59 protein-coding genes and 1 riboswitch (1 of these 60 running past the window's edge) are annotated in these 57,671 nt (G+C 29.4%); of the genes, 18 read left to right on the forward strand and 41 right to left on the reverse strand.

What is annotated here, in order from left to right; all coding sequences use genetic code 11:
* Window positions 1-293: 293 nt before the first annotated feature.
* Together priA and F7018_RS04630 are read right to left on the reverse strand one after the other, a co-directional pair.
* Window positions 294-2,738, reverse strand: coding sequence for a replication restart helicase PriA (gene priA, locus F7018_RS04625; RefSeq protein WP_150898843.1), 2,445 nt, complete (start codon window positions 2,736-2,738; stop codon window positions 294-296).
* A complete protein-coding gene (locus F7018_RS04630) occupies window positions 2,738-3,448 on the reverse strand; it encodes a hypothetical protein (RefSeq protein WP_150898844.1) in 711 nt (236 codons plus the stop codon). Before F7018_RS04630 ends, priA begins: the two co-directional genes overlap by 1 nt.
* A gap of 57 nt (window positions 3,449-3,505) precedes the next feature.
* On the opposite strand from F7018_RS04630, the gene F7018_RS04635 reads away from it, so the two are divergent.
* The gene (locus tag F7018_RS04635; RefSeq protein ID WP_150898845.1) at window positions 3,506-4,357 is read left to right on the forward strand and encodes an alpha/beta fold hydrolase; all 852 of its coding nucleotides are present in this window, start codon (window positions 3,506-3,508) and stop codon (window positions 4,355-4,357) included.
* Window positions 4,358-4,364: 7 nt separating this feature from the next.
* Here F7018_RS04635 and F7018_RS04640 read toward each other — a convergent pair whose 3' ends face one another.
* From F7018_RS04640 to F7018_RS04650, 3 genes are read right to left on the reverse strand one after another with little or no spacing between them, the layout of a single operon-like run.
* The gene (locus F7018_RS04640) at window positions 4,365-4,583 is read right to left on the reverse strand and encodes a VF530 family protein (protein WP_150898846.1); all 219 of its coding nucleotides are present in this window, start codon (window positions 4,581-4,583) and stop codon (window positions 4,365-4,367) included.
* Window positions 4,584-4,614: 31 nt separating this feature from the next.
* Entirely contained in the window at window positions 4,615-5,160 is a 546-nt protein-coding gene (locus tag F7018_RS04645; RefSeq protein ID WP_150898847.1) for a TlpA family protein disulfide reductase, read from the reverse strand.
* Window positions 5,160-6,782 carry an aminopeptidase P family protein gene (locus F7018_RS04650; RefSeq protein WP_150898848.1) on the reverse strand — a complete coding sequence of 541 codons (1,623 nt, stop codon included), beginning with the start codon at window positions 6,780-6,782 and terminating at the stop codon, window positions 5,160-5,162. Before F7018_RS04650 ends, F7018_RS04645 begins: the two co-directional genes overlap by 1 nt.
* Before the next feature lie 163 nt (window positions 6,783-6,945).
* Between F7018_RS04650 and gcvT the strand changes: the two genes are divergently transcribed.
* Window positions 6,946-8,028: a glycine cleavage system aminomethyltransferase GcvT gene (gene gcvT / locus F7018_RS04655; protein ID WP_150898849.1), complete on the forward strand. Its 1,083-nt coding sequence runs from the start codon at window positions 6,946-6,948 to the stop codon at window positions 8,026-8,028.
* Between the two features lie 70 nt (window positions 8,029-8,098).
* Here gcvT and F7018_RS04660 read toward each other — a convergent pair whose 3' ends face one another.
* Genes F7018_RS04660 through F7018_RS04675 form a run of 4 tightly spaced genes read right to left on the reverse strand, consistent with a single transcriptional unit; the run spans window position 8,099 to window position 12,420 of the window.
* Entirely contained in the window at window positions 8,099-9,223 is a 1,125-nt protein-coding gene (locus F7018_RS04660; RefSeq protein ID WP_150898850.1) for an efflux RND transporter periplasmic adaptor subunit, read from the reverse strand.
* Between the two features lie 37 nt (window positions 9,224-9,260).
* The gene (locus F7018_RS04665; protein ID WP_150898851.1) at window positions 9,261-10,478 is read right to left on the reverse strand and encodes an ABC transporter permease; all 1,218 of its coding nucleotides are present in this window, start codon (window positions 10,476-10,478) and stop codon (window positions 9,261-9,263) included.
* 2 nt (window positions 10,479-10,480) lie between these two features.
* Window positions 10,481-11,710: an ABC transporter permease gene (locus F7018_RS04670; protein ID WP_150898852.1), complete on the reverse strand. Its 1,230-nt coding sequence runs from the start codon at window positions 11,708-11,710 to the stop codon at window positions 10,481-10,483.
* A 2-nt stretch (window positions 11,711-11,712) separates the two neighbouring features.
* Window positions 11,713-12,420: an ABC transporter ATP-binding protein gene (locus F7018_RS04675; RefSeq protein ID WP_150898853.1), complete on the reverse strand. Its 708-nt coding sequence runs from the start codon at window positions 12,418-12,420 to the stop codon at window positions 11,713-11,715.
* 160 nt (window positions 12,421-12,580) lie between these two features.
* Here F7018_RS04675 and F7018_RS04680 point away from each other — a divergent pair, with 160 nt between their 5' ends.
* Window positions 12,581-12,997 (forward strand): thiol-disulfide oxidoreductase DCC family protein, encoded by a 417-nt coding sequence (locus F7018_RS04680; protein ID WP_150898854.1) that lies wholly within the window; start codon window positions 12,581-12,583, stop codon window positions 12,995-12,997.
* Window positions 12,998-13,046: 49 nt separating this feature from the next.
* On the opposite strand, the gene F7018_RS04685 is transcribed toward F7018_RS04680, so the two are convergent.
* Both F7018_RS04685 and F7018_RS04690 read right to left on the reverse strand, forming a co-directional pair.
* Window positions 13,047-14,945: a TonB-dependent receptor plug domain-containing protein gene (locus F7018_RS04685; protein ID WP_150898855.1), complete on the reverse strand. Its 1,899-nt coding sequence runs from the start codon at window positions 14,943-14,945 to the stop codon at window positions 13,047-13,049.
* An 82-nt stretch (window positions 14,946-15,027) separates the two neighbouring features.
* Window positions 15,028-15,220, reverse strand: a riboswitch (cobalamin riboswitch).
* 9 nt (window positions 15,221-15,229) lie between these two features.
* Complete coding sequence (locus F7018_RS04690; protein ID WP_246175044.1) at window positions 15,230-16,168, reverse strand: ABC transporter substrate-binding protein; 939 nt, start codon at window positions 16,166-16,168, stop codon at window positions 15,230-15,232.
* A gap of 100 nt (window positions 16,169-16,268) precedes the next feature.
* On the opposite strand from F7018_RS04690, the gene F7018_RS04695 reads away from it, so the two are divergent.
* The 5 genes from F7018_RS04695 to F7018_RS04715 are packed head-to-tail and all read left to right on the forward strand — an operon-like array spanning window position 16,269 to window position 20,230.
* On the forward strand, window positions 16,269-16,772 hold the full coding sequence (locus F7018_RS04695) for a bifunctional adenosylcobinamide kinase/adenosylcobinamide-phosphate guanylyltransferase (protein ID WP_150898857.1): 504 nt from the start codon (window positions 16,269-16,271) through the stop codon (window positions 16,770-16,772).
* A gap of 6 nt (window positions 16,773-16,778) precedes the next feature.
* Window positions 16,779-17,819 carry a nicotinate-nucleotide--dimethylbenzimidazole phosphoribosyltransferase gene (cobT, locus tag F7018_RS04700; RefSeq protein WP_150898858.1) on the forward strand — a complete coding sequence of 347 codons (1,041 nt, stop codon included), beginning with the start codon at window positions 16,779-16,781 and terminating at the stop codon, window positions 17,817-17,819.
* A gap of 7 nt (window positions 17,820-17,826) precedes the next feature.
* Window positions 17,827-18,594, forward strand: a complete 768-nt coding sequence (locus tag F7018_RS04705; protein ID WP_150898859.1) for an adenosylcobinamide-GDP ribazoletransferase — start codon at window positions 17,827-17,829, stop codon at window positions 18,592-18,594.
* Window positions 18,579-19,106: an alpha-ribazole phosphatase gene (cobC, locus tag F7018_RS04710; RefSeq protein ID WP_150898860.1), complete on the forward strand. Its 528-nt coding sequence runs from the start codon at window positions 18,579-18,581 to the stop codon at window positions 19,104-19,106. Before F7018_RS04705 ends, cobC begins: the two co-directional genes overlap by 16 nt.
* 5 nt (window positions 19,107-19,111) lie before the next feature.
* Window positions 19,112-20,230: an ABC transporter substrate-binding protein gene (locus F7018_RS04715; protein WP_150898861.1), complete on the forward strand. Its 1,119-nt coding sequence runs from the start codon at window positions 19,112-19,114 to the stop codon at window positions 20,228-20,230.
* On the opposite strand, the gene F7018_RS04720 is transcribed toward F7018_RS04715, so the two are convergent.
* The 3 genes from F7018_RS04720 to F7018_RS04730 form a co-directional block, all read right to left on the reverse strand.
* Window positions 20,231-20,839: an alpha-ketoglutarate-dependent dioxygenase AlkB family protein gene (locus F7018_RS04720; protein ID WP_150898862.1), complete on the reverse strand. Its 609-nt coding sequence runs from the start codon at window positions 20,837-20,839 to the stop codon at window positions 20,231-20,233.
* Window positions 20,840-20,900: 61 nt separating this feature from the next.
* Complete coding sequence (locus F7018_RS04725) at window positions 20,901-22,097, reverse strand: hypothetical protein (RefSeq protein WP_150898863.1); 1,197 nt, start codon at window positions 22,095-22,097, stop codon at window positions 20,901-20,903.
* A 75-nt stretch (window positions 22,098-22,172) separates the two neighbouring features.
* Entirely contained in the window at window positions 22,173-24,620 is a 2,448-nt protein-coding gene (locus F7018_RS04730) for a M1 family metallopeptidase (protein WP_150898864.1), read from the reverse strand.
* A gap of 226 nt (window positions 24,621-24,846) precedes the next feature.
* Between F7018_RS04730 and F7018_RS04735 the strand changes: the two genes are divergently transcribed.
* A complete protein-coding gene (locus F7018_RS04735; RefSeq protein WP_150898865.1) occupies window positions 24,847-25,353 on the forward strand; it encodes a hypothetical protein in 507 nt (168 codons plus the stop codon).
* A gap of 79 nt (window positions 25,354-25,432) precedes the next feature.
* Here the strand turns inward: F7018_RS04735 and murA are convergent, their stop codons facing one another.
* Genes murA through F7018_RS04750 form a run of 3 tightly spaced genes read right to left on the reverse strand, consistent with a single transcriptional unit; the run spans window position 25,433 to window position 29,762 of the window.
* Window positions 25,433-26,746, reverse strand: coding sequence for a UDP-N-acetylglucosamine 1-carboxyvinyltransferase (gene murA / locus F7018_RS04740; protein ID WP_150898866.1), 1,314 nt, complete (start codon window positions 26,744-26,746; stop codon window positions 25,433-25,435).
* Window positions 26,747-27,391, reverse strand: coding sequence for a DUF4290 domain-containing protein (locus F7018_RS04745; RefSeq protein ID WP_150898867.1), 645 nt, complete (start codon window positions 27,389-27,391; stop codon window positions 26,747-26,749).
* A 46-nt stretch (window positions 27,392-27,437) separates the two neighbouring features.
* Window positions 27,438-29,762: an ATP-dependent helicase gene (locus tag F7018_RS04750; protein ID WP_150898868.1), complete on the reverse strand. Its 2,325-nt coding sequence runs from the start codon at window positions 29,760-29,762 to the stop codon at window positions 27,438-27,440.
* A gap of 171 nt (window positions 29,763-29,933) precedes the next feature.
* Here F7018_RS04750 and F7018_RS04755 point away from each other — a divergent pair, with 171 nt between their 5' ends.
* Window positions 29,934-30,446 (forward strand): DUF7935 family protein, encoded by a 513-nt coding sequence (locus tag F7018_RS04755; RefSeq protein ID WP_150898869.1) that lies wholly within the window; start codon window positions 29,934-29,936, stop codon window positions 30,444-30,446.
* Between the two features lie 15 nt (window positions 30,447-30,461).
* Here the strand turns inward: F7018_RS04755 and F7018_RS04760 are convergent, their stop codons facing one another.
* From F7018_RS04760 to F7018_RS04785, 6 genes are all read right to left on the reverse strand, one after another.
* Window positions 30,462-31,619 carry a flavohemoglobin expression-modulating QEGLA motif protein gene (locus tag F7018_RS04760; protein WP_150898870.1) on the reverse strand — a complete coding sequence of 386 codons (1,158 nt, stop codon included), beginning with the start codon at window positions 31,617-31,619 and terminating at the stop codon, window positions 30,462-30,464.
* 30 nt (window positions 31,620-31,649) lie between these two features.
* Window positions 31,650-32,480, reverse strand: coding sequence for an N-formylglutamate amidohydrolase (locus F7018_RS04765; RefSeq protein WP_150898871.1), 831 nt, complete (start codon window positions 32,478-32,480; stop codon window positions 31,650-31,652).
* A 1-nt stretch (window position 32,481) separates the two neighbouring features.
* A complete protein-coding gene (locus tag F7018_RS04770) occupies window positions 32,482-32,808 on the reverse strand; it encodes a hypothetical protein (protein ID WP_150898872.1) in 327 nt (108 codons plus the stop codon).
* Complete coding sequence (locus F7018_RS04775; protein ID WP_150898873.1) at window positions 32,809-33,648, reverse strand: sulfurtransferase; 840 nt, start codon at window positions 33,646-33,648, stop codon at window positions 32,809-32,811.
* Window positions 33,638-34,669, reverse strand: coding sequence for a glutathione synthase (gene gshB, locus F7018_RS04780; RefSeq protein ID WP_150898874.1), 1,032 nt, complete (start codon window positions 34,667-34,669; stop codon window positions 33,638-33,640). Before gshB ends, F7018_RS04775 begins: the two co-directional genes overlap by 11 nt.
* 130 nt (window positions 34,670-34,799) lie before the next feature.
* Window positions 34,800-36,125, reverse strand: coding sequence for a dicarboxylate/amino acid:cation symporter (locus F7018_RS04785; RefSeq protein WP_150898875.1), 1,326 nt, complete (start codon window positions 36,123-36,125; stop codon window positions 34,800-34,802).
* Between the two features lie 124 nt (window positions 36,126-36,249).
* Here F7018_RS04785 and F7018_RS04790 point away from each other — a divergent pair, with 124 nt between their 5' ends.
* Window positions 36,250-36,897 (forward strand): DUF937 domain-containing protein, encoded by a 648-nt coding sequence (locus F7018_RS04790; protein ID WP_150898876.1) that lies wholly within the window; start codon window positions 36,250-36,252, stop codon window positions 36,895-36,897.
* 58 nt (window positions 36,898-36,955) lie between these two features.
* Here F7018_RS04790 and F7018_RS04795 read toward each other — a convergent pair whose 3' ends face one another.
* Window positions 36,956-37,381 (reverse strand): DUF3995 domain-containing protein, encoded by a 426-nt coding sequence (locus F7018_RS04795; protein ID WP_150898877.1) that lies wholly within the window; start codon window positions 37,379-37,381, stop codon window positions 36,956-36,958.
* Window positions 37,382-37,432: 51 nt separating this feature from the next.
* Here F7018_RS04795 and hutI point away from each other — a divergent pair, with 51 nt between their 5' ends.
* Both hutI and F7018_RS04805 read left to right on the forward strand, forming a co-directional pair.
* A complete protein-coding gene (gene hutI, locus F7018_RS04800; RefSeq protein WP_150898878.1) occupies window positions 37,433-38,665 on the forward strand; it encodes an imidazolonepropionase in 1,233 nt (410 codons plus the stop codon).
* A gap of 1 nt (window position 38,666) precedes the next feature.
* Window positions 38,667-39,674, forward strand: coding sequence for a formimidoylglutamase (locus tag F7018_RS04805; protein ID WP_246175045.1), 1,008 nt, complete (start codon window positions 38,667-38,669; stop codon window positions 39,672-39,674).
* Between the two features lie 54 nt (window positions 39,675-39,728).
* Here the strand turns inward: F7018_RS04805 and F7018_RS04810 are convergent, their stop codons facing one another.
* Genes F7018_RS04810 through F7018_RS04845 form a run of 8 tightly spaced genes read right to left on the reverse strand, consistent with a single transcriptional unit; the run spans window position 39,729 to window position 43,815 of the window.
* Window positions 39,729-40,484, reverse strand: coding sequence for a LytR/AlgR family response regulator transcription factor (locus F7018_RS04810; protein ID WP_150898880.1), 756 nt, complete (start codon window positions 40,482-40,484; stop codon window positions 39,729-39,731).
* Between the two features lie 9 nt (window positions 40,485-40,493).
* A complete protein-coding gene (locus tag F7018_RS04815) occupies window positions 40,494-40,802 on the reverse strand; it encodes a 2TM domain-containing protein (RefSeq protein WP_150898881.1) in 309 nt (102 codons plus the stop codon).
* A 6-nt stretch (window positions 40,803-40,808) separates the two neighbouring features.
* Window positions 40,809-41,120, reverse strand: a complete 312-nt coding sequence (locus tag F7018_RS04820; RefSeq protein ID WP_150898882.1) for a 2TM domain-containing protein — start codon at window positions 41,118-41,120, stop codon at window positions 40,809-40,811.
* Window positions 41,104-41,433, reverse strand: coding sequence for a 2TM domain-containing protein (locus F7018_RS04825; protein WP_150898883.1), 330 nt, complete (start codon window positions 41,431-41,433; stop codon window positions 41,104-41,106). Before F7018_RS04825 ends, F7018_RS04820 begins: the two co-directional genes overlap by 17 nt.
* 1 nt (window position 41,434) lies before the next feature.
* Window positions 41,435-41,722: a 2TM domain-containing protein gene (locus tag F7018_RS04830; protein ID WP_150898884.1), complete on the reverse strand. Its 288-nt coding sequence runs from the start codon at window positions 41,720-41,722 to the stop codon at window positions 41,435-41,437.
* A gap of 2 nt (window positions 41,723-41,724) precedes the next feature.
* Window positions 41,725-42,033, reverse strand: a complete 309-nt coding sequence (locus F7018_RS04835) for a 2TM domain-containing protein (protein WP_246175046.1) — start codon at window positions 42,031-42,033, stop codon at window positions 41,725-41,727.
* Window positions 42,014-43,375, reverse strand: coding sequence for a 2TM domain-containing protein (locus F7018_RS04840; protein WP_150898885.1), 1,362 nt, complete (start codon window positions 43,373-43,375; stop codon window positions 42,014-42,016). Before F7018_RS04840 ends, F7018_RS04835 begins: the two co-directional genes overlap by 20 nt.
* 23 nt (window positions 43,376-43,398) lie before the next feature.
* Window positions 43,399-43,815 carry a DUF2141 domain-containing protein gene (locus F7018_RS04845; protein WP_150898886.1) on the reverse strand — a complete coding sequence of 139 codons (417 nt, stop codon included), beginning with the start codon at window positions 43,813-43,815 and terminating at the stop codon, window positions 43,399-43,401.
* Between the two features lie 150 nt (window positions 43,816-43,965).
* On the opposite strand from F7018_RS04845, the gene F7018_RS04850 reads away from it, so the two are divergent.
* On the forward strand, window positions 43,966-44,460 hold the full coding sequence (locus tag F7018_RS04850) for an RNA polymerase sigma factor (RefSeq protein WP_150898887.1): 495 nt from the start codon (window positions 43,966-43,968) through the stop codon (window positions 44,458-44,460).
* A gap of 6 nt (window positions 44,461-44,466) precedes the next feature.
* On the forward strand, window positions 44,467-45,117 hold the full coding sequence (locus F7018_RS04855) for a hypothetical protein (RefSeq protein ID WP_150898888.1): 651 nt from the start codon (window positions 44,467-44,469) through the stop codon (window positions 45,115-45,117).
* Between the two features lie 35 nt (window positions 45,118-45,152).
* Here the strand turns inward: F7018_RS04855 and F7018_RS04860 are convergent, their stop codons facing one another.
* Window positions 45,153-46,172, reverse strand: coding sequence for a threonine aldolase family protein (locus F7018_RS04860; protein WP_150898889.1), 1,020 nt, complete (start codon window positions 46,170-46,172; stop codon window positions 45,153-45,155).
* Window positions 46,173-46,206: 34 nt separating this feature from the next.
* Between F7018_RS04860 and prfB the strand changes: the two genes are divergently transcribed.
* From prfB to F7018_RS04875, 3 genes are all read left to right on the forward strand, one after another.
* The gene (gene prfB, locus F7018_RS04865; RefSeq protein WP_150898890.1) at window positions 46,207-47,301 is read left to right on the forward strand and encodes a peptide chain release factor 2; all 1,095 of its coding nucleotides are present in this window, start codon (window positions 46,207-46,209) and stop codon (window positions 47,299-47,301) included.
* A complete protein-coding gene (gene arsC, locus F7018_RS04870) occupies window positions 47,301-47,642 on the forward strand; it encodes an arsenate reductase (glutaredoxin) (protein ID WP_150898891.1) in 342 nt (113 codons plus the stop codon). The genes prfB and arsC overlap by 1 nt, the downstream gene beginning before the upstream one ends.
* A gap of 112 nt (window positions 47,643-47,754) precedes the next feature.
* The gene (locus F7018_RS04875) at window positions 47,755-50,583 is read left to right on the forward strand and encodes a M16 family metallopeptidase (RefSeq protein WP_150898892.1); all 2,829 of its coding nucleotides are present in this window, start codon (window positions 47,755-47,757) and stop codon (window positions 50,581-50,583) included.
* A gap of 48 nt (window positions 50,584-50,631) precedes the next feature.
* Here the strand turns inward: F7018_RS04875 and F7018_RS04880 are convergent, their stop codons facing one another.
* The 8 genes from F7018_RS04880 to F7018_RS04910 form a co-directional block, all read right to left on the reverse strand.
* A complete protein-coding gene (locus F7018_RS04880; protein WP_150898893.1) occupies window positions 50,632-51,585 on the reverse strand; it encodes a glycosyltransferase in 954 nt (317 codons plus the stop codon).
* Entirely contained in the window at window positions 51,585-52,364 is a 780-nt protein-coding gene (locus F7018_RS04885; protein ID WP_150898894.1) for a DUF3050 domain-containing protein, read from the reverse strand. Before F7018_RS04885 ends, F7018_RS04880 begins: the two co-directional genes overlap by 1 nt.
* A 67-nt stretch (window positions 52,365-52,431) precedes the next feature.
* Window positions 52,432-53,244, reverse strand: coding sequence for an enoyl-ACP reductase FabI (locus F7018_RS04890; protein WP_150898895.1), 813 nt, complete (start codon window positions 53,242-53,244; stop codon window positions 52,432-52,434).
* A gap of 50 nt (window positions 53,245-53,294) precedes the next feature.
* Entirely contained in the window at window positions 53,295-54,947 is a 1,653-nt protein-coding gene (gene recN, locus F7018_RS04895; protein ID WP_150898896.1) for a DNA repair protein RecN, read from the reverse strand.
* A gap of 139 nt (window positions 54,948-55,086) precedes the next feature.
* Window positions 55,087-55,506 (reverse strand): hypothetical protein, encoded by a 420-nt coding sequence (locus tag F7018_RS04900; protein ID WP_150898897.1) that lies wholly within the window; start codon window positions 55,504-55,506, stop codon window positions 55,087-55,089.
* Window positions 55,507-55,572: 66 nt separating this feature from the next.
* A complete protein-coding gene (locus F7018_RS04905) occupies window positions 55,573-55,782 on the reverse strand; it encodes a hypothetical protein (protein ID WP_150898898.1) in 210 nt (69 codons plus the stop codon).
* A 424-nt stretch (window positions 55,783-56,206) separates the two neighbouring features.
* Complete coding sequence (locus F7018_RS18330; protein WP_175578645.1) at window positions 56,207-56,383, reverse strand: hypothetical protein; 177 nt, start codon at window positions 56,381-56,383, stop codon at window positions 56,207-56,209.
* Window positions 56,384-56,656: 273 nt separating this feature from the next.
* Window positions 56,657-57,671 carry the 3' end of a peptidase domain-containing ABC transporter gene (locus tag F7018_RS04910; protein WP_150898899.1) on the reverse strand. The gene runs 1,142 nt beyond the window's last position, so 1,015 of the gene's 2,157 nt are visible here — the last part of the coding sequence; the start codon falls outside the window, past its right edge; its stop codon occupies window positions 56,657-56,659.

The following is a 57,671-nucleotide window of genomic DNA, read 5'->3' on the forward strand; positions in this document are numbered from 1 at the left end:
CGGAACATCAAAAAACTCCTCTCTCTTTTTTACATGCTCAGCATCTAAACCAGGAATAATTATTTGTTCATCATCAATATCAATAAATGTTTTAAAATCTAACATATACCTTTGCTCTTTCATAATAATTTTATTAATTTATACTACACAAATTCTTTCTGTGTACTTCTTTAAACATTACTCATTCTTCTTTTTCAGGATACTCTTTAATCTATAAAAACCAGTTAAAAGTTTTCCCTTAATAACATTTTTAACTCTAAAAAATGAATCAATTATGATATAAAAATCTCTACTTAATAAGCATCTACATCAATAATAAAACGAATAGGTCTAAAATCTTTTACTGCTTCAAAAGTATTTTTAACTTTCATCAACTGCTCTTTTGTTTTTCCTAGTGATTGTTTAGGTGGAATTTTTATCACTAAATTTTTAATATACTGATTTCGAATACGAGAAACTGCTGGCGCTGTTGGTCCTAAAACATTTTCTTGAAATATATTTTGTAATGACTTTGCTAACCAGTTTATACCACTATCAACTCTGGTATAATCTTTATGTTTCAAGGTAATTTTAATCAATCTGTAATAAGGAGGATAATGAAACTGCCACCTATCTTGTAATTGTTCCTTATACATTTCTGCATAGTTGGTTGTAGAAACTTGTTGTAATATTTGATGATATGGATTGTAGGTTTGTATAGCTACATTACCTTGTTTCTTTGTTCGTCCTGCCCTACCCGACACCTGTACCATTAACTGATATGCGCGTTCGTGTGCTCTAAAATCAGGGAAATTCAACATAGAATCGGCATTTAAAATACCAACCAATGATACGTTTTCAAAATCTAACCCTTTTGAAAGCATTTGAGTTCCTACCAAAATATCAATTTCTTGAGCCTCAAAAGCACCAATTATTTTTTGATATCCATACTTACCCCGAGTCGTGTCTAAATCCATTCTCCCAATATTATGATTTGGGAATAGTTCTTTTAACTCCAACTCTATTTGTTCTGTTCCAAAACCTTTAGTATCTAAAGTATTACTACCACAAGCTCCACAACTATGAGGCATTGCTCTTTGATAATGGCAATAATGACATTTTAATTCTTTTCGGAATTTATGATAAGTTAAACTTACATCACAATTAGGGCACTGAGGAGATACTCCACAAGTAGTACACTCTACTACAGGCGAGAAACCTCTCCTATTTTGAAATAATATAACTTGCTCTTTTTCCTCTAAAGCTTCGTTCATCATTTTTAATAAACGATCGGAAAAGTGTCCATTCATTTCCTTTTTTCGATGCTTCTCTTTGACATCAATCAGTTCAATTTTTGGCAACTGAATATTACCAAAACGTCTTGTTAACTCAACAAAACCATACTTATTTTGAGTTGCATTATAGTAACTTTCTAAAGATGGTGTTGCCGATCCTAATAATACTTTTGCTTTGTGCAAATGTCCTAAAACTACGGCTGCATCTCGTGCATTATATCTTGGTGAAGGTTCAAACTGTTTGTAAGAAGATTCATGCTCTTCATCAACTACAATTAATCCTAAATTTGAAAAAGGTAAAAAACCTGAAGAACGTGCTCCTAAAATTATTTGTGCTTTGGGTTTATTATCTAACACATTATTCCACACTTCTACACGTTCATTCATTGAATACTTTGAATGAAATACCGATATAAAGTTTCCAAAGTAATTTTGTAAACGAGTTATTATTTGGGTAGTCAAAGCTATTTCTGGCAGCAAAAACAATACTTGTTTTCCAGAAGCGATAACTTCCTTAATCAACTTTACATAAATCTCTGTCTTTCCCGAGCCTGTTACCCCGTGCAATAAAGTAACATTTTGATTTTCAAAAGAAGTTTTTACTTCGTTAAACGCTTGTTCTTGAAACTCATTTAATGCTTTGGTTTCATTCGTTTCTCCTTGATAATTGATTCTATCTGTTTGTATTTGATAGAATTCTAAAATATCTTTTTCTACTAAAGCTTTTAAAACAGCAGAAGAAACTCCTGATTTTTCTTCTAATTCTTTTGCTTTTATTGGCTTTTTAGAAGCTGCTAATTGAAAATATGTAAGAACAGCTTCTCGTTGTTTTTTAGCTCTTGAAAGTTCTTCTAATAAACTTTGAAGTGCCTCATTAGAATTATATAAAGCATTTAATCGAACATATTTAACCAGCTTAGGTTTATATGTTTCGTAAATTTCTTCTTTAATGTAAACGGCACTTTTTTCAATCAGTCCATTAATAATGGGTAAAACTGTTTTCTTTCCTAGTATATCAGCAACTTGATGAATAGTTAATTGAGAATGATGTTGTAAAGCTTCAAAAATTAAAAACTCTTCATCTGTTAAAATATCTTCTTCAGTAAAAGATTCATTTTTATAAATAATAGTCTCACTTTCTAATAAAAATGCAGAGGGTAATGCTGCTCTATATACATCACCTAAAGAACACAAATAATAATTAGAAATCCACTGCCAATGTTTTAATTGTAGTTCATTTACAATAGGCTTATCATCTAATATTTGATGAATATCTTTTGCTTCGTACAGTTCTGGCGCTTTCTGATGTATATCAAATACCAAGGCTGTATAAATTTTACTTTTTCCAAAAGATACTGCTACCCGCATTCCTTTTTTAAGGAATGAAAACTCAGCTTCTGTTACCAAGTAAGTAAAGGTTTTTTGTAGAGGTATGGGTAATATGACGTCGATGAAATATGACATTATTCTATTATTTCTAAAGGTGTTGGAGGCGGTGGTGGATTGTAAAAATTTGTAGAATTTCCTTTATCATCAACAAATGGAATACCTTCGTTCAATATAACTTTTAATGGATATAGTTTTTTAAGAGAATCTATATTCTGCTTATTAAAACTTATTATAAAATTATAATATGATTTTGAAATAGTATCTATCTTGTTATTTAAACTTGTTTTAGAATTATTAAGCTCCCCTAAAAATTCTAAAAATACTAAACTTGTATATGGTGTATCAGCAAATTCAGGATTATTTCTATTATTAAAAAATTGCCTCCTTAACATTTTTTCAAAATTAACCTTATTAAAACTATACTTTATTCTATTATGATAAAATAAACTATCCGTAAAATAATCGATAAATAATATATTTTTAAATTTTATGAACCCACAAACTGCCTTACCACAAACTATAATTTGCCTTATTGAAAAAGGAATATCATTTTTTGATGTTTTTATAAAATATCTCGTTTTTGTACTATGATAATTACTACAAAAAACAGAAGTTAATGATTCAAAACTCTTTACCGTATCTAAATCAAAAACAAAAGTAGAATCTGTATTTTTTTGAGCAGGAAAAACATCTTCCATTGTTAAAACTCTTTCTTTTGGAGTTTTTGAACAGGAAAGTATCACTACTAATAAAACAGGTATTATAAATACTTGAAGCTTTTTCATCTAATATCAAAACTACACAAAAATCACTACATTGTAAACAGAAAAATCAGTGTATTTATGACTTCATTAGAATGGAAAAACAAAGGAAAATTCTTAACAGTTAATAATCAACAAGTTTTTGTGATAGATGAAGGCACATCTGATAATACTCTTGTTATACTACATGGATATCCTACCTCCTCTTTTGATTACTACAAAGCACTCCACTATTTAACTAAACATTATAGAGTAATTATTCATGATCATCTAGGTTTTGGTTTTTCTGACAAGCCTTTAAATTACTCTTATTCTTTAATTGAACAAGCGGATATAGCTCTTTTGCTATGGGAAAAATTAAATCTGGAAAATGTAACTCTCTTAGCACATGATTATGGAACTAGTGTAGCTACAGAAATTATTGCTCGAAGTAATCAACATCAATTAAAAATTACAATTGATAAACTTATTTTATGCAATGGTAGCATGCATATTGAATTAGCTAAACTAAGAACTATTCAGAAATTACTAAAGAACAAACTAACTGGTAAATGGGTTGCTAAATTAGCCAATCAAGCTATTTTCAATAGAAATATTCGAAACATTTATTTTGATAAATCTAAAGTAACCCAACAAGAGCTAAATGAAATGTGGTTACAAATTAATTATAACAATGGTAGAAATATAATCCACTTATTAAGCAATTATATAAACGAACGTTATTTCTTTTGGAATCGTTGGATTGGTGCATTAATTAAGACTGAAATTCCTACCAAAATAGTTTGGGCTACACACGATCCTATTGCTGTTAAAGCTATTGGTGAACAACTGCATAAAGAAATTCCTAATAACAAATTAGTATGGTTAGAAAACACAGGACATTTCCCTATGCTTGAAAATCCAAAAGAATGGAGTGAACTGGTTTTAAGCTAATAAAGTTTTAGCTAATCATTTTTAAATATAATTTTTCAACTTTTGCTCTTGCCCAAGGAGTTGTTCTTAAAAACTTTAAACTCGATTTATACGTTGGATTCTTTTTAAAAACATTAATGTTTAACATCTCTCCCATTTCCTCCCAACCATATTCTAAATATAGTTCTTCTAGCATTGTTGCTAATTTTATTCCGTGTAATGGGTTATTTGGTTGCTCTTGACTCATATTTGATTTAAAGATTGCAAAAATAATAGTTTTACTCAGTCAATCTATCTAATAATTCTCTAACTTTTGTACTATTCCAATCTGCTGGTCCTTTTTTCATCATGGCTATAGCTCCATTTTTATCTACTATAAATGTTGCTGGTATTGTTTGACTATTAAACTCTACTGGCCTTTTACTTAAAGGATTATATGTAGGTAATTTGTAATTGTTTTTCTTATAAAAATCAGAGATAGTACTCCAATCTTCGCTACTCACAAAAATAAATTCAACCTTATCTTTATAATCATTGTATAATTTCTGAATACTTGGCATTTCTGCTCTACAAGGAGGACACCAAGTAGCCCAAAAACTAACAAAAACTACTTTGTTTTTTACCTTATTAAAATCTATACTTTCAGTATTTAAGCCTTTTAAATTCCAATTGTATGTTTTTAAATGTTCTCTTTTTTCTACTTTGATGGTAGATGGAGAAAAAGATATTAATCTAATAAAATACACCTTAGTAGGTGGATATATTAGTAATCCTATAATGATAACAAATACAATATTTGAAATTGATTTTTTTGTAAATTTCATTAATCTAAATTTGGCAATACAAAATCGTTTAACACACTTTTCTTTGCCATCATTTTTTCAATTGCTTTTACAGTTCTCGGTGCTTCTTCTGATAAGTTTACAGGACCATTTTTAGTTATTAAAATATCATCCTCAATACGAACAGCAATTCCCCACCATTTCTTATCACACTTACTCCCTTCTGGTATATAAATACCTGGTTCTACAGTAATAACCATATTTTCTTGAAACTTTCCATAAGTTCCTGGGTCATGTACATCTAATCCAATATGATGCGATGTACCATGAGGAAAATACATATGTTTCTCATCTAATGATTTGATAATTCCTAAATCTAATAAACCTTGATTAATAACTTGTTTTGCTTCTTGACCTGGTTGCCAAAATTGGTTTCCAACTTTAGAAACTGCTATACCAGCATCTTGAGCTTTTAAAACAATATTATAAATTGCTTTTTGCTCTGGAGAAAATTTACCATTAGCAGGAATAGTTCTAGTTACATCGGCGGTATAACCTCTATATTCAGCTCCTAAATCCATTAATACTAACTCGTCGTTTACTCTAGTTTTATTATTTTCTATATAATGTAAAATACATCCATTATTTCCTGCTCCAACTATTGATGGATATCCTTCATATTCTGCTCCGTACTTTTTATATACAAACTCATGAATTCCTTGAATTTCTGTTTCAGACATTTCAGGTTTCATAGCTTTCATCATTTCAATTTGTCCTATTGCCGAAATACGAATTGCTTTGATTAACAACTTCATTTCTTCTTGTGTTTTTACTTCTCTCATTTCTGCAAATCGAGTTGGTAAAAACTGAAGATCAATATTAGATTTCAAATTAAGCTTTACAGCTGCTTTCTCTTGAAACTCTTTTTTAAGCTTGTTGTTTGTAGCATTTTTATACCCCATTAATAATTCATCATTCTTAAAACTTGGGTAGTATGTAATTGCTTTTCCTATTACTTGAGCAACATTAGCACTATTTTCTATAGGTGTAGATTTTATTAACTCATACACATACCTTTTTTCTTTTGATAAAAGTGATGATGCACTATATCCCGATTTATTTTTAAAATCATTAACAAGGTCATATATTTCAGCTTTATTTCTTTCTGAGTTTCTATAATCGTCTTTAAATTTTTCTATAAAAACCTTATCAAACTTTTTAAAATTTAATTTATCAGAAATAAAATCTTCTGCATTTTTAGCAATCTTAAAACCTAATTCTTTTTTTGCTCCTTCTATTCCTAATCGTTTACCATTCCACATTTCTGCTCTAGGATCATTCTTTTGTACGTATAAAACTTCATTATAAGTATTTCCGCTAGCATCTGTTTGATTTTCTGAAAACAATACTAAAACTGCATTGGGCTCACGATATCCTGTTAAATAATAAAAATTTGGATCTTGATGAAAAACATAATCAACATCATTTGCTCTATTTCTAATTGGATTAGCAAAGACCACTGCTACAGAGTTTTTAGGCATTTTAGAGCGTAATATCTCTCTTCTATTTTTATGAAATTCTGCTGATAAATAATCAGTCGGAGTTTGAGCTATTAAAGCATTAAGAGTTCCTAATAAACAAACAAATAGTATTTTCTTTAACATTTTTTAAGTTTTATTACACTCAAATGTAAGATTCTTTCACTGATAACAAGGAAATATTAACATATTTTTAGGTAATAATTCATTAAAATATTAAACAGAATCTGACTATTTGTTTCTCAATTTTTCAATATTTTAGCGATACTTTAAAACAAACAATTTTAAAATGAAAAATACTGCTTTAACACATATTCATGAAGGCTTAGGAGCAAAACTAGTTCCTTTTGCTGGTTATAACATGCCTGTACAATATGAAGGTGTAAATATTGAACACGAAACTGTAAGAAAAGGTGTTGGTGTTTTTGATGTAAGTCACATGGGTGAATTTTTCTTAAAAGGAGAAAATGCTTTGGCTTTAATTCAAAAAATATCATCTAATGATGCTTCAAAATTAGTGCCTGGTAAAGCGCAGTATAGTTGTATGCCAAACGCTGATGGTGGAATTGTTGATGATTTGATTATTTACATGATTAGCGAAAACGAATATATGCTAGTTGTAAATGCTTCTAATATTGAAAAAGATTGGAATTGGATTTCTCAACATAACGATTTAAATGTTGAAATGGAAGATCGTTCTGACGATTGGTCTTTATTAGCAATTCAAGGTCCTAAAGCTGCTGTGGCGATGCAATCGTTAACTTCTGTAGATTTATCTGCTATTAAGTTTTATACTTTTGAAATTACTGATTTTGCTGGTTTACCAAATGTTATTGTTTCTGCTACTGGATATACAGGTTCTGGTGGATTTGAAATTTATGTTAAGAACGAAGATGTAGAAGCTGTATGGAATAAAGTCTTTGAAGCTGGTGCCGACTGGGGAATTAAGCCTATTGGTTTAGCTGCTCGTGACACTTTACGTTTAGAAATGGGATACTGTTTATATGGTAATGATATTGACGATACTACTTCTCCTCTTGAAGCTGGTTTAGGGTGGATTACTAAGTTTACAAAAGACTTTGTAAATGCTGAAGCTTTAAAAGCTCAAAAAGAAGCTGGAGTTACTAGAAAACTAGTTGCTTTTGAATTAACTGAACGTGGTATTCCTCGTAATGATTATGATATTGTAGATGCTGAAGGAAACAAAATAGGAAGAGTTACTTCTGGAACAATGAGTCCTTCTTTAGGTAAAGGAATTGGTTTAGGTTATGTTCCTAAGGAATTATCAAAAGTTGATTCTGAAATTTTCATTCAAGTACGTAAAAAGCAAATACCTGCTAAGGTTGTTAAATTGCCTTTTTATAAAGGATAATTTAATCCATACAATAAAAAAGCAGCTCAGTGAGCTGCTTTTTTTATGAATAGATTTTATGTGATTCTTTTTAGAAGTCATCATCATCATTATTGTTGTTCTTATCCTTTTTTGAAATTTTATTCCAAATTTTAATCTCATCTGCATCAGTTACTCCTTCTAAAATTTCAACATTTACTCCATCAGATAATCCTAATTTAAGATCTTTTCTTTCAAATTTTTGATCTCCTACCTTAATTTCTACATAAGGTTTTTCTGTTTTTCTATCAAACTGTAATAATGCTTCTTTTATAGATAAAACACTATCTTTTTTTGCTAAAACAATTTCAGCATTTGCACTATATCCTGCTCTAATAAAGTATTTATCATCTAAAGATACGTCTGCTTTAATTTTAAATTGCACTGCTCCTCCTTCATCTGTTCCTTTTGGTGCTATGAAATTTAATACTGCTGGGAACTTTTTATCCTCTATTGCTCCAATAGCAACATCAATATTAGTTCCTTTAATTAGTTTTCCTACTTCTGACTCATCTACTTTTCCTTCGAAAATCATTTTTGTCATATCAGCAATACGAGCAATTGTAGTTCCTGCGTTAAAATCGTTTGTTTGTGTAACTTGATATCCTTTTTTAACAGGAATCTCTACAATCATACCAGATGTTGTTGCTCTAATACTAGTGTTAGCTGCATTTCCTAATCCAGATGTTGTTCCTTTTCTAATAATATCCATATCAGAACGTGCATTTGATAATGCTTGTTTTGCATTGTTGTAATTCAATTCTGAATTTTCAAATGCTTGACGAGAAATTACTCCTCTATCAAATAATTTTTTATTTCTATCAAACTGAACTTTTGCATTTTCAAATGACAACTTCGCATTTTTAACACTACCATTAGCTCTATTTAAAGAAGCTACATTTGGTACTACTCTAACTGTTGCAATTAAATCACCCGTTTTTACAATAGCTCCTTCTTCTACAAGTATTTTATCTACAATACCTGTAATTTGAGGTTTTATTTCAACTTCTTCTAAAGGAATTACTTTTCCTGTAGCAACACTCTTTTTTACAATTGTAGCTTTGAATGCTTTTTCTGTTTCATATTCAATTGGGGATGCGCTATTCTTTTTCCCAAACCATATTAACACTACTACTAATGCTAACGCTATTCCGCCAAAAATGATTATTTTTTTCATTGGTATTTATTTATATTCTTGTTAATCGATTTTATTGTTACTCTTCTCTTAATGCTTCTATCGGTTGAATTATAGTGGCCATATAGGCTGGTATAAATCCAATTAATGTTCCTAGCACTATTAATACTGTATATGCTATTAAAACTATAGGAATATCAACAGTTGGATTGGTTAGTAAATCTAATTTATCTATAATCATCAATACGCCTCCTCCGGCTATAATTCCTAATGAGCCTGCTAATAATGTTAAAAATACTGACTCTAATATAATTTGCTGTCTAATTTTAGCTGGCGTTGCTCCTAAAGCTCTTCTAATTCCGATTTCTTTTGTACGTTCTTTTACTGTAATTAAAAGAATGTTACCTATGGCAAATACTCCTGCTATTAAGGTTGCTATCCCAACAAACCATGTTAAAAACTGCATTCCTGTTAAAAAACCAGTTACTTTGGCTATTTCTTTTCCTAAATTAAATCCATTAAAGGCTCTATTATCTTCAGGATGAATTTTATGAATACTTCTAAGTAATACTTTTACATCAGATTCAACTTGCTCTATATTAAACTCTGGTTTTCCTGTTACTACCATCCATTGGAATTTATTTCCTCTGTTATAAACCAATTTAAAGGTACTAAAAGGGATGTGAATATTGTTAGGACCTTCAAACCTTCCTGGTTTATATATACCTATGATTTTATATCCAATATCATTGATTTTTATATAAGTTCCTAAGGCCTCTTCTTTTCTATCGAATAATTGTTTGTATACTTCTGTACTTATAACACAAACCTTTTTATTCTCATCAATATCACTTTGATTTATAAATCTTCCTTCTGTAAGGTTTTTCTTTTGAATTTTATCTAATAATGGATAATCTCCAAAAATTGTAAGATTTGCCGTTTTTAAACCATTTACTACTAAACCTCCAGTAACATTTCTAGGAACAACAAACTCTACTCCATTAACTTCATTTCTAATTTTATCTACATCACTAGTTGTTAACGTTATTTGTCTACCTTCTTGAAATCCTTTAAATGGTTTTGATGTTCTTCCACCAGCCATAAAAACACTATTGGTAGCAAAATCACCAAACATGCTATTAAAACCATTCTCAATTCCTTTAGCAGCCCCTAATAATCCTACTAATAATAGTATTCCCCAGAATGCCCCAAAAATTGTAATTGCAGTTCTTGTTTTGTTTTTACGAATACTTCCGTAAATCTCTTGCCAAGTATCTTTGTCAAATAAAAATTTCATAATTAATCTGCTCTTAAAGCTACTATTGGTTTAATTTTTGCCGCTCTTTTTGCTGGTAAATACCCCGCTATCATTCCTGCTATAATTAATGTTATTGTGGCTCCAACAACAACAGGAGTTGAAACACCTGGATTTAATATAAAATATTGTTTTAAACTAGGCCCTACTGCTTTTAATATTCCTACACCTAATGTTAAACCTAAATATCCAGAAATTGCTGTAATTAAAATTGCTTCTAACATGATCATTAATACTATTGATCTTGGTGTAGCTCCAATTGCTTTTCTAATTCCTAGCTCTTTTGTTCTTTCTTTTACTATGTACACCATTATATTACTAATTCCTACAACTCCGGCAATTAATGTTCCGAAACCAATAATTAAAATTAGTATACCAAGTCCTACCATCATATTCGAAACTTGTTTGTTATCTGAAGCGTAATTACGTATCCTTATTCCTCTTTGATCTAATGGTGCTATTTCATGCTTCTTTTTTAATTCCCTACGCATGTCATTACTAAAAGCTATTGCTTCTTCAATACTTAGCTCAGGATTATAAGTCATTCCAAACTCATCAATATGGTCATTATTACCATAAATTTGTTGCATAGTAGTAAAAGGTATGTAGATATAACGCTCATCACTATCACCTCCTGGATCTGAAAAAACACCTATTATTTTATAAATGATTCCACCAATGTTTAATTGTTTTCCATAAGCACTGACTTGGCCAAATAAATCTTTTTCAACCATTCGACCTATTACAACTACTTTAGACTTTTCTTTTAAATCTCTAATGTTTAGAAAACGTCCTTCAGTTATTTCGGCAGATTCTAATAAATCATATTTTGGATAAACTCCTCTAATGGTATAATTATCTTCTTCTGTTTTGTAAACAACTTTTGCATTTCTCTGTAATCTAGGGCTAATCATTTGAATTTTATCCCCGTATTTTTCTTTCAGAAACTCAAAATCGTCATCTTTAAATTGAATTCTTCTCCCTACTTGATTTCCTTTATAAGCTTTAGTTGTTCTGTTTGACCAAATATAGATTGAGTTAATTGCATCTTTTGCAAACTCATTTTTAAATGTATTTTGAAGTCCATTACCTATTCCAAAAAGTAACGTAAAAAGTAAAATAGCAAAAGCTACTGTAAATCCAGATAAGGCAGAACGCAACTTATTTTTACTAATACTTTGAAATATTTCTCTCCAACGATCTAAATCAAACATAATTAAACTGCTTTAGCCTTTTTAGTTTTTGCATTAGATGTATACTCATCACTTATAATAACACCATCTTTTAGTCGAACAACTCTATTGGTTTGTTCAGCTACTTCTTCCTCATGGGTAATTACAAAAACTGTCATTCCTTCATCATTAATTTCTTTTAACAAATCCATTACAGAATCTGTTGTAGTAGAATCTAAGGCTCCTGTTGGCTCATCTGCTAATACTACTTTTGGTTTTGTTACCAAAGCTCTTGCAATAGCCACACGTTGTTTTTGTCCTCCTGAAAGCTCATTTGGTAAATGGTTTGCCCATTCTTTTAACCCAACTTTTTCTAAATACTCTAATGCTTTTTCTGAACGTTCTTTTCTTCCTACACCTTTATAATAAAGAGGCAATGCTACATTTTCTAAAGCTGTTTTGTATGAAATTAAATTAAACGATTGGAATACAAATCCTAAAAATTTATTACGTAAAACTGCTGCTTTCTTTTCATTTAAATTTTCAATTAATTGACCATTTAAATAATAATTTCCTTCATCATGTGTATCTAATAATCCTACAATATTTAATAAGGTAGATTTTCCAGATCCTGAAGATCCCATAATTGATACAAATTCTCCTTCCTTAATGTGTAAATCTAATCCCTTTAAAACGTGAAGTGAGTCTTTCCCTATAGGATAAGATTTGTGTAAGTTTTCTATTCGAATCATTGCGTTAGTTTATTTTTTTACTAAAATAAATACTGATTCATATTTTTATTGGTAATAAAATGTTAAATCCTTATTTACTTTTCTACTAGACGCTTAATTTTGATTTATGTTACAATATTTTAAAGTTATTTCTAAATTAACCTAATTTTATTTCATATAAATGATTGATTTACCAAACAATAAGAAGATAATTTTATTTGATGGCATTTGTAATTTTTGCAATAATGCTGTGCTAAAAACTATCAATTATGATAAAAAAAATCAATTTGTTTTTGCTTCATTACAATCTGAAATTGGTAAAAAAATCACAAGTTATTTAGGCATAGATACTTCAAAAATTGATTCTATAATACTTTATGAACCAAGTAATGCTTATTATATAAAATCGACCGCAGCTTTAAAAGTGATGACTGAATTTGGGGGCTTTTGGAAAATTGCTAATTTTTTAATGGTATTTCCTGAAGGTTTTCGCAATTTGGTATATGATTATATTGCTAAGAATAGATATAAATGGTTTGGTAAAAAAGAAGAATGCATGATTCCTACTAAAGAAATTCGAGAAAAGTTTTTAGAATAAAAAAGCCCACTTTAAAAGTGAGCTTTCAATTCAAATAATTTCTTTTCTATTAGAAATTAAACCCTAAACCGAATTTAAAGTTTCTTCCTCTTGTTGAGAATCCGAAAACTTCTTGATAATCTTCATTCAAGATATTAGATACGTTAAACATTAATCTAATATTATTATTTAATTTATGATTAGCTGAAAAATCTAAAAGAGAATATGATTCTAAAACTGTATTAACACTTGGCCAAGATCTAAAATCTGTATCATCTCTATCACTTACAAATTGGTAATTCAACCCTAAGTTTGTTGCTTTATAAGTATAGTTTACACCAGCATTAATTTTATGCTTTGGAATTCTAATTGCTATATCATCATTTTTAGTATAAGCATAATTAGCATTTAATTGTAAATCCTTAGTTACAGAATAATTTGCTGTAAACTCTAAACCTTTAATAGTAGTATTTCCTAAATTATCCATTTTAGAAATTGTTGAGTTATATGCTATAATATTTTTTACATCTCTGTTAAAATAAACTGCATTTAATACAAGCGAATTGTATTTATACTCTACTCCTCCTTCATAAGTAGTACTTTCTTGAGGTTTTAAATCTATATTTCCCCATGACGCATATAATTCTTGGACTGATGGAGCTAAAAATGCAGTACTATATGACCCTAAAAACTTAACATATCCGTTTTCTTGCTTTATAGTATAAGATGGGTTTGCATTGTATACAAAGTGATTTCCATATTTATTATGATTATTTAATCTAACCCCAGCATTAATGTTTAATCCAAAATCAGATACATATACTGCATTTACATATGGATCTATTAATCTAGCTATTGGTTTTTCACTATATACCGTTTTAACAATTTCAGTTTGTCCAAAAGGTTTTGCATAAGTTTCAATACTGTTATCTTGGTAGTTAATACCTCCAACTAAGTATAATTTATCAAATTTATGCTTTACATATGCATCAATGATATAGTTTTCTCCGTAGCTTCTACCTGGAGATGATGTTGCTGTTCTATCACTTTTATATTTACTATAAGCAGCGTTTAAATGAATGCTTCCATTTTCATATTTATACTCTGGAGCTATACCAACTCTATAGCTTACATCTTCTGAAAAGTTATTTGCATCAGTAAATGCACCTGCATCATAGTTATTATCAAACTCACTGTAACTACCAAAAGCGTTAATTTTAAATTTATTATTGAATCTATATCCTAATTTTAAATTAGTTCCAACTCTTTGAAAAGTATCTCCACCAAATACTTGATTAGCATTTTCTGATTTTGCTGCCGAAATTCCATTTGCTTGTAGAGATGAAAATCCAACTAAATAATTAAATTTATTAATTTTACCATTTACATTAGCATTAGTTTGAATAACGGTTCCGTCTTCTGAATCTTGTGTATTATTGGTTCCAAAAAGTAAAGCTAAATCTGTATTAACATGACCGCTTTTTGCTTCTTTTAATTTAATATTGATTACTGCTGTTGTTGCTCCAGTACCATATAATGTACTTGCTGCTCCTTTAATAATTTCTACAGATTCTACTTCGTTTAAGTCTAATAACCTTAAATCGTAACCTCCTGAAACTCCTGCTGGATTTGAAACTTGAATTCCATCAATTAATACTACAACTTCTTTTGTTTTTCCTCCTCTGATAAAAAGTCCTAAATTTTGTCCATTAGAACTTGTATTACCATTAATTTCAATACCTGCTACAGTATTAATTAAATCAACTAAATTTCTCCCTTGATTTTTCTTAATCGTTTCTGCTGTTATCTTATGAACAACTTTCCCCGAATTTTCCTTTTTTAATTTAAACCTTGAATCTGTGATTACCACTTCATCTAAAATTTCTGATTTTTCTTGCTCTTGAGCAAAAGATTTTGTGCTAGCAAAAGACAATGCTACCGCACCAACAATTAGTAATTGTTTTTTCATTGATAATGATTTAATTTTACAATTAATCAGGTTAAATTTTTGTACAAAAAAGTTTTAAGTACGCTAACTTTTATCCCGAAAGTTTTACATATTTTTCTTGGCAGGTCTCCTGGCTTGCGTCTTGTAACTTACCTTCCCGTTAATAAACAGTGGCAAAAAGATTTAGTTACAAGCTTTATAGCTTACAGTTGCGGGAACAGCTTCAGATTTTAACTGAATTCCCTTTTAATTTTCTCTATTGAAAATAGAGAAAAACCAAAAATCGGGGCAAATCTATAACTTTATTATAAATTATCTCCAATTAAATCATTATATTTTGAGAATTTTCTTTTTAGATTATCAGAAATATTGTAATATTTAGGATGTATCATTGATGCTAAACACTCTATTCCATCTACTAAAGTACCAGCTGATGATTGTGTAAACATAGCAAAGTCTGCTATATAAACTTCTCCATTTTTAACAGCTTTTAAAGTTTTCCATTCTGGTTTTTCTTCTAAAAACGTCATATCTTCTAACGTTCTTTCAATTCCATAGCCACACGGAGCTATTACCAATACTTCTGGGTCATATTTTACAATTTTATCCCATGAAATAACAATACTATCTCCAGAAGGATGTGATAATAAATCTATTCCTCCTGCATAACCTATTTGATGAGGAATCCAATGACCACAATTAAATAATGGATCAATCCATTCAAGCAACATTACACTTTTAGATTGAATTCTGTTAGCTCTTTGAACATCTACAATATTATAAATTCGCTCTCTTAGTTTATTTACATAATTAACTCCGACTTCTGCTTTATTCATAGCTCTAGCTATAGTAAGCGCATTATCAAATACATCTTCTAAAGAATTTGGTGTTATAGAAATTAACTCTGGAGTCTTTTTTAATTTATATGCTGATTTTGCTACCGATTCGGTATCTATTTGACAAACATCACATACATCTTGTGTAAAAATAATATCTGGAGCTATATTCTCTAAAACTGGTTCATCTACATAATATAAAGTACCTCCTTCAGCTTTAGTCTTTGAAAAAATAGCTGTAATTTCTTTACTTGTTAATGTTTTACCTTCTAATTTGTACCTAACTGCAACCTTCTTTTCTTGCAAAGCAATTGCTGGACATTCAAATGTGATTCCTTGTAAATAATCTTGCAACCCCATATCATAAATCATTTGAGTTACTGCTGGCATAAAAGAAGATACTTTCATAGATATTTAAATTTGGTTCGCAAAAATACATAGTTCTCATTTATAATTTTCTTTTTCTAAAAAATCTTTCCAATATTTGCTTACAATTTATTTCTTCAACATGATTTATTATATAACAGGTGGTGAGCGATCAGGGAAAAGTAGTTATGCTCAGCAATTAGCCGAATCATTATCAAATACTCCGTATTATTTAGCTACTTCTAGAATTTGGGATCATGATTTTAAAAAACGAGTAAACAGACATATTTCAGATAGAGACGAACGTTGGACTACCATTGAAGAAGAAAAACTAATCAGTACAAAAATTACTAAAGAAATGACTGTAGTTATTGATTGTGTTACTTTATGGCTTACCAACTTTTTTGTAGATACTAAATATGATATTGAAAAAGCTTTAAAATTAGCTAAGAAGGAAATTGATGCTTTGGAAGAAATAGATGCAAAAATTATTATTATTTCTAATGAAATTGGTATGGGGTTACATGCTAATTCTGAATCTGGAAGAAAATTTACAGAACTACAAGGTTGGGTAAATCAATATATAGCAAAAAAAGCAGATAAAGCCACATTCATGGTATCTGGTTTGCCTTTAACCTTAAAATAACTAACAATGTATACTACTAACATAACTCCTTTATCAGAAAACATTAAAGAACAATTACAAGAGAAAATTGATTTTAAAACAAAACCTATAGGCTCTTTAGGAGTACTAGAAAATATAGCCTTACAAATAGGATTAATTCAAAATACTGTTTCTCCTACACTATCAAAGCCTTCAATAGTTGTTTTTGCTGGTGATCATGGTATTGTAAATTCTAGTTCAGTTACTCCATATCCGCAAGAAGTTACGCAACAAATGGTACATAACTTTTTAAACAGTGGAGCTGCTATTAATACTTTTTGTAATCAAAACAACATAGAGCTAAAAATAGTAGATGCAGGTGTAAATGCTAATTTTGAGACTTCTCCTAACCTAATAGATGCTAAAATTTCAAAAGGAACTAAAGACTACAGTTTAGAAAAAGCAATGAGTACTGAAGAATGCTTGTTAGCTTTAGAAAAAGGTAAACTAATTGTCCAAGAAATATTTAAAAACGGCACCAACATTATTGGCTTTGGCGAAATGGGGATCGGTAATACTTCAGCTGCTTCTCTTTTAATGAGTTATTTCACTACTATTTCAATTGAACAGTGTGTTGGAAAAGGAACAGGATTAAATGATGAAGGTATCATTAAAAAAGCAGAGATTCTTCGTAAAGCTTTTGATTTACATATTAACAAAATACAATCTCCAATTGATGCCTTAGCTTCTTTTGGTGGTTTTGAAATTGTAATGATGTGTGGTGCTATTTTAGAAGCCGCTTCATTAAAAATGACCATTCTAATTGATGGTTTTATTGTTACTTCAGCATTACTAGCTGCACAAGCTATCAATAAAAACGTATTAGATTATTGTATCTTTTGCCATACATCAGGTGAACAAGGACATGAAAAAATGTTAAATTTTTTAAAAGTAAAACCTTTACTTAATTTAGGTTTACGTTTAGGTGAAGGGACAGGTGCTGCAATTGCTTTTCCTATTATAAAATCGGCTATTAGTTTTTTAAATGAAATGGCTACTTTTAAGAGTGCTAATGTTTCAGAAGCTTAAATTTATTATGAAAAAACAAGTTCACTATTTTTTGACTGCAGTACTATTTTTTACGAGAATCCCTTGTCCTAAATGGGTCGATCACTCACCTGAAATTTTAAATAAAAGTAGTCGTTATTTTTCTTTAGTAGGCACACTCATTGGAGCTATTTCTGCAGCTATATATTATGGCGCTTCTCATGTTTTCAATCCAGCTATTTCTATTATACTTAGTATTGTTGCTTCAATCTGGACCACAGGAGCTTTTCATGAAGACGGCTTTGCTGATGTTTGTGATGGTTTTGGTGGTGGGTGGACTAAAGAAAAAATTCTAACAATAATGAAAGATTCCAGATTAGGTACTTTTGGTGTTGTTGGCTTGGTTTCTATACTTTCATTAAAAACAGTAAGTTTATATGAACTTAGCATAAACTCAAAAAATATTCCTTTAATCATTATTACTGGGCACACTATAAGTAGATTTATAGCTACAATATTGCTATATACACATGAATATGTAAGAGATATTGACAGTTCTAAAGTGAAACCTACAACTCAGAAAATGAGTAGTAAATCAATTATCATTTCTGGTTTCTTTGGTCTTCTACCTCTTCTGTTTTTTGAAAACTTTAAAATCTTTGGTGTACTAATTCCATTAATAATTACTTATTTATATATGGGGAATTTTTTTAAAAAATGGATTGGTGGTCAAACAGGAGATTGTGCAGGTGCTTTGCAGCAAGTTTCTGAAGTTGTTTTTTATTTATCATTACTAGTTACATGGAAATTATTTTAGTTCGTCATACAACACCAGATATTGAAAAAGGAGTTTGTTATGGGCAAGCAGATATTCCTTTAACTAACACATTTCGTGAAGAAATTCAACCTATTATAAAAGAGATTAATTTTAATAATTCTGATACTCTATATTTTTCAAGCCCTTTAAAACGTTGTAAATTATTAGCTAAAGAATTAAGTAATACAATTAACTTTGACGATCGTTTAAAAGAACTTGATTTTGGTGATTGGGAATTAAAAAAATGGAACGATATTGATAAAGAAGAGCTTAATATTTGGATGAATGATTTTGTTAATATTCCTGCAACAAATGGAGAATCATATGTTGATTTACATACAAGAACAGTTAATTTCTTAAATGAAATATTATTACTCAATAAAGAACGAATTGTTATTGTAACACATGCTGGTGTTATAAGAAGTTTATCGGCTTATATAAATAAGACTCCTTTAGATAAATCTTTTAATTTAAAATTAAATTACGGTCACATTATAAAATTTACCCTATAATTAAAATGAAATATAATATTTTACTTATCGTCATTTCTTTTTTATTTCTTCAATGCAAGAAATCAGAAAATAAAGAAATTTCTAAATCAGAAACTATTAGTAGCCCTATCAAATATGCAAAAGGATTTGATATTATCACGCAAGGAGGGCAAAAAAAACTAGTATTTAAAAGAGTATTTCAAAACTCAAAAAAACAATTTGTTTATACTCTTAGTAATAGTACTAATATTTCTAAAAATGAAATAAAAACTCCTATTGAAAGGTTAGTTGTTACAAGTACTACTCATGTACCTATGTTAGAGCTGTTAAGTAGTGAGGAAAAATTAATAGGATTTCCTCACACAAAATATATTTCTTCAGAAAAAACTAGAAAGCGAATTGAAGAAGGTAAAATTGTCGAGCTAGGTTCTGAACAGAATATGAATACTGAAAAGTTAATGGATTTACATCCTGAATTAGTTATTGCTTTTTCATTACATCCTAATAATAAATTATATGAAAACATTAAAAAAACTGGAATACCTGTTATTTTTAATGGAGATTGGCTAGAAGAAACTCCTTTAGGGAGAGCTGAATGGATTAAATTTTTTGGTGCTTTACTTAATAAAGAAAAAGAAGCTGATAGTATTTTTAAAACTATAGAACAAAATTATCTGAAAGCTAAAGAAATAGCTAAAAACAATAAGGGTAAACAACCTACAGTTTTATCTGGTAGTATGTTTAAAAATGTATGGAATGTTCCTGCTGGAGAAAGTTTTATGGCAACTTATTTAAAAGATGCTAACTTAAATTATTTATGGAAAAACACTAAAGGAACTGGTAGTTTACAATTGAGTTTTGAAAGTATTTTAGATAAAGGTAAACATGCCGATTACTGGATAGGTTGTGGCTTATTTGAAACCAAAGAACAATTAGTAAGTGCAAATAATCATTACAAAGAATTTGATGCTTTAAATAATGGAAGTGTTTATACAATTGGAAGTAAAAAAGGAAAAACTGGTGGTTTTTTGTATTTTGAATTAGCTCCTGTTAGACCTGATTTAGTTTTAAAAGATTTTATAAAAATTACCAATCCAAAATTATTACCTGATTATAATTTAACCTTTTTTGATCAATTGAAATAATTATTCCTCTATAGTTCTAAAAGTCAAATTTATTCTAGGTCTATGCACCTTTTTTGTTGGTGGTAATCTATGTAACCAATATGTTTGTGTTTCATCTTTCATCACCAACAAAGAACCGTGTTCTAAGACTTTATAAACTGTTTCTTTGGTTTCTTTGTGTTTAAACCCAAACTTACGCTCTGCTCCTAAAGTTAGCGATGCTATTGCTCCATTTTTCTTTAAATCTTTTTCTCCATCCGAATGCCAAGCCATTCCTTCAGAACCATCGTGATATAAATTCAGTAAGCACGAATTATACGTTTCTTTAGTTTCTTTTTCAACCAATTCTTTTAACGCTAATAATTCTTCATTGAAAATAAGTGCTGTTTTGGTTCTATTCGAATATGAATATTCAAATGGCTTTTCTGCATACCAAGCTACTTTTCGTTTTGTAGTTATTAATTTTCCAAAAACAATAGCTTCATCATTTTTCCAAGCTATAGAGTTTAAAAGAACATCATAATATTTATCAGCCTCTTCCCTACTTAAAACTATACCATGGTAGTTTACAGTTCCGTCTTTCGGAAGTAGATTAATAGGTGAATCGGTAAATTGAGAAAATAAATCCATAGAGTATAAAAATAAAAAACTCCCACTTAATGCGAGAGCTTTATATTATTTAATTCTTGTTTTAATGTCTGAACTTATTACGTGTTACAATGGCTTTAAGTTTTTGTTTTAAATCCCTTCCTGTATCATAAACCATTTGCTCATTTGATGGAAAACGTACTGCTCTAACTTTAATTAATCCTAAAAACGTATCATCTAAAGCTCTTTTGTCTCCATCATAATCTGCATAAATATGTTCAAAAACAAATTCACTTTGAATTGGAAATCTTTCTACTAATTGATTATTTGCATTGTCTATATATTTAACAACACCACTAACTTTACTACTTTTAAATTGAGTAAATTTATATAAGTGACATCTTACTTTTCTAAATTTATCTACTTTAATTTTATTTCCTAAACTATCTTTTACAAACGCTCCTTGATCGTTTTTTAAATATTTAAAGCCGTCTTTAATTCTTCTTTCTTTTACAATCTCCTTTTCACGAATTTGTTCAGGAGAAACATCTATATTTCTTAGATTCAACTCTAAATCAAAATCATATCTTACTCTTGAATCTCTTTTTGAATGGTATACTGTCCATAAATCATTTAACCCATAAGTATCAATTGCTAATAAGTCATTTTCTAACCTTCTAGGAATAATTTGTCTTGTTTCATTATGTACCGATAAGAAAACAAAATCAGTTCCTTTCGCATGTGCTTCCTCTATTAAACTCCTCGTATTTTTATAGTTTGGATTGATTTTATCTAAGTATTGAAACTCATCAAAAGCTCTTCTATAATTCATTTTATTATAACTTCCGTTTGCTAACAAATCTTTAGCTTTTTGATATAAAAAATTTGAATAATTTTCTTTTGAAGTTATAATTTGATCGTCATAGTTTACAATTCGAAAACTCACATTATTACCTGATATAACATCTTTTAAAGGTAATAATGGTTTGATTCGTTCTTGTCTATTATTTAATCGTTGATATAAACTATAAATAGTTTCTAAATTTTCTGGATTATTCTCTTTTTCTAAAAATTCTATTTTAGATACATCTCTATCTACTGCTTTATTAAAAGCATTCTTAAGCATAATAACATAAGGCTGATTCTTTTTCTTATACTTATTTCTTGCTAAGTTTTTTATAGATAATGAAATTGCTTTTTCATAATCACCTGAATTAATTGCTTTTTCTGTAGTTTTTACACTACTACACGAAAGCATAATAAAGATTGAAGATAGTAGTAGTAAAGTAGTTTTGTTCATAAAATTTAAGTTTCGATAGGAAAGACAACTATTGTGCCAAAACTAAGGATTCTTTTTTATTTAAAAACTATTTTTTTACTCTAGTAATTTAGCCATGGCAACTCTTACAATTGCAATATTTTTTTCTTGATTACTCAACTTTTCTTTCTTTTGTTTTTGAGCTATTTGGCGTAATAAATTTACACCTACTTTATCAAAATTATATTGCTTATACTGTAATCCTTTTGCTACTATATCGTCTGCTAAATTCTGAATTGCAGCTGTTTTATTACTTTTTGCAATTTTATCGAATGCTTTTTTGTATAGTTTCTGTATTTTTTTATTCTGACTTAAAAACATACCTGACATTACATTACCAGCAATAAATGTTAATTCCTCATCATCATTCTCTTCTAAATAGATTCTTGTTAATGGAGTTGCGATAATTTTCTTTACCTCTATAGGTAATGTTTTAGATTTTTCAATAGCTAAGGCTTTGTCTATATAATACATTCCTACTAACGACTTTCCTAAAACAGAATATGATTTGCTCTTTAAACCTTTTTCGAAAACTGACTTTAATTCTGGATCTGTTAATTTCCCTAAAGTTTCAATGGCTGCTGCTTGTACTAATGTTTTAGAATCATTCATAGCTATTTGCATAATCTTATCAATAACCCTTTTTTTAGAATACTTATTGATTAAGTTTATATTTTCTAATGCTAAAATTCTTATTTTATAAAAATCATCACTCATAGCATTAGCTATTGCATTAAAAGCTTTTTTATCATCTTGCTTTTTTGCTACTTCTAATAAAGCTTCTCTTTTATGCATATAATTTTCTGCATGTTTTAGTTGATGTATATAATCACTTAAAACTTTATTTTCAACTACATCACATAATAAAACTCCATCAGCATTTACCTGAATTAAATCTGGGTGTTTTACAAAAGGAAAAGTAAACGATGCATCTTTTCCTTCTACAAATACATTATGACGCGTACGTTTATTTCCTTCAAAAATATCTATTGCAAAAGGGAATTTAAATTCATTTGCTTGATTTTGAATAATATTAACTGTTACCGTTTTTCTTAATTTATTATAATCATATGATATTTCTAACTTTGGATGTCCACTATTAAAATACCATTGATTAAAAAACCAGTTTAAATCTTTTCCTGTTACTTCTTCAAATGCTAAACGTAATTGGTGTGCCTCAGCTGCTCCGTATTTATTTGCTGTTAAATATTTATTTAAACCTGCATAAAACGCTTCATCTCCTAAGTATTTTCGTAACATATGTAAAATAGCTCCTCCTTTGTTATAACTAACAGCATCAAACATATCTTCTTTGTCATCATAGTTAAAACGTACTAAATGTTTGTCGAAATTTTGACCATTTTTATAAGCTTCTGTATCTTCAAATAAATGTGAATCTGCATCTTCTTTTCCATATTTATACTCTCTCCATAAATACTCACTGTAGTTAGCAAAGCTTTCATTTACTGTTAGGTTACTCCAACTTTCTGCTGTTACCAAATCTCCAAACCAATGATGAAATGCTTCATGTGCTATTGTATTTTCTTGTACATTATCGTCTATTAACTGACCTGGTACTTGATAAGCATTTTCTCCATGAATAACTGCTGTGGTATTCTCCATTGCTCCACTAACATAATCGCGTCCAACTATCTGAGCATACTTGTTCCAAGGATATTCTATCCCCGTTATTTTAGAGAAAAAAGCAAGCATTTCTGGTGTATTTCCAAAAATCTCTTTTGCATATGGTGCATATTTTTTTTCTACATAATAATCAACTGGAATATTTTTATAAGTATCTTTTACTATTTCATATTCACCAATTCCCATAAAGAATAAATATGGTGCATGCTTTTGAGTAAAATTCCAATAGTCAGTTCTAGTACCATTAGCATTATTAGTTTGCTTTTCTAATTTTCCATTTGAAAGTGTAACAAACTTATTAGGTACTGTGATATAAATTTCTTGTGATGTTTTTTGATTTGGTGCATCTATTGTTGGAAACCAGCAGCTACTCGCCTCTGTTTCTCCTTGTGTCCAAATTTGTGTAGGTTTATTTTCATCCAATCCTGTTGGATTTATAAAATATAATCCTTTTGCCGAAGTTATAGCTGCACTTCCTTTTTGCTTTACCTTTTCTGGGCGCGCAGTATATTTTATATAAATTGTAAACTGTTCATCTCTTTTATAAGCACGAGGTAAGTCTATAATTAACTCAAAATTATCATAATTATATTCTAGTGGTTTGTTATTCATAGATACCTTATGAATAAGCATAGCCTTTGCATCTAATGTTACTTTTGAAGTTTCATAAAAATGAGGTTTTAAAGTCACCCATTCTTCCCCGTTTAACTCTTTATTTTCAAAATTAAAATCTACTTTTAATTTGGTATGAATCAAGTCATGAACTTTATCTTTTTCTCCTCTGTATATATCACTTGTTTGTGAAAATAAGGTTATTGTAAAAAAGATAATTAATAATGTAAAGGGTTTTTGAAACTTCATAAATTCTTTTCTTTGTTTTTCAAAAATAGGAAAATCTATTGGTAGGCTTGTTAATGAGCCGTTAAAAAGAAAACTATAAAAATTTTATCATCCAATTTTTAGTTTAATACGAGACTCTGTGCTTCAATAATTTTTTATTAATAATAAAAATTATGCCACGTTCATATTTCATTTTAAGCTTTATCTAAACTTATTTTTTTATCTTGTAATTCAAATTTTACCTCTTATGAAATCAATCTTAGGAAAAACATTTTTGTTTTTATTTATTTTAACAACCTTATCCTGTAAACAAAACCCATCCGATTCTGATGAACATAAAGCATTTATTGTAGAATATAAAAGAATGCTTAAAATACATGAGGAGATGGAAAAAACACATGATCACATGAGTCATGACCATTCTCATATGATGAATTCTCATAAAGATATAGAAAATGACTCGTTGCATTTAGAAAATGAAAAAGCCCATGCCAGTATTTTAAAATCTCATGATGTATTAATTAATAATCATAAAAGGTTAATTAATGAACATAAATCTCTTGAGGAAAATCATATGACGGGGAAAATTTCTCTAGAACAAATGATGAAAGACCATAAAAAAATTCAAGATGAGCAGAAACAAATGATTGAGGATCATAAAAAAATAGTAAGAGAGCACAACACTATAAAAAAAGAAGATCATAAAATGATGTCTGAAGAAAAATCAAAGCATGACAATCATGATCATCATTAAAAAAAGTCAATAAAAAAAATCGTGTCTACTTGACACGATTTTTTTAACTCTAAATGTATTTTTGTCCTATTAAAATAGACTAATCTTCAATTCTTTCTATTTTAGCTCCAATAGATTTTAAACGAGCTTCAATATTTTCATACCCCCTATCTATTTGTTCAATATTATTAATAATACTAGTTCCTTTTGCTGATAATGCTGCTATTAATAAAGAAATACCAGCTCTAATATCAGGTGAAGTCATCTTAGTAGCTTTTAATTGCGATTCGAAGTTATGTCCAATAACTGTAGCTCTATGAGGATCACATAAAATTACTTTAGCCCCCATATCAATTAACTTATCTACAAAGAATAAGCGACTTTCAAACATTTTTTGATGTATCAAAACTGTTCCTTTTGCTTGAGTAGCTACCACTAATACTATACTTAATAAATCTGGAGTAAATCCTGGCCAAGGTGCATCAGAAACTGTTAATACAGATCCATCTATATAGTTTTGAATTTCATAACTCTCTTGCTCTGGGATGAAAATATCGTCACCTCTTTTTTCTAAATTGATTCCTAATTTTCTAAATACACTTGGTATTTGACCTAAATCTTTCCAGCTAACATCTTTAATAGTTAATTCAGATCGTGTCATTGCTGCCATACCAATCCAACTTCCTATTTCAATCATATCAGGTAATACTCTATGTTCACAACCTCCTAGAGACTCTACTCCTTCAATAGTTAATAAGTTAGACCCAACTCCTGATATTTTCGCTCCCATTGAGTTCAACATTTTTGATAATTGTTGAATATATGGCTCGCAGGCTGCATTATAAATTGTAGTAGTTCCTTTAGCTAATACTGCTGCCATAACAATATTTGCAGTTCCTGTTACTGATGCCTCATCAAGTAACATATCTGTTCCTACCAATCCAGTTTCTGTTTCTACTCCGTAAAAATATTCTTCTTTATTATAACGGAATTTTGCTCCTAAATTTATAAATCCTTCAAAGTGTGTATCTAATCTTCTACGACCTATTTTATCTCCTCCTGGACGTGGAATATATCCTTTTCCAAAACGCGCTAATAATGGTCCAACTATCATAATTGATCCTCTTAACGAACTTCCATCTCTCTTAAATTCAGCTGATTCTAAGTATCCTAAATTAATATCATCTGCTTGAAAACTGTATGAGTTTGGTCCTAATTTTTCAATTTTAACACCTAACTCTCCTAAGATAAAAATTAACTTATTTACATCAATAATATCTGGAATATTATTAATGATTACTTTTTCTGAAGTTAATAAGACTGCGCATATAATTTGTAATGCTTCATTTTTCGCTCCCTGAGGTGTAATTACTCCGTTTAATTTGTGACCTCCTTCAATTTTAAATGATGCCATTTACTTTTTTCTATATTTATTACTGTAGTTAGATTTTCCTTTTTGGCCTCCTTTATTCTGGCCTTGATTATTTCTTTTTCTTAGTAAACTTTTACTTTCTGATAATACTTCTTCCGAATCTCTCAAATCTATTTTTTTACCAGATAAATCATATAAATGCTTAAAAATAACTGCATCTTCAACCGTGTCTTTATTCCAGTTTAAATAGCATTTTTTCATATGATTTGCTATTGTAAACACTAAAGCTTCTCTTTTATCTCCCTCTTCCCATGTTAATGCAATATCAATCATCGTTTGAATGTTATTTCCGTAATAACGATATCTTGAAGCTGATTTTGGATATGCTAATTTTGCTGGCTTTTCTGTTAATTCTTCTTTTGATGGTGTTTCATAAGGCGAATCTACATCCAATTTAAAATCGGCAATAATATGAAGCTGATCCCATAATTTGTGTTTAAAATCTGGAACATCACGTAAATGAGGTTGTAAATTCCCCATTACATCTATAATAGCTTTAGCCATTGTGTTTCTTTCTTCTTTTGTTTCTAAAGCTACACAATGATCTACTAATTTCTGTATATGTCTTCCGTATTCGGGAATTATTAAATTATCCCTTTCCGAATTATATTCTAAATCAAACGTCATTTTCTCTTTATTTATATACGCAAAATAGGTAATTATTATGAATTAACTATCCGATTACTTTTAATTTTGCGAATTGTAGTAATAATTTCTTCTTCCCTACTGTACCAAATTTAATTTCTGCTTTTTTGTTTGGTCCTTTACCTTCTAAAGCAATTACTTCTCCTGTACCAAATCGATTGTGTTCTACAAAATTTCCTACCACTATTTCTCCATCAAATAAATTCATTTTTGAATTTACTTCCGACACCTTCTTCATTTTACTTTTTGGTGGTACTAAATTTGGTTTTTCTTTTTTCGATAAGAACTCTTTTCTTTTTTTCTGAATTGGTTTTTGAAAACGAATTTTATTTGGTGTATCATCAAATAAACTAGCATCTATAAACCTGTTTGCCGATGGTTCTGGCGCTTTTGGTGCTAAATGCTCTACAAATTTATCATCTATTTCTTCTAAGAAACGACTTGGTTCTCCATCAGTAAGTTTTCCCCAACGATAACGTGTTTGTGCATAAGTTAAATATGCTACTTTTTCCGCTCTTGTTAAGGCCACATAGAATAAACGTCGTTCTTCTTCTAATTCACTTCGTGTATTCATACTCATTGCCGAAGGAAATAAGCTTTCTTCTAAACCAACTATGTACACATATGGATACTCAAGTCCTTTTGATAAGTGAATAGTCATTAAAGATACACAAGGTGTATCGTCTTTTTCGCTATCAAAATCGGTTGCAAGCGCTACATCTTCTAAGAATGATGTTAAAGACGCATCCTCTCCCGTTTCTATTTTATCGGTAATAAAGTCTTTTACTCCATTCAATAATTCTTGAACGTTTTCTACTTTATTTACCCCTTCTGGTGTACCGTCTTTTTGTAAATCTTTTACTAACTGCGTTTGTTTTACAACCAAATCTGCAACTTCAAAAGCATTCATCTTTTGAGCCTCAATTTGAAAACGCTGTATCATTCTAACAAAATTCTCAAGTTTGTTTTTTGTTCCTGAATTTATCTTAATATCTACCTTATCTAAATTCAGTAAGATTTCAAAAATTGATTTTTTATAATGATTTGCAGCAATTGCTAATTTATCTACCGTTGTTGCTCCAATTCCACGAGCTGGATAATTGATAATCCTTTTTAAAGCTTCCTCATCATTTGGATTTATTAGCATACGTAAGTATGATAACAAATCTTTGATTTCCTTTCTTTGATAAAACGATATTCCTCCGTAGATTTTATACTTTATATCTTTCTTTCGTAATGCATCTTCTATTGCTCTTGATTGTGCATTAGTACGATATAATATAGCAAATGAATCACTTGTTAGCTGATTATTTATTTGGTTTTCCCATATTGATTGTGCTACAAAACGTCCTTCTTCTCCATCGGAAATTGTTCGCATTATTTTAATGCTTTCTCCTGCATCATTTGCTGTCCAAACTTCCTTATCTAACTTCGTTTTATTCTTGTCTATTACGCTATTTGCAGCTTCTACTATGTTTCCTGTTGATCGATAATTTTGCTCTAACTTGAAAGTTTTAACATCTGGATAATCTTTCTGGAAATTTAAAATATTATTAATATTTGCCCCACGGAAGCTATAAATACTCTGTGAATCATCCCCTACTACACAAATGTTTTGAAAACGATCTGCTAATGCTCTTACAATTAAATATTGTGAGTGGTTTGTATCTTGGTACTCATCTACCATTATATATCTAAAACGATCTTGATATTTTGCTAAAACTTCTGGGAAACGTGTCAATAATTCATTCGTTCTCAATAGTAAATCATCAAAATCCATAGCCCCAGACTTAAAGCATCTATCTACATATGCCTTATAAATATCTCCTACTCTAGGTCTACTAGCTTCTAAATCTGCCTGCTGTAAATCTGAATTATTGAAATATGCTCTTACCGTTATCAAGCTATTTTTAAACGAAGATATTCTACTTAAAATTTGCTTTGGTTTGTAACGGTCTTTATCCAATTTCATTTCTCTGATTATTGTTGTAATCAATCGAACTGAATCTTGTGAATCGTATATGGTAAAATTAGATGGATATCCTAAACGATCTGCTTCTGAACGTAATATTCTTGCAAAAACCGAGTGGAATGTTCCCATCCATAAATTTTTTGCTTCACTATGTCCCACAACTCCTGCAATACGTTCTTTCATTTCACGTGCCGCCTTATTTGTAAAGGTTAACGATAAAATATTGAAAGAATCTACTCCTTGTTGCATCATATGTGCAATACGGTAGGTTAAAACTCTTGTTTTTCCTGATCCTGCACCTGCAATAATTATCATTGGGCCATCTTTTTGTAAAACGGCTGCTCTTTGTGGTTCGTTAAGTTGTTCTAAATAAGTATTCAATAGAAAAAAGTTGAAAGAATTTTGAAAACGGAAAATTAACCATTCTTTTAGGTTTTATAAAGAATGTACGCCTTTTTTTATTCACAAATATAATTCTATTTTTTATATCGCTTCTACATCTTCTTTTTAAAGAAGACTTGTATCTTAGCCTTTCGAATAATTACATAAAAAATGGAAGATCAAATTTTAGAAGGATTAGCTTATGCCTTACCTGCTTTAATTACTGGAGGTGTTGCTTATTTAATTTTAAGCCGATTTATTGAACAAGATAATAGTGAAAAAAAATTTCAGGCTTTAGTTGAGAAAAAACGTGAAAGTTTACCTATTAAGCTTCAAGCTTATGAGCGTTTATTATTGTTTTGCGAACGTATTAATCCTACAAAATTATTAACTCGTGTTAAACCTATTGGTGATGATACCAATAATTATTTACAATTATTAATTGCTAATATTGAACAAGAATTTGAACATAACTTAGTACAACAATTATATGTTTCTGAAGATAGTTGGAAAGCTATTTTAGCTGCAAAACTTGGTATTATTGCTAAATTTAGAAAATCTGCTGAAACTGCTGAAACTGCCAAAGATTTTCGTGAAAATATTTTGATTGATTATTCCCAAAGTGAAAATCCTACACAAACATCAATAACATTTTTAAAGCAAGAAGTAAAAAAGCTGATATAACAGCTTTTTACTTCCTTATTTTAAGTTTTTTAAAATAAAATCTATGGTTGTATTCTTATTCAAGTTTTGAGAATATGCTTTTGTTACGTGCTTCGCTTTTACAGCATAATTATTCTTCATCAAATATTCTATATCTTCAATAAAATCTAACGAAACTTTTCCTGTTAACAGCAAACTCAAATCTTTTCCCGACTGATAATAATCGTAAATCTTCTTTAAACCAGTTAAATACAAATAATCTTTTGTAAATCCTCCTCCTCTATAAGCTCTTACTGTTATATAAAAAGCATGTTCTCTATCTAAATCATACGTATTATGCAATGATCTAAAAGTTTTTGAAAAAGAATAACCTTTTGCCAGTCCGTTTACCGCCAACACTCTATATGCCAATTCTTTTAATCTTTTAAGAGTTAAGTTTCCAGACATATACTCACTAAAAACTGCTAAACCTTCTTGGGTTTCTACATTATTAGGAAATCCGTGTGAAAAAATCTTTAGTGAATGCTCTAAGCCATTCATTGTAGTAACCATATGTACTCCTATCTCGTGGTGAGTTAAAATAGCCATTTCGTTTTCTGAAAACGTATGATTTCCATTTATAACTAAGGTTTTAATATTGTTTAAAACCATAGCTATAGCACTCATAGTTGTTGATTGTTTAATATTGTAATCAAACTCATAATTAGTACTATATTCCCTAAATATCTCTTCTGCTTCTTCTGGGCTATATTTCGGAGCAAAAATATTATCTACATCCACCTCATCTTCAAAATGTAAAATAAACTTCGCATTTTCTACATCATCTTCTGTTGGTGTTCCAAATGATCGTAAGCTGTTATAATAAAACTTTTTACCCTCTCCTATTGTTTCTATACATTGGATTAAACCTGAATAAGAATAAATTATTTCTTCATATAAATTACGAATTGTCTCATCTTCTATCGACTCTAACGGTAAGGTAAAAAACTTACGATGTAATTTAAACTTATCGAAATCTCTTTTAGGATACTTAAACTGTGGATCTGTTAAATATTTTGATGCAAAAAACTTTTGTTTTTCTTCTTCTATATTAACTGGATTTACATAGCTCAATAGCTCTATTTTTTTTACTAAAGTATCTATGTAATTATCTATTTCAATAAGTGACTTCTTATCTACTTGAGTCTCATTCATCATTATTCGTTTTCAAAAAGTGGTACAAATTTACAACTTGTGTACTTTATAAAAAGCTTCAGCATGCTTTTTTAACGTTGTTTTTAAGTAATCTTCTACTGCAATTACAACTTCTGGGTACATAACCTGTGTTAATTCATCACAATATACTTTTGCAATCTCTGTTGCTAGAACTAATGTATTCGTAAAATTACTAGTTATGTGTTTTAAAAAATAGCCATTTCCTTGAAAGGTATCGTTAATTTTAGAAGTAGATTGAATCCCTTTAGGCATTGGTGTTTTTTCTAGAATTTCTCTCCACGACTCTATAAAATCACCATATTTTTCATTGTTTACGTTTTTAGTACCTAAGTTCCATGTAGGCACTTCTCTATCCCAACGTTGCCAATTATAAGAATGCATATCGTATACTATACAACAGCCAAATTTTTCTTCTATTTTAGAAATAAGGCTCGATACTACTTTGTAAAAATTAGTATGCTTTGCTAGGCTTATATTTCTATTTTTTTCTGAAAGAGGTTCTTTCCATAATTGTTTTCCCCAAGCATCGTTATAAATCGCCGTTTCTGGTGCTCTATTCAAATCGTATTCAAAACGAGAATCTAAACCTGCAATTACTATTGGATGTGATTGAACCATAGCTTTGGTTGCTGGATCTTCTTCATACCATCTTTCATATTCTGTATGAATACAGTTTTCCCACAATTCCTTTCTGAATTGATGTCCATCATGAACTGCTCCACACACATAAGGTACATACTCCTCTATTTTTAGAGTAAAAGAATAATCGCTTGATACTGCTTCAAAAATTTCTTCATTTTGAATTTTTTGAATAATCTCTTCAATAGTAAGTTTTACCATACTAACTTAAAATTTTCTGCAACAATGAAAATACTTTCTTTTCAACTGCATCCACAGTTCCATCAGCAAAAAAAACTTCTTTTATATCTTGAATTAATTCTCTTTTATCTTGAATAGAATATGAGTTTTCATTCAAATAAGTTTGTATTTTTTCTAAATTTTGATGCTCTGTTTCTACCACAATCTCAGTATGCATTTTATTAAAAGTAGCTTCATCTACTTTCGATAATATATATGCTCGTTCTTCTTTTGTTTCAATATGATTACAGTGTGCTGCGTATAATAAAACATATACTTCAAACTCTCTTTTCGTCCAATCTAAACTCATCTATTTCTCTATTGGTAATTCTATTTTACTAGCCCATTCTGTCCATGAACCATCGTATACTTTATAATTTTTATTTCCTGATATTTCGCTTCCTAATGCCAAAATACAAGCCGTTATTCCTGATCCGCATGAAAAAATAGCTTCTTCATTTTTAGGATTTAACTTTTGAAATATTTCTTGGAGTTCTTCTTTTGATTTCATCATTCCTTCTCTTTGTAATTCAGAATATGGTAAACTTTTAGAATTTGGAATATGACCTCCTCTTAAATCTGTTCTAGGTTCTGCTACTGTGGCATGAAATCTTCCTTTTGAACGAGCATCTAATATTAATTCTTCTTTATTTGATGCTTCTAATACATCTTTTACAAAACCTATTTTTTCACTCTTATAATTTGCAGTAAAATCACCTTTAACGATTTCTTTAAATTTTGGAACCTCAACTGAATAATCATGTTTTAACCAGTTTGGTAGTCCTCCATTCAATACTGCTATGTTAGCAAAACCAAAAGTTTTAAACAACCACCACACTCTAGGAGCTGAATACACTCCTAAATCGTCATAAACAACAATACAACTATCCTTGTTTATTCCTAACCTCTGTACTTCTTCTTGGAAATATTTTTCTGAAGGGATGGTATTAGGAAACTCTCCATTTTTATCTAAAAAAACATTTTTTAAATCGAAAAAAACAGCATTGGGTATTTGTTGTTTTACTTGTCCTTTATTTCCTGTAGTTCCTACTTTAGTTATAGTAGCATCTAATATTATTAAGTTTTCTGCTTTTAAATTTTGATATAACCATTCTACAGTAACAATCGCTTCATTTACATTAAGCTTCATCTACTGTTCTTTTTAAATTAGTCATTCTAATAAAAGCAGCATTCTTTTCTAGTACTTTACTTTCTAAAAAGTCTATTACTTTTTCTTGAAGCTTTACTTTAGAAACTTTATTAATATAAGTTATTCCTCCTGGGCTCATTACATTTACCTCAACTAGTTTACCTCCAATAACATCTATTCCTACGAAATACAATCCATCTTTCACTAATTTTGGTCCTATTTTTTCACAAAGTATTTTTTCTGCCTTGGTAAGTTTATGTTTTTCCACTCTTCCTCCAGCCGTAACATTAGAACGATGATCCTTTTCTCCAGGTATACGTTTCATAGCACCAATTGGTAAACCATTCAGTAATAAAATACGTACATCTCCTTTTTCTGCTCCTTCAATATACTCTTGAAGAATTACATAATCTGATGAACCATCACTTTTACTAATGTAAAAATCCAATAATGAATTAATATTACCCATTGCCGATTTTTCTATTAGAATTACTCCTGATCCTCCATAACCATTTAATGGTTTTAGAATCATTTTATCAGCTTCTGATTCTTCAATTGTTTTAATTAAATATCCTTTATTCTTTGAAACGTGTGTAACTGGAATAATTTCATTGTTAGGGTCTTCAAAAACCGCTGTATATAACTTATTATTCGCTTCTCGCATTCCTTGAACAGAATTTATTACAAATACATCATCCTTTACAGAATCTAAGAAGTTTAACATTAATGGATCTAATGGTGGATTTGCTCTCATAAAAATAGCGTCAAAACCTGCTAATGGCAACATTTCTTCTCGTGTGGTTGCTTTTTTATAATAAGACTTTATACTTGAAGGAACTTTATCCATTCTTTCTATAATTGTACAAAATGCATTTGTTATACTATTACGTATTGTTAAATTAGAAGGCGTACAAATGGCAACACCATGTCCTCTTTTAGCACACTCATGAATAAGTGTTAATGTTGAATCATTCTCAGGGTTTATTTCCTCCCAAGGATACATTAAAAAACAAATGTTCATTCAATAAAATTGTATTAAGTTAATTTAGTTAGTTTTTATCAGTCTTTTTAGACAAATAAACACCAATGTAAAAGCTACAGTGGTGTTTATAAAAGTAATATTTTTTTTTATATGGAATAAAGGTTAAAAATTATTTTACCTCATCATAATTATCATCCCAGTTTTTTGGATTTGGTTTTCCTAATTTACCAACTGATTTTGCTACTAATGAAGCAACTGTAGCGTCTCCTGTTACATTGATAACTGTTCTACACATATCTAAAGGTCTATCAACAGCAAAAATTAACGCTAAACCTATTGCTAATTTATCTGCTGGAAAACCTACAGCTTCTAATACGATTACTAACATTACCATTCCAGCACCTGGCACAGCTGCTGAACCTATTGATGCTAATAATGCTGTTAAAATAATAGTTAACTGATCTCCAAAGGATAAATCAAAACTTAATGCTTGTGCTATAAATACTGCTGCTACTGCTTGATATAAACTTGTTCCATCCATATTAATAGTAGCTCCAACAGGTAATACAAAACTAGATACTTCTTTATCTACACCTACATGTTCTTCTACTCGTTCCATAGTTACTGGTAAAGTTGCTGCACTTGAACTTGTTGAAAACGCTAATAATTGCGCTGGACTTATTTGTTTTAAGAACCATAATGGGTTTTTCTTTGTAAATACACTAACTAAAACCATATAGAAAACTACCATCAATAATAATCCTCCAATAACTGTTAAAGCATATTTTAATAAGGCTAATAATAAATCTGGATCATTAGAAGATACCACTACATTTGCCAATAATGCAAATACCGCATAGGGTGCAGATAACATGATTAAATCTACCATTTTTAACACCACCTCATTTAGTGAGTCAAAAAACTTTTTTAATGGTTTAGATTTCTTTTCTCCTACTAATAGCATTGAAATTCCTAAGAAAATAGTAAAGAAAATAACTTGCAACATCGATTTGTTATTCCCCATTGCTTTTAAAGCATTGTCTGGTACCATATCTACTAAAAACTGTAAAGGTCCACTCGCTTTTTGCTTACTTGCCTCTGCTATTTTAGCTTGTACACTACCACTATTTGCATAGGTTTCGGTAAGTTTAGTTATTGTTTCTTCTGAAATTCCATTACCAGGCTGCACAACATTTACTAAAATTAACCCTATAGTTATAGCTATTACCGTAGTTCCTACATAAATTACAATAGTTCGAAGCCCGATGTTCTTAAACTTAGAAATATCCTTCAAATCAGATATTCCTTTAATTAAAGATGCTATAATCAATGGTACTGCAATTAACTTTAATAGTTTTACGAATATGGTTCCTAAAGGTTTTATCCAATCTCCTACAAATGTACTTCCTCCGTCTACAAAAGTCATCGCTAATCCAAAAAGGATACCTAGAACCATTCCTATTAAAATTTGCCAGTGTAAAGCCAGTTTTTTCATGTAATCTATTTAGTTTTTTAACGGCTGTAAGGTAAAAATAAATATTTAAAAAAAATGTGACCTTAAATATGTAACTTGTGTCTCAATTATTGAAAACTATTTACTAATCTTATTATAATAAAAAATGGCAGGAATTTTAGATTTATTAAACAGCGACTTAGGGAAAACAATTATATCTGGTGTAGCAGGTTCAACAGGTCAAGATACTAACAAAACTAGTAGTGTATTAACAATGGCTTTACCTGTATTGATGAAAGCAATGCAACGTAATTCAGCTACCTCTCAAGGAGCAGAGGGATTAATGGGAGCTTTAAATAAACACGATGGTGGTATTTTAGATAATTTAGGTGACTTATTCAAAGGAGGAGTTAATGCTGATGTTTTACAAGATGGTAGTAAAATTTTAGGACACGTGTTAGGAAGCAAGCAACAAGGTGTTGAACAGGTTATTGGGCAAAAATCTGGAATGGATGCTGGCGCTGTTGGTGATATTTTAAAAACAGCTGCTCCTATCTTAATGGGAGTTTTAGGAAAACAATCTAGACAAAACAATGTAAGTAACTCTGGTGACCTTGGTGGTTTATTAGGAGGGTTACTTGGTGGAAGTTCTGCTCAAAAAGAACAAAGCTTTTTAGAACAAATTTTAGACGCTGATGGAGATGGAAGTATTGTAGATGATGTTGCTGGAATGGTTTTAGGAGGCGGTAATAGTCAACAAAAATCTGGTGGTTTACTTGGTGGACTATTAGGTGGTATTTTCGGAAAAAAATAAATTTATTCCTCAATAATAACAAAAAGCGCAAAATATTAGTTTTGCGCTTTTTTTATATCTAATATACTTCTATTAATATAGCGATGACTCCTAAAAATAAACACAAAGGAGAAAAATATTTAGAATCGTTTTTTGCAAATTTTGTTTCTGTTACTTTCTTAAAAAAACCAACATACTTAAACTCTCCTACAGCACGTAGTATAAAAACACCAGAAACTATATATAATCCATACTTCAAAAACCATTCAGGTATCATTTCTATTTGAAAAAGATTTACCTTAGTAGCAAAGAGCATAGCAATAATTAATAAAAATACTCCAACAAATAAGCTATCAATCCATTTTGGTTTTAATACTACCTCCCCATTTAATTTTGTTGGTATTACTTGATTAAATCCCCATTTTCCTCCTGCAAACCAATACAAATGAATTAGTGAAATAAATGTGAGTATTAAAAAGCTAATCAATCCTAAAAAATAAACCATAATTAATCGTTTTTAATGTAAATTTGTTTTAGCCAAATTTAAGAACAACATATGACAACATTATTGATAAATATCAAGGAATTAATTCAGGTGAGAGATCACTCTATAAAAAAAGTAAGTGGTAATGAAATGAAGATTTTACCCACTATAAAAAATGCTTTTTTACTTTTAAAAGATGATAGAATTGTTGACTTTGGTCCTATGAATGAGTTATCTGTTTCTGCTGATGAAACTGTTGATTGTACTGGTAAAATGATACTTCCTGCTTGGTGCGATTCTCATACGCACATTGTATATGCAGGAAATAGAGAACAAGAATTTGTTGATCGTATTAATGGTTTATCTTATGAAGAGATAGCTAATAACGGTGGAGGTATTTTAAATTCAGCAAAAAAGCTGCAAGAAACTTCTGAAGAAGAACTATATAAACAATCTTCTGTTCGTTTAGAAGAAGTTATGAAACAAGGTACAGGTGCAGTTGAAATTAAATCTGGATATGGTTTAACTGTTGATGCTGAACTAAAAATGTTACGTGTTATAAAAAAATTAAGAGAAAATTATAACTTACCTATCAAAGCAACATTCTTAGGTGCTCATGCTTTCCCATCTGAATATAAAAATAATAAAGAAGGATACATTAATTTAATTATTAATGAAATGCTTCCTAAAATAGCATCAGAAAATTTAGCTGAATTTATAGATGCTTTTTGTGAAACTGGTTATTTCTCTGTTGAAGATACTGACAGAATTTTATCAGCTGGAAAACAATATGGTTTAACTCCAAAAGTACATGTAAATCAATTTACTACTATAGGTGGAGTTCAAGTAAGTGTTAAACACGACGCTTTATCTGTTGATCATTTAGAAGTTATGAATGCCGATGATATTGAAACATTAAAAGGTTCGGAAACAATGCCTGTTGCTTTACCTTCTTGTTCTTATTTTCTAAGTATTCCTTACACACCTGCTCGCGATATTATAAACGCTGGTTTACCATTAGCATTAGCTACAGACTTTAATCCTGGTTCTACTCCTTCTGGTAATATGAATTTTGTTGTAGCTACTGCATGTATTAAGATGAAGATGACTCCGGAAGAAGCTATTAATGCCGCAACCATTAATGGTGCGTATGCCATGAACCTTTCTGATGAAGTTGGGAGTATTACTAAAGGAAAAAAAGCAAACTTTATTATTACAAAAGAAATTTTAAGTTATGGGGCTATTCCTTATAATTTTGGATCAATATTAATTGATTCCGTTTTTATTAATGGAAAAGCTATTTAATATGTTACGTACATTTTCAGAACACGACATCAAAAATTTTGTTAGTCTTAGAAAAGGAGAAACTAAAATTGGTGAGTTAATACAAACCATATCTGATAGTTCTAACATTATTGAAGAACTAAATAATTCATCTGCTAAATTTGTAATTCTTGGAGTACCTGAAGATATTGGTGTAAAAATGAATTATGGAAATGGTGGTGCTCATACAGCTTTTACTCCTGCTTTAAAAGCATTCTTAAGTACACAAGAAAATCAATTTATCAACGGAGAAAATATTTTTGTTTTAGGATACTTAGACTATTTAGAAGATGTTTCTTATTTTGATAAAAGCGATCGAAATAAAGGTGATTTACTTGTAAAAGCTATTGATCAAAAACTTTCAGAAGTTATTAAATTGATTGTTGAAGCTGATAAAATTCCAATTGTAATTGGCGGTGGACATAATAACTCTTACGGAAATTTAAAAGGTTTTTCTGAAGCGAAACAACAAGCTATTAATGTTATCAATTTAGATGCGCATACCGATTTACGTCAATTAGAAGAACGTCATAGTGGAAATGGATTTTCTTATGCTATAGAACGTAATTATCTAGATAAGTACTTTATGTTTGGTTTACATGAAAATTATACTCCTCAGTATATTTTTGATTACATGCAAGACAAATCCAATATTGATTATAATACTTACGAAGAATTAGAAGTTTATAAAAGTCTTTCTTTTGAGAGTGAACTTGAACGTGCTTCAAATTTTATTCAAGACAAACCTTTTGGTATTGAAATAGACTTAGATTGTATTCAAAACTTTCCTAGTAGTGCTATGACTCCTAGTGGTTTTACTTCTTTACAAGCTAGACAGTTTGTACATTTCTTTGCTAAAAACCCAAATGCTTCTTATATACATATTTGTGAAGGAGCTCCTGCAGTAATGAATAATGAAACAGCTGCAGGACAAGTAGGTAAATTTATAAGTTATTTAATTTCCGACTTTATTAAAGCTAAAGGAAAATAACTCATCTTAAATTAAACTTAGTATTAGTCTATTTTACTAGTACTAAGTTTAAATTTAATCTATCCAATTTTTAAAATCTTTTACTCGTTCTCTACTAACAATTATTTCTGCTTCATTAAATGAATGTAATACTAATTTTAAGCGTGAATTAGTATACGAAATAATATCTTTTATGGCATTTATATGAATAATATAGGTTCTATTTACTCGAAAGAATTGCTCTGGATCTAGTTGTTCTTGCCAATGTTCTAGTGAATGGTCTATCAAGTAATTTCTATTTGAATTAGTATGAATATAAGTTGATTTATTTTCTGAATAAAAGCACTCTATTTCATCTACATGTATAATTTTTATGTGTTGCCCTACTTTTATAGTAAAACGCTTTTTGAATTTCCTATCAACTGGATTAATTAATAACTTTCTAATATCATCAATATTAACTTGAACATCCGATTGTTTAGGCTGGTTTTCTTTAAATTTATCAACAGCAATTTTTAATTCGTCCTCATCAATTGGTTTTAATAAATAATCTATGGAGTTTAATTTAAATGCTTTTAACGCATACTCATCATAAGCTGTAGTAAAAATTATTGCCGATTTTACCTCTACTTCTTCAAAAATTTCGAATGATAAACCATCAGATAGTTGAATGTCTAAAAAAATTAAATCAGGATGCTCATTCTTTTGAAACCAATTAATAGATTCTTCTACAGAATGTAACATTGTTTCTACTTCAATTCCTAATTCAGCTAACATTCTATTTAACCTCCTAGCTGCTGGTTTTTCATCTTCAATTATTAATACTTTCATTATCAATTTTTAATTTTTATCCATGTATTCTTTAACCTTTCTTTCTTCCCACTCTTTATTAAAAAGTAAATCCTTTCCAAAAACACTAACTCCATGTAGTATTAAAATCACGCCCCACCAAAAAAAGATTTTATAATTGCTAATATCTGTAAAAGCTTCTACAAAAGTACTACCATAATCAATATCTTTAAAAATTCTATATCCTATGAAAACTAAATTTATTAAAATATAGAATGTTAAATGCTTATAAAACTTTTTTATATCTTCTACTCTTTTTCTAGCTTTTATATATTTATCTGATTGTTGTTTTGAGTCCATAGTTAGTTAATTTTCATTCATTATATCTTCTATCTTTCTCTTTTCCCAGTTTTCTATAATAGAAATCTTGTTTTTAAATGCATAGATACCATGAATTAGAAGGCCAAATGCCCATAACAATGAATTTATCCAAATATTAGTTCTTATCCATTTTAAAGTATTTTGATTAGAAATATGCTCTTCAAAAAAATTGAATATTGTATCTGAAAAAACAATGATTACAATCATCATTATGACAAACACCTGTAGGTGATTATAAAAATTCTTTTGCTTAGCTACTTTCTTCTGAGCCTGTAAGTATTTATCTTCTTTTTTCATCAAACTCCTTTATATATTCTTCAATCTTCCTATTTTCCCAATCTTTATTAAAAAAGATATTTGTTCCGAATGTTCCTAGCCAATGAAAAAATAAACCTATTCCCCAAAAAAGCCAGGTTGCATACACTCCAAAATGAGTTATAGCCTCTACAAAAGATTTATCTTCTTCTGTTGTTAAACCTATAACGATAACTGTTGATATAAAAATATTTACCGCTATATATGCTGCTAAGTGCCAATAGAAACCTTTTATCTTTTCTACTTTCTTCTTAGCTAACATGTATTTATGTTCTTGTGTATAATCTCTTTCCATTTTATTTCTTTTTTTCTAAATACTCTTTGATTTTCTTATCCTCCCAATCTTTTCCAAATCCAAAAATTTCTTTTCCAAAAACAAGCATCCAATGGATAAATGTAGCAATACATATTCCTGCTACAGCAAACCAAAACCAGTGATAATAGGGAGAGAATATTAAATTTACTGCTACTATTATTATAATTGATAAAACATTCACAAAAAGATGAGCATAAAACCCTTTAATTTCTTTAAGCCTTTTCTTAGCTGCTAAGTATTGTTTTTCTTCTGTATATCTAGTATCCATGATTACTTTTCTTCTTTTAAAAATTCTTTAATTTTTTGTTCTTCCCAATCTTTTCCAAATCCTATTCTTTCAAATCCAAAGACTCCCATCCAGTGAAAAAACAATCCTGCTGACATCCCAATTATTGGGTAATAAAACCAGTAATGATCAGGTACAAACTTTAAGTTGATAAAAATTAAGACTGGAATTATTAAAACTGTTACTATTAAATGAATATATAAACCTTTTATCTTTTCTACCTTCTTTTTTGCTCTGGCGTACCTATACTCTTCTGTGTATTCTCTTTCCATCTTATCTATATTTTTCTTCATCTTTTAAAATCTCGTTGATCTTACGCTCCTCCCAATTTTTACCTAAGAATAAATTGTAATTATTCACTTCTAAATAATGGAAAACTAAACCTATTCCCCAACCTATCATTGGAAACCAAAACCACTGGAAACCTGAGTACGTCTTTAAATTGATGAACACTAAAAAAGGTATTACTAAACAGTATGATATTAAGTTTTGATAGAACTCTTTTAACTTCTCTACTCTTTCAACTGCTTTTACATACTTACTATTCTCTAAATCGTTTGTATTATAATTCATTGTATTTGATTTTGTTAACAGTGGTAAACTCACTGTAAATGTTTTATTATTATTTTTTATTTCAACAGCTCTGTTAGTTATTAAACCATAACGATCTGCTATATTCCTTAACCCTACTTTAGTACTCTTGCCTATTGCTTCTTTAGGGTTTATATTATTTTGAATTTGTAAAAATCCATTCTCTTCAAAAATCTTTATTTCCAAAGGTTTTGCTGAAGAAACCACATTATGCTTTACTGCATTCTCTAGTAACAATTGTAACGATAATGGAACTATTTTTAACTCTGGATTACTTATCTCACTTGGTATTGTAAATTTGACTGCATCTTCAAATCGCATTTGTAACAATTCCATATATGTCCTAGCAAATTGTAACTCTTCTTTTATTGGTACTAACTCTTTATTCCTTTGCTCTAAAACATAACGGTAAACTTTTGATAATTTAGTTGTAAACCTTTCTGCTTGTCTAGTATTTTCTCCTATTAGAGAGGTTAATACATTTAAACTATTGAATAAAAAGTGAGGATCTAATTGACTTTTTAATGTTTCAAACTTCGCTGTTTCAGTCTTTGCTACTATTTCATGCTGTGTAGTTTCTTTATTTGCCGCTCTTTTCCACTCTAACATGAAACCTCTTGCATGTAAAAAAGCAGAAACTCCAAAAGAAAATTGTATCCAAAATAAGTGAATCCATAATAAAGGAGACTTAAAAAACAGTGCTATATCTCGACCTTGTATTATTATAAACAATATATAATCTATTATTAAAATAGCTGGCACTGTATATAATATAGTAGCTATTATACCTACCCAAACACGAGTATTTGTTTTAGTTACCCAATCCCACTTAGTACTTAAATAATCGTTTAAAAGCCCTTGTCCAAAACCTAGTCCAAAAGAATATAAAGCAGATATACCTAACGACATTAGAAAACCTTTAATCGTATAACTCCCTCCTCCTATTAAGAAAAAGAATACTCCAAATATTAATGTAATTTTTAAAGCTAATAATATGCCTTTTTTTAATTCCTTTGGAGAGAATATTTCTGCTCTTGTTTTCATCTTTTGTACTCTAAATATTGTGATTAAAATCTAATTTCTAAAGATACATTTTTATCATCAACTAAAAATTTGATTTGATCGTATTGTGGAGGTCCAAACCTATTTATATTATTAGTAGATACTCCATAATCTTCCATTGGCATACCATTTGGTTCAAAGTCCATTTTATTGTTGTTATTCTTATCGTGGAAACAAATAAGTGCATACTCTCCTTCAGGTACATTTTCAAAAACTACGGTACTTTTTCCTTTAGTAATTTTTGACGTTTTTGCTAAAACTGGTTCTTTTCTAAAATTATCTTTAGTAAACAATGCATAACTTATTTTACCTTCATCAGTAGTGGCATTTGTTACCGTTGCTGTTACCGTTCTATTTTGGGCTGATATTTTTCCTACAATAAAAAATAAGCTCACTAAAAAAAGTGTTGTAAAAAATTTCATCTCTTTTAATTTGTTAGTTAATACACTACAAATATCTAGAGGTGATGATGTTTTTGAAATTAAAAAAAACTCAATTGTAATTTTTTTAGGATGAACTGTAACAATTTGTATTTTTGAGCTACTTATAATTTATCAACTAGACTAAACTTAGTGGAAAAGAAACTAGAAAATAAATTTTTATCTGATTTTGAAGCAAATCAAAACATTGTACATAAGGTATGTAGAATATACACTACCAATCAAGATGCACACAATGATTTATTTCAAGAGATAACAATTCAGCTATGGAAAAACTATAATAAGTTTAGAGGTGATGCTAAATTTAGTACTTGGATGTATCGAGTAGCTTTAAATACTGCTATTTCTTTGTACAGAAAATCTACCAGAACTGTAAAAACTCAAGACATTACCGACTACACTTTTAAAATTAAGGCTGAAGATTATGATGAGACTGAAGAATTACAACTGAAAGCATTATATAATGCTATTAGAAAACTAAACGATATTGATAAAGCTCTTATCTTTTTGTATTTAGAAGACAAACCTTACAAAGAAATATCAGAAACATTAGGTATTAGTGAAGTAAATGCAAGAGTAAAAATGAACAGAGCTAAAGAAAAATTAAAAAAAACATTAAACCCATAGTAATAAATGGATTTAGATAAGTATAAAAAAGCATGGGATAATCAACCAGAAGAAACCGATAGAGTTTCTAAAGTTGATATTTACAAGATGGCACACTCCAAGTCGTCATCTATTGTTAAGTGGATTTTTATTATTGGAATATTAGAGCTTTTATTTTGGTCAGGATTGAACATATTTTTTATTGAATCATCCTACACAGAAGTATATGAGCAATTACATTTAAAAAGCTTTGTAAAAGTAAGTATATATCTTCATTACTTTGTTATTGTTGTTTTCCTATACTTCTTTTATAAGAATTACAAATCAATTTCTATTTCTGATACAACAAAAGTCTTACTTCAGAAAATATTAAAAACCCGAAAAACAGTAAAATACTATGTATACTTTAATCTTTTGTATGTAGTTTTTGCAAATATTTTTCTACTATGCTTCGTATTCTCAGATTTAGATTTATTAATAGATTATTATAACAGTCAAGGAATTGCAACCCCTGATAATAAACAACACTTATTAATTTCATTAATCATAGCTACTGTTTTCTTATTAGGATTTATGGTACTTATTCTCTGGTTATTCTATAGAATAATCTATGGAGTTCTATTAAGAAAGTTAAATAAAAACTATAAAGAGTTATCTAAACTAGAAGATTTAAACTAATAAAAAAGAGGAAGTTTTTAACTTCCTCTTTTTTATTAAAATGATTTTAATTCACTTAGTAAAATGGTTAACATCTCATCTGTAAAATCAAGATGAGTAACAATTCGTAATTTGCCTTCTCCCATAGAAATTAACAAAATACCTTTTTGCTTCATTTTCTCAATAAAGTCTATTGAATCAATAGTATCATTTACGTAAAAAATAACAATATTGGTTTCAATTGGTTCTACTTTTTTTACATATGAACAACTTTCTAAAACCTCACCAATTGCTTTTGCTCTTGAATGATCATCGGCTAAACGGTTTACTAAGTTATCCAACGCATAAATTCCTGCTGCAGCTAAAAAACCTGCTTGTCTCATACCTCCTCCAAATAGCTTACGTACACGTAATGCTTTTTCTATATGCTCTTTACTTCCTACTAAAACTGATCCAACTGGAGCTCCTAATCCTTTTGATAAACAAATAGAAATTGTATCAAACAATTCACCATATTGTTGAGGAGTTTCATTTTGAGCAACTAATGCATTAAACAAACGAGCACCATCCAAATGATATGCTAAATTATAATCTCTGGTTACTTTACCTATTTTCACTAATTCTTCAAAATCCCAGCATGCACCTCCTCCTTTATTAGTTGTATTTTCAATACATACTAATCGATTAAAAGGAACATGAATATCTGCTCTACCAGATACAGCATTTTCTAATTGTTCAGCTGTAAACATTCCTCTATCACCATCAATTAAATATGAAGTTACTCCTGAATTAAAAGCTGCTCCACCACCTTCGTAATTATACACATGTGCCCATTTATCGCAAAACATTCTATCACCTGGTTGGGTATGTATCTTTATAGCCGCTTGATTTGCCATGGTTCCTGATGGGAAAAATAAAGCTGCTTCCATTCCAAATAATTTAGCAACTTTATCCTGTAATAAATTTACAGTAGGATCAGCACCAAACACATCATCACCAACTTCTGCATTCGTCATTGCTTTTAACATTCCTTCGGTTGGTTTTGTTACTGTATCGCTTATTAAGTTTATTTCCATTTTTAACTACGATTTTTAAATGTATTTTTGCATTATGATTACACACGAACAGTTAAAAAATGTTACTGAACGAATCGGCAAGTTAAAAGGTTATTTAGAAATTGACAAGAAGTTAATTGAAATTAACAATGAAGAAGAAAAAACTGCGGATCCTGACTTTTGGAACAATCCAAAAGAAGCTGAGATATTAATGAAATCACTTCGTTTTAAAAAGAAATGGGTAAATGATTATAATTCAATTGTTACAATGAATGAAGATCTTACTGTTTTATACGATTTTTATAAAGAAGGAGATGTTGAAGAGGCTGAAGTTGTTGAGCAATTTGAAAAAACCGCTACTTATTTAGAAGATATTGAATTTAAAAATATGTTATCTGATGAAGGAGATAGTTTAAGTGCTACCATACAAATAACAGCAGGTGCTGGAGGAACTGAAAGTTGTGATTGGACTGAGATGTTATTTCGTATGTATACTATGTGGGCAGAAAAACAAGGTTTTAAATTAAAAACTTTAAACTACCAAGCTGGAGATACCGCTGGTATTAAAACAGTAACAATTGAAGTTGAGGGTGATTATGCTTTCGGATGGTTAAAAGGTGAAAACGGTGTACATCGTTTAGTTAGAATTTCTCCTTTTGATAGCAATGCCAAGCGTCATACATCTTTTGCTTCTGTATATGTGTATCCTGTTGCTGATGATTCTATAGAAATTGAAATAAACCCTGCTGACATTGAAATTACAACTGCACGTTCAAGTGGTGCTGGTGGACAAAATGTAAACAAAGTAGAAACTAAAGTTCAACTACACCATAAGCCAACTGGAATTCAAATTCAATGTTCTAATTCTCGCTCTCAGCATGATAATAGAGCTACTGCTTTACAAATGCTTAAATCACAATTATATGAAATTGAGTTACAAAAACGTTTAGCAGCTCGTGCCGATATTGAAGCCAATAAGATGAAAAATGAATGGGGTAGCCAAATACGTAACTATGTAATGCATCCATACAAACTTGTAAAAGATGTACGTACAGCTCACGAAACTGGAAATGTAGACGCTGTAATGGATGGAAATATCAATCCTTTTTTAAAGGCTTATTTAATGTTAAACGGACAAAAAGAAAAATAATGATAAAAATATACCATAACAACAGATGTAGTAAATCTCGAAACGGTTTACAAATTTTGGAAGAATCTGGGAAAGAATTTGAGATAGTAAAATACTTAGATAATATTCCTAGTAAAGAAGAATTAACAGAAGTGATTAACTTGCTTAACATATCTCCTATTGAATTAGTTCGAAAAAACGAAAAAATTTGGAAAGAAGGATTTAAAGGAAAAGATTTATCTGATGCAGAAATTATAGATGCAATGATAACTAATCCTAAACTTATAGAACGACCAATTGTTATTAATGGAAACAAAGCAGTTATTGGACGTCCACCAGAAAATATTTTAGATATTATTTAAGGAAAGGCTCTCAAAAACTGAGAGCCTTTTTTAACACTAATTAACAACTAAACTTTTAGTTATTAACTTTATCATAGTATATTAGCTATTCAATCAATTTATAGATAATACTATGAGAAAAATTTTATGGGGGTTATCCCTCGCTTTGATAGCCACATCTGGCTATAGTCAAATTGCCAAAGAAAGAAAGCAGCAGCTTTCTAAAAAGGAAAAAATTCGTTCTATGAAAATTCCAACTGATCCTTCAGTTAAGATAGGTAAGCTATCTAATGGAATTACATATTACATTAAACAAAACCCTAAACCAGCTAACAAAGTTGAATTACGTTTAGCTGTTAATGCCGGATCTATTCTAGAAGATAATGATCAATTAGGTTTAGCTCACTTCATGGAGCACATGAACTTTAATGGTACTAAAAACTTTAAGAAAAATGAATTAGTAGATTATTTACAATCTATTGGTGTAAAATTTGGTGCACATTTAAATGCTTATACTGGTTTTGATGAAACAGTATATATTTTACCTATTCCTAGTGATGATGAGACTAAATTAGAAAAAGGTTTTCAAATTCTTGAAGACTGGGCACATGGAGCATTATTAGAAGGAAAAGACATTGATGAAGAACGTGGTGTTGTTTTAGAAGAATACCGTTCTCGTAGAGGTGCAGACAGTCGTATGTTAGAAAAATACTTACCTAAGGTAATGCATGGTTCTAAATATGCTCAAAGATTACCTATTGGAACCAAAGAAAGCATCGAAAACTTTAAACATGAAAGTATTCGTCGTTTTCATAAAGATTGGTACCGTCCAGATTTAATGGCTGTTGTTGCTGTTGGAGATGTTGACGTAAAAACCTTAGAAGAAAAAATTAAATCACACTTCGGTAAAATTCCTGTAGCTAAAAACCCAAGAAAAAGAGAGGTTGCTCCTTTAAAGAATCATAAAGAAACTTTTATCGCTATTGAAGCTGATAAAGAAGCTCCTTTTTCTAGAGTACAATTAATGTACAAAGATTATGACGAAGCTAAACCAGAAGTAACTGTTGGTGACTATATAAACTCTTTAGTGAAGTCTTTATTCGCTCAAATGTTAAACAATCGTTTAGACGAATTACGTAACAGCGAAAAACCACCTTTTGTTTACGGATTTAGTTACCATGGAGGTACTTGGGCTAGAGGTAAAAACGCTTACCAATCTATGGCTGGAACTAGTGCTGATGGTCAATTAAAAGGATTACAAGCTTTATTAGACGAAAGCGAGCGTGTAAAGAGATATGGATTTAAACAAGGTGAATTAGATAGAGCTAAGAAAAATGTAGTTGCTCGTATTGAAAAAGCTTTTAAAGACAAAGATAAAAGAGAATCTAACAGAATTGTTGGTGAATACGTAAGTAACTATTTAGACAAAGAGCCAATCCCTAGTATTGATTGGGAATACAAAGCTCACCAAATGTTATTACCTTCAGTTCAACTTGATGAAGTTAACAACATTATTAAAAACTTTTTACATGATGATAACCGTGTAGTTGTTATTACTGGACCTAAAAAAGTAGTAACTGAACAACAAGTTTTAGATGCTTTAAACAATGTAAAAACAAAAGATTTAAAGCCTTATGAAGATAAAGCTGTAGCTACTTCTTTAATTACTAAAGCTCCAACTGCTGGAACAATTGTTAAAACAACTGAAAACAAAAAATTAGGTACTAAAACATTTGTATTAAGCAACGGTGCTAAAGTTACTTTCAAAAAGACTGATTTTAAAAATGATGAAATTTTATTTGATGCATTCAGTTTTGGAGGTACTTCTTTATACTCGGATGAAGAGTTAAAAGCTACTTCTTTTGCTAATGGAGCACTATCACAAGCTGGAATTAACAACTACTCTAAAAATGACTTATCTAAGATGATGTCTGGTAAAATTGTACGTGTTAATCCATATATTGGTGGATTAAGTGAAGGATTTAGAGGTTCTGCTTCTCCTAAAAACTTAGAAGAGCTTTTCCAAATGGTTCATTTATATTTTACTTCTTTAAATAAAGATGAAAAAGCGTTTAAATCATATGTTAACAAGCAAAAAGGATTCTTAGGAAACTTATTAGCTAGTCCAAACTTCTTCTTTCAAAAAGAAATGTCTGAATTTATGAACGAAGGAAATACTCGTTACACTGGCTTTCCAACACCTGAAAAATATGAAAAAGCTGATTATAATTTAGCTTATAAGAAGTACCAAGAGCGTTTTGCTGATGCTGGTGATTTTAACTTCTATTTTGTTGGTAACGTCGATGAGAATAAACTTGCAGAGTTTTCTAAGAAATACATAGCTAGTTTACCTGGTAAAAATTCTAATGAATCATACAAAGTAAGTTCTTTCAGACCTTTATCAGGATCACACTCGAAAACTGTATTGAAAGGTAAAGATCCAAAAAGTAACGTAAGTATTACTTACCAAGGTAAAGCTAAATACAATAAGAAAGACGCTTTAGCTTTTACTAGTTTAGGAGAAATTGTAGGTATTAAATTAACTGAAAAATTACGTGAAAAAGAAGGAGGAGTTTATTCTTCTAGAACTAGAGGACGTATTTCAAAAATGCCATACGGATGGTATCGTTTTAATATTTCATTCCCTTGTGCTCCAGAAAATGTTGAGAAATTAAAAACAATTTCTGTTGATCAAGTTGCTGACATTGTTAAAAATGGTCCTACTGAAGAAGATTTAATGAAAACTAAAAAAGCAATGATTGCTGATCATAAAGAAGATCTTAAGAAAAATCGTTTTTGGTTAAGAGCAATTAAAAATGTTGACTACCAAAAAAATGATGATTCTGATGCTACATCTTTTGAAGATCGCGTAAATGCTTTGACTAAAAAAGATATTCAGAAAGTTGCTAAAAAATATTTAACTAATGGTTATATTCTAGGAGTATTAAATCCTGAAAAATAATATTGATTAGTAAATAAATAAAAAAAGCTCTCAAGAAATTGGGAGCTTTTATTTTTTTATAAATTGAGATTGAAGAAATCCCAAACCATATCCATAAAACTGTGTAAGTGTAGTTATAATACTAAAAAAAGCTACTTTAAGGCTTTTATTTTGAAATAATGAATCGATGAATAGAAAAGTAAAATAAACTCCATAAAAAGCTAAAAACTGCCATATTCCAAATAAGGCTGCTATAATAGCAATATCTAATCCAATAATGAATAAACTTGGAAACCAAAAAGTGATTTTAGCTGTTTCTGGGTATTTTTTATTTAAGATAGGCCTTGCTGTTCCAAAAGAAAAAGTTTGCTTAAAAAATTGTTTTATAGTACTTCTTCTCTTATGATACACATAGGCTGTTTCTATCAATTGAGTTTCAAAATCTTCTTCCCATAATCGAAAACTTAAATCGATATCTTCTCCAGTTTTCATTTTAGAAAAACCTTTGGTTGCTAGAAAAGCTTTTTTTGACAATCCAAAATTAAAACTCCTTGGTTGAAATTTTCCAACTCCTTTTTTCTTACCTCTAATTCCTCCTGTTGTTAAAATAGAAGTCATCGAGTAGTTTATTGCTTTTTGAAGTGTTGTAAAACTTTCATGTGCAGCATCTGGTCCTCCAAAAGCATCAGTGTATTTTTCTTCTAATCTTTGGTAAACTTCAGATAAATACTGTTGAGGAACAATCACATCAGAATCAAGTATAATAAAATAGTTTCCAGAAGCTTTTTCCATTCCATAATTTCTACTAGCTCCTGCCCCACTATTCTCTTTAAAAAAATAATGAAGATTTAATTTCTCTTTATAGCTATCAACTATTTCCTCAGAAGAATTATCAGATCCATCTTCTATAATAAGTACTTCAAAATTATGCTGAAAATCTTGTTTAATAAGACTTTCTAATAATTCATCAATTTCTTTTGGCCGATTATATACCGGAACTATTATAGAAAAATTTAATTCCATTATACTAAAACACTTTCATTTATTTGTTTAGTAATACCTTTCCAAAGATTAATTCTTTTTGCTAAAGATTCTTTTGCATAGTACAATACATCATCCCACTTTTGTTGATCTGTACCACATAATTCTTCAATCATTTTTAATGATAAAGGCCCATGTTCATCTCCATCTAATTCAATATGTCTATTCAAATAATAAGTAAGTTTACTATAGTTTGAACTTTCCTTTTCTTCAGTATTTTTTACTATTTCTAAAAACATATCTGGTATTACATCTTCTCTACCAAATGTAAAACTTGAAGCTATAATATGAGGTTGAGAAGTTGCTATTACTTCAAAAGTAAAGTTTATAAACTCTTTTACTTCATCAATAGCGTTTACACTTTGTAAGGCTTCTTGAATATTTTCACCATCAATAAGTTTTGATATAAATTTAGCTATTTGAGAAGTATCTGCCCCTGCTTGCCTCATAGCATCGATATACATCTCGAAATGACTCTTAGGCTCTCCCAACTCATTTACATCTGTCTCTTCTCCTAATACAATTTCATTTATAAATTGAGCTGTAGTTGAGTTTGCTACTGGAAGCCACGGTAAATTAACACAAGTTAAATTTTGTTGCAATGCTTTTAACAACGACATAAAATCCCAAACTGCAAATACGTGAGATTCCATAAATGTTTTTACATCTTCAATATCTTTTAACGATGTATATAAATCATGTGTTTTTAACTCTTGTCTTAATGATTCAAGCTCCTTCTCAATGTGTAAAATTGTGTTCATAACTGTATATATCAATAAAAAATGCAAATCTAACGATTTGCATTTTATTTTTTTCTTTATCTAAAAATTACTCTTCAGTAAATTTTTCCATTACTGCATCACTCACTCCCATATTAGAGAATCCTCCATCATGAAATAAGTTTTGTAACGTTACTTTCTTTGTTAAATCTGAGAATAATGAAATTGTATAATCAGCACACTCTAAAGCAGTAGCATTTCCTAATGGAGACATTTTTTCTGCATAAGAAATAAATCCATCAAAACCTTTAACTCCTTGTCCAGCTGTTGTTGGGGTTGGTGACTGTGAAATTGTATTTACACGTACTTTGTGATCTCTTCCAAAGAAGTAACCAAAACTACGAGCAATAGACTCTAAATAAGCTTTATTATCAGCCATATCATTATAGTCAGGAAATACTCTCTGTGCAGCCATATAAGTTAATGCAACAATACTTCCCCATTCATTCATAGCTTGCTTGTTGTATAAAACGTTCATTACTTTGTGAAATGACACAGCTGAAACGTCCCATCCTTTTGTTGTAAAATCATATTTAGAATCAGTATAATGACGTCCTTTACGTACATTTACCGACATTCCTATAGAGTGTAATACAAAATCTATTTTTCCACCTAAAATTTCCATAGACTTTTCAACTAAGTTTGTTAAATCTTCCATAGAAGTAGCATCTGCAGGAATAATTTCAGATCCAGTTTTTGCTGCTAACTCTTTAATTTGCCCCATACGCATTGCTATAGGTGCATTGGTTAAAACAAATTCCGCTCCTTCTTCATGAGCTCGCTCCGCAACTTTCCAAGCAATAGAATTTTCATCTAATGCTCCAAAAATAATTCCTTTTTTACCTTTTAATAAGTTATACATATTATTTTATATTTTTAAATATAGTTGTTCGTTTGTTCAGCAAATATACCTTAATTTAATAATTCTTTTGCGTGGGTTAAGGCGCTTTCTGAAATATCTTTTCCGCTTAACATCTCTGCTATTTCCACAATACGCTCTTCTTCAGACAGTACTTTTAAATTAGAAGTGGTAACTCCTTTTTCTTCTCCTTTAAATACTTTGTAATGTCTTGCTCCTTTTGCTGCTATTTGTGGTAAGTGTGTTATCGTAATTACCTGCATGTTAGCTCCCATATCCTCCATAATCTTTGCAATTTTGTTAGATACTTCACCGGATACTCCTGTATCAATTTCATCAAAAATAATGGTTGGTAATTGTATATTTTTTGATAATATTTTTTTAATCGATAGCATAATTCTAGAAAGTTCACCTCCAGATGCTACTTTTTTAAGCTCTCCAAAATTTCCTCCTTTGTTTGCCGAAAATAAGAATGCTAAATTATCTTTTCCGTTTGATAAATAAGCTTCAGAATCGGTTAACTCTATTGAAAAACGAGCATTTGGCATTCCTAACTCTGCTAATAAAAACTCTAACTCCTTTTGTAATTTAGGAATCGCTTTATTTCTAGATTTTGTAATCATGGCTGCTACTTCATCGAGCTTTTTAGCAACCTCATTAATTTCTGATTTTTTTGCTTCTAGTAAACCTCCTGCATCTTCAACTTGAGCTACTTTTTCTGACAACGATTCATAAATAGCTAATAATTCTTTTATAGAATCTACCGAATGCTTTTTTTGTAAATTATAAATTAATTGCAATCTATCATTTAATTCCTCTATCTCATTAGGATTAAACTCAACATCTTCATTCGCTGTTTCTAATTCAGAAATAACATCGTCCAATTCTATCTTTACACTAGAGATTCTATTAGATAGTTCTTCATAATTTTTAGAAAAAGAGCTAATTTTCTGTAAGTTATTTTCTAATGAATGAAGCAAACTCTGAATTCCTATTTCTTCGTTGATAGAAGTTTGTAAAGCTTCTGATAAATTTAATTTTATCTCTTCAATATTATTTAATTTATCAAGCTTTTCTTCTAAAACTTCCTGCTCCCCTTCTTTTAAGTCAGCCTCTTCAAGTTCTTTAAATAAGTGTAAATTATATTCGTATTGTTCTTTAGATTTTTCAGTTTCTTCTTGAAGTGTTTTTAATTCTTTTTTAAGAGAATTATACTTCACCATTCCTCTTTGGTACGATGCTACTTTTGCTTGATTTTTAGCCAAAGCATCAATTACAGAGAACTGAAAACCTACATCAGATAATTCCATAGTCTGATGCTGTGAATGAATATCTATCAATCTTCCTTTTAAGGAAGTTAATACTGATAAAGTAACTGGCGTATCATTTACAAATGCTCTTGATTTTCCTGAAGGTAAAATCTCTCTTCTTATAATAGTCTCCGCTTCATAATCAAGATCTAACTTCTTAAATAAGTTTTGCAAAGAATAACCTTCTACATCAAACTGTGCTTCTATTACACATTTCTTTTCTGTATTCTTTAAAGATGATAAATCGGCACGATTTCCCATTACCAAGCCTAAAGCTCCTAATAAAATGGATTTTCCGGCTCCTGTTTCACCTGTTATTATTGATAAACCTTTTGTGTAATCAATCGATAATTGATTGATTAACGCATAATTATGTATAGATAAATGTGTTAACAAATCTTACTTTTTAGAAAAAATAAAAGTAAGGATTTTGAGGGAATTAAAAATTCATTTTTATAGAAAGAATAATAAAGTGATTCTAATATAAAATTAGAAAAATACTAGGAAGTTCATTGAACAATAAGAATCTTCTTATTTAAGTTTTAACCTCTTTAATAATTAGATAATTATTTCTAACAATTGTAATTTTATAAAAAGGTATTAACACAAAACCTATAGCCAAAATTCCAAAAAAATTTATTCTTAAAATAAAAAATAAAAGCATCGAAAATATGATTCCTACAACTATTAAATTCCAAAGTTTATTAGAAATTGAGCTACTTATTTCAAATTCTTTTTGATTTTCATTATCTCTAAATTTAATTTCATGCTTTTTAGATTTACACCAATCTATTTTAAGAACTAAATTGACTATATCTGAATTTATAATAATAATTTTTTCCTCATTTATATTAATATCTTCAAAATATTCGTCATTTATAAATAATTTATAACCCCTATTTCTGTTGTTCAATTCTCCATTTCTTTTTAGAATTAGTTTTTTATTTTTTATCATTCTTATATTTATTATATTCTAAATATTAGGTAGTAATTATATTTATACTGCCTAATTTTAAAACAATTAAACGTTAGCACAAGGATCTCCCCAACTTGAAGCTACAAGTCCAACTAAACCAACAGCTAAAAGTCCCCAACCTAAAGGTCCACTAGCAACACCTACAATTAAGCCTACAGTGTCAAAGACTACACCAACACCTGAAGCAACTGCTCCTACACATGCTGCATTTCCTCCAAAAAAAATTTCCATTTCATTTAATTCTAATGTTTTCATATTAAAAATGTTTTTAAAATAAACGTTACTAAAACAAATACAATTTTTATCATACATAAATAGCGTTTATAATTATTATTTTCTACGATTTCTTTTATGTCACTCATAGCTTTATGACATGTCATTGCAATAACTAGGATAAATTTCAAACATTATTTTATTTTACACAAAACACTCAGGTTTTAAATAATAGCCTGTAGTTTTAGTTCATAACTATTAGTTTTAAATAATTCAACTTGTTGACTATAATGAACTTTTATTTAATCAATTTACGAAGTAGAGTTCTTCAACTTTTACTAATATTTCTTATCTACTTAAAAGTTGAGTTTATAGATATAAATTAAGGCTATTATATTAATGTGTTAACCCTCTCCAATAATCACTATAAAAATTAGATGTTTCTATTAGTTTATTGTGATTCTCTTTAACTACAATCTTCCTTTTTTCTGTGATAATACATCCAAAAGAAACCAAAAGCTAAAATTAAATATCCTATTATTGGTATTAATGGATAATTCCATTTAGAGAATAATTCTATTATAATTAAAGTTAATGCTACTATTTGTAGAATTATGATTATTTTTATTTTAATGTTTTTCATTTTAAAATAAATACCACTATTAGTTATTTTCTACGATTTCTTTTAAGTCACACATAGCTTTATGACTTGTCATTGCAATAACTAGGATAAATTTCAAACTTTATTTTATTTTACACAAAACACTCTGGTTTTAAATAATAGCCTGTAGTTTTAAAATACAACTATTGGTTTTAAACTATTCAATTTGTTGATTATGATTAACTTTTATTTAATCAATTTACGAAGTAAAGTTCTTCAACTTTTGCTAATATTTTTTATTTACTTAAAAAACTATTATTGTGTTAATTCTCTCCAATAATCGCTATAAAAATTAGACGTTTCTATTAGTTTATTATGATTTCCTTTAGCTACAATTTTCCCTTTTTCTAACACATAAATTACATCAGCATATTTTTTTAAAACATCTAATCGATGAGAAATAAATAATACTCCCATTTTATCCTTCAATTTTGAAATAAGATTAATACTAAATTTTTCTGTTTTTCTATCCATAGCAGCCGTTGCTTCATCTAAAATTAATAGTTGTGGGTTCTTATACAGTACTCTAGCCAAAGCTATTATTTGTTTTTGGCCTCCTGATAAGTTTATTCCTTCTTCTCCTAAAATAGTTCCATATCCTTGAGGGAGATTATTAATAAACTCATCAAAACCGTAATCTTTACAGAAATTTAATACATTCTCAGGTTTATCTTCTTTTCCTAATAAAATATTATCTAATACATTACCATTAAAAATGGTAATTTCTTGTGGTACTACTCCAACTATACTTCTCCAATTATCCAGCTTTATGTTTCTTAAACTATTCCTACTATTTACTAAAATTTCTCCACTTTCAAAATCATAAAATTTTTGAAGTATTTGTCCTAAAGTACTTTTACCACTTCCACTTTCTCCTACAATGGCAGATAATTCTCCTTTCTTAATTAAAAGATTTACATTTTTTAATAATTGACTCCTTCCTGCAAAACGAAATGATAAATTTTGTAGTTCTAATGATTCAAAATCCTGAAACTCAAGAATACCTTTATTTTCTTTTTCAATAGATGTAAATTCAAACATACGATTAAAAGCGATTTTTGCTTCGTTAATAGGAATAGCTACCAATGCTAAACTTGTAATGGAAGGTAATAAAGAACCTGCTATACCTAAAATAGCCATTAACTCACCCAATTGCATTTGTTTGTCATACACCTGAAAAGATGTGTAAGATAAAATAGCCATTAAAAAAACAACTCCTGCTATTCCTGATAATAATGATAAACGAACATTAATTTTTCCTAAATCAACA

The sequence above is a fragment of the Tenacibaculum aiptasiae genome, assembly GCF_008806755.1.
GTDB classification, from domain to species: domain Bacteria; phylum Bacteroidota; class Bacteroidia; order Flavobacteriales; family Flavobacteriaceae; genus Polaribacter; species Polaribacter aiptasiae.

Coding starts and splice junctions, on each gene's coding strand:
- arsC (WP_150898891.1), top strand. CDS start 47,301: ATGATAAAAATATACCATAACAACAGATGTAGTAAATCTCGAAACGGT.
- F7018_RS04635 (WP_150898845.1), top strand. CDS start 3,506: ATGACTTCATTAGAATGGAAAAACAAAGGAAAATTCTTAACAGTTAAT.
- F7018_RS04675 (WP_150898853.1), bottom strand. CDS start 12,420: ATGATTCGAATAGAAAACTTACACAAATCTTATCCTATAGGGAAAGAC.
- F7018_RS04725 (WP_150898863.1), bottom strand. CDS start 22,097: ATGAACAAAACTACTTTACTACTACTATCTTCAATCTTTATTATGCTT.
- F7018_RS04880 (WP_150898893.1), bottom strand. CDS start 51,585: ATGGAATTAAATTTTTCTATAATAGTTCCGGTATATAATCGGCCAAAA.
- F7018_RS04820 (WP_150898882.1), bottom strand. CDS start 41,120: ATGAAAAAAGAAGATAAATACTTACAGGCTCAGAAGAAAGTAGCTAAG.
- F7018_RS04825 (WP_150898883.1), bottom strand. CDS start 41,433: ATGGAAAGAGATTATACACAAGAACATAAATACATGTTAGCTAAGAAG.
- F7018_RS18330 (WP_175578645.1), bottom strand. CDS start 56,383: ATGAAAAACATTAAAATAAAAATAATCATAATTCTACAAATAGTAGCA.
- F7018_RS04795 (WP_150898877.1), bottom strand. CDS start 37,381: ATGGTTTATTTTTTAGGATTGATTAGCTTTTTAATACTCACATTTATT.
- prfB (WP_150898890.1), top strand. CDS start 46,207: ATGATTACACACGAACAGTTAAAAAATGTTACTGAACGAATCGGCAAG.
- F7018_RS04765 (WP_150898871.1), bottom strand. CDS start 32,480: ATGGTAAAACTTACTATTGAAGAGATTATTCAAAAAATTCAAAATGAA.
- F7018_RS04835 (WP_246175046.1), bottom strand. CDS start 42,033: ATGAAGAAAAATATAGATAAGATGGAAAGAGAATACACAGAAGAGTAT.
- F7018_RS04720 (WP_150898862.1), bottom strand. CDS start 20,839: ATGGATTTATTTTCTCAATTTACCGATTCACCTATTAATCTACTTCCG.
- F7018_RS04855 (WP_150898888.1), top strand. CDS start 44,467: ATGGATTTAGATAAGTATAAAAAAGCATGGGATAATCAACCAGAAGAA.
- F7018_RS04905 (WP_150898898.1), bottom strand. CDS start 55,782: ATGAAAACATTAGAATTAAATGAAATGGAAATTTTTTTTGGAGGAAAT.
- F7018_RS04690 (WP_246175044.1), bottom strand. CDS start 16,168: ATGAAAGTATCTTCTTTTATGCCAGCAGTAACTCAAATGATTTATGAT.
- hutI (WP_150898878.1), top strand. CDS start 37,433: ATGACAACATTATTGATAAATATCAAGGAATTAATTCAGGTGAGAGAT.
- F7018_RS04650 (WP_150898848.1), bottom strand. CDS start 6,782: ATGTTAAAGAAAATACTATTTGTTTGTTTATTAGGAACTCTTAATGCT.
- gshB (WP_150898874.1), bottom strand. CDS start 34,669: ATGAACATTTGTTTTTTAATGTATCCTTGGGAGGAAATAAACCCTGAG.
- F7018_RS04875 (WP_150898892.1), top strand. CDS start 47,755: ATGAGAAAAATTTTATGGGGGTTATCCCTCGCTTTGATAGCCACATCT.
- F7018_RS04630 (WP_150898844.1), bottom strand. CDS start 3,448: ATGAAAAAGCTTCAAGTATTTATAATACCTGTTTTATTAGTAGTGATA.
- F7018_RS04680 (WP_150898854.1), top strand. CDS start 12,581: ATGATTGATTTACCAAACAATAAGAAGATAATTTTATTTGATGGCATT.
- F7018_RS04815 (WP_150898881.1), bottom strand. CDS start 40,802: ATGGACTCAAAACAACAATCAGATAAATATATAAAAGCTAGAAAAAGA.
- murA (WP_150898866.1), bottom strand. CDS start 26,746: ATGGCATCATTTAAAATTGAAGGAGGTCACAAATTAAACGGAGTAATT.
- F7018_RS04885 (WP_150898894.1), bottom strand. CDS start 52,364: ATGAACACAATTTTACACATTGAGAAGGAGCTTGAATCATTAAGACAA.
- priA (WP_150898843.1), bottom strand. CDS start 2,738: ATGTCATATTTCATCGACGTCATATTACCCATACCTCTACAAAAAACC.
- F7018_RS04860 (WP_150898889.1), bottom strand. CDS start 46,172: ATGGAAATAAACTTAATAAGCGATACAGTAACAAAACCAACCGAAGGA.
- F7018_RS04890 (WP_150898895.1), bottom strand. CDS start 53,244: ATGTATAACTTATTAAAAGGTAAAAAAGGAATTATTTTTGGAGCATTA.
- F7018_RS04730 (WP_150898864.1), bottom strand. CDS start 24,620: ATGAAGTTTCAAAAACCCTTTACATTATTAATTATCTTTTTTACAATA.
- F7018_RS04640 (WP_150898846.1), bottom strand. CDS start 4,583: ATGAGTCAAGAGCAACCAAATAACCCATTACACGGAATAAAATTAGCA.
- F7018_RS04810 (WP_150898880.1), bottom strand. CDS start 40,484: ATGAAAGTATTAATAATTGAAGATGAAAAACCAGCAGCTAGGAGGTTA.
- F7018_RS04770 (WP_150898872.1), bottom strand. CDS start 32,808: ATGAGTTTAGATTGGACGAAAAGAGAGTTTGAAGTATATGTTTTATTA.
- F7018_RS04775 (WP_150898873.1), bottom strand. CDS start 33,648: ATGAAGCTTAATGTAAATGAAGCGATTGTTACTGTAGAATGGTTATAT.
- F7018_RS04830 (WP_150898884.1), bottom strand. CDS start 41,722: ATGGATACTAGATATACAGAAGAAAAACAATACTTAGCAGCTAAGAAA.
- F7018_RS04900 (WP_150898897.1), bottom strand. CDS start 55,506: ATGATAAAAAATAAAAAACTAATTCTAAAAAGAAATGGAGAATTGAAC.
- F7018_RS04695 (WP_150898857.1), top strand. CDS start 16,269: ATGATTTATTATATAACAGGTGGTGAGCGATCAGGGAAAAGTAGTTAT.
- F7018_RS04665 (WP_150898851.1), bottom strand. CDS start 10,478: ATGAAATTTTTATTTGACAAAGATACTTGGCAAGAGATTTACGGAAGT.
- F7018_RS04645 (WP_150898847.1), bottom strand. CDS start 5,160: ATGAAATTTACAAAAAAATCAATTTCAAATATTGTATTTGTTATCATT.
- F7018_RS04735 (WP_150898865.1), top strand. CDS start 24,847: ATGAAATCAATCTTAGGAAAAACATTTTTGTTTTTATTTATTTTAACA.
- F7018_RS04760 (WP_150898870.1), bottom strand. CDS start 31,619: ATGAATGAGACTCAAGTAGATAAGAAGTCACTTATTGAAATAGATAAT.
- F7018_RS04805 (WP_246175045.1), top strand. CDS start 38,667: ATGTTACGTACATTTTCAGAACACGACATCAAAAATTTTGTTAGTCTT.
- F7018_RS04755 (WP_150898869.1), top strand. CDS start 29,934: ATGGAAGATCAAATTTTAGAAGGATTAGCTTATGCCTTACCTGCTTTA.
- cobC (WP_150898860.1), top strand. CDS start 18,579: ATGGAAATTATTTTAGTTCGTCATACAACACCAGATATTGAAAAAGGA.
- F7018_RS04785 (WP_150898875.1), bottom strand. CDS start 36,125: ATGAAAAAACTGGCTTTACACTGGCAAATTTTAATAGGAATGGTTCTA.
- F7018_RS04670 (WP_150898852.1), bottom strand. CDS start 11,710: ATGTTTGATTTAGATCGTTGGAGAGAAATATTTCAAAGTATTAGTAAA.
- F7018_RS04790 (WP_150898876.1), top strand. CDS start 36,250: ATGGCAGGAATTTTAGATTTATTAAACAGCGACTTAGGGAAAACAATT.
- F7018_RS04840 (WP_150898885.1), bottom strand. CDS start 43,375: ATGAAAACAAGAGCAGAAATATTCTCTCCAAAGGAATTAAAAAAAGGC.
- F7018_RS04715 (WP_150898861.1), top strand. CDS start 19,112: ATGAAATATAATATTTTACTTATCGTCATTTCTTTTTTATTTCTTCAA.
- F7018_RS04845 (WP_150898886.1), bottom strand. CDS start 43,815: ATGAAATTTTTTACAACACTTTTTTTAGTGAGCTTATTTTTTATTGTA.
- gcvT (WP_150898849.1), top strand. CDS start 6,946: ATGAAAAATACTGCTTTAACACATATTCATGAAGGCTTAGGAGCAAAA.
- F7018_RS04685 (WP_150898855.1), bottom strand. CDS start 14,945: ATGAAAAAACAATTACTAATTGTTGGTGCGGTAGCATTGTCTTTTGCT.
- F7018_RS04705 (WP_150898859.1), top strand. CDS start 17,827: ATGAAAAAACAAGTTCACTATTTTTTGACTGCAGTACTATTTTTTACG.
- F7018_RS04660 (WP_150898850.1), bottom strand. CDS start 9,223: ATGAAAAAAATAATCATTTTTGGCGGAATAGCGTTAGCATTAGTAGTA.
- F7018_RS04745 (WP_150898867.1), bottom strand. CDS start 27,391: ATGACGTTTGATTTAGAATATAATTCGGAAAGGGATAATTTAATAATT.
- cobT (WP_150898858.1), top strand. CDS start 16,779: ATGTATACTACTAACATAACTCCTTTATCAGAAAACATTAAAGAACAA.